This is a genomic window from Halomonas sp. AOP13-D3-9, from assembly GCF_052379125.1.
In the GTDB taxonomy this organism is placed as follows: domain Bacteria; phylum Pseudomonadota; class Gammaproteobacteria; order Pseudomonadales; family Halomonadaceae; genus Vreelandella.
On sequence record NZ_JBQSYH010000013.1, the window covers coordinates 1 to 57,671 of the forward strand.

General features: G+C 50.7%; 52 protein-coding genes and 1 pseudogene. 24 read left to right on the top strand and 29 right to left on the bottom strand.

The window, feature by feature from the left end:
- Positions 1 to 157 precede the first annotated feature (157 nt).
- Positions 158 to 616 (bottom strand): REP-associated tyrosine transposase, encoded by a 459-nt coding sequence (locus tag ACT3UM_RS14915; RefSeq protein WP_498900076.1) that lies wholly within the window; start codon positions 614 to 616, stop codon positions 158 to 160.
- Positions 617 to 988: 372 nt separating this feature from the next.
- On the opposite strand from ACT3UM_RS14915, the gene ACT3UM_RS14920 reads away from it, so the two are divergent.
- Genes ACT3UM_RS14920 through ACT3UM_RS14930 form a run of 3 tightly spaced genes read left to right on the top strand, consistent with a single transcriptional unit; the run spans position 989 to position 3,917 of the window.
- Positions 989 to 1,432: a LexA family protein gene (locus ACT3UM_RS14920; RefSeq protein WP_498900078.1), complete on the top strand. Its 444-nt coding sequence runs from the start codon at positions 989 to 991 to the stop codon at positions 1,430 to 1,432.
- A gap of 31 nt (positions 1,433 to 1,463) precedes the next feature.
- On the top strand, positions 1,464 to 2,777 hold the full coding sequence (locus tag ACT3UM_RS14925) for a Y-family DNA polymerase (protein WP_498900080.1): 1,314 nt from the start codon (positions 1,464 to 1,466) through the stop codon (positions 2,775 to 2,777).
- A 30-nt stretch (positions 2,778 to 2,807) separates the two neighbouring features.
- Positions 2,808 to 3,917, top strand: coding sequence for an LBF_2804 family protein (locus ACT3UM_RS14930; protein WP_498900082.1), 1,110 nt, complete (start codon positions 2,808 to 2,810; stop codon positions 3,915 to 3,917).
- 4 nt (positions 3,918 to 3,921) lie between these two features.
- Here ACT3UM_RS14930 and ACT3UM_RS14935 read toward each other — a convergent pair whose 3' ends face one another.
- The 6 genes from ACT3UM_RS14935 to ACT3UM_RS14960 all read right to left on the bottom strand — a co-directional run bounded on the left by ACT3UM_RS14935 (position 3,922) and on the right by ACT3UM_RS14960 (position 11,465).
- Entirely contained in the window at positions 3,922 to 5,385 is a 1,464-nt protein-coding gene (locus tag ACT3UM_RS14935; RefSeq protein WP_498900084.1) for a sodium-dependent transporter, read from the bottom strand.
- Between the two features lie 75 nt (positions 5,386 to 5,460).
- Complete coding sequence (locus ACT3UM_RS14940; protein WP_498900086.1) at positions 5,461 to 6,684, bottom strand: YbfB/YjiJ family MFS transporter; 1,224 nt, start codon at positions 6,682 to 6,684, stop codon at positions 5,461 to 5,463.
- Positions 6,685 to 6,821: 137 nt separating this feature from the next.
- Positions 6,822 to 7,178 (bottom strand): AtuA-related protein, encoded by a 357-nt coding sequence (locus ACT3UM_RS14945; RefSeq protein ID WP_498900088.1) that lies wholly within the window; start codon positions 7,176 to 7,178, stop codon positions 6,822 to 6,824.
- Positions 7,165 to 8,571 carry an acyclic terpene utilization AtuA family protein gene (locus tag ACT3UM_RS14950; RefSeq protein WP_498900090.1) on the bottom strand — a complete coding sequence of 469 codons (1,407 nt, stop codon included), beginning with the start codon at positions 8,569 to 8,571 and terminating at the stop codon, positions 7,165 to 7,167. The genes ACT3UM_RS14945 and ACT3UM_RS14950 overlap by 14 nt, the downstream gene beginning before the upstream one ends.
- Entirely contained in the window at positions 8,568 to 10,478 is a 1,911-nt protein-coding gene (locus ACT3UM_RS14955) for a TRAP transporter permease (protein ID WP_498900092.1), read from the bottom strand. Before ACT3UM_RS14955 ends, ACT3UM_RS14950 begins: the two co-directional genes overlap by 4 nt.
- A gap of 21 nt (positions 10,479 to 10,499) precedes the next feature.
- Positions 10,500 to 11,465: a TAXI family TRAP transporter solute-binding subunit gene (locus tag ACT3UM_RS14960; protein ID WP_498900094.1), complete on the bottom strand. Its 966-nt coding sequence runs from the start codon at positions 11,463 to 11,465 to the stop codon at positions 10,500 to 10,502.
- Between the two features lie 157 nt (positions 11,466 to 11,622).
- On the opposite strand from ACT3UM_RS14960, the gene ACT3UM_RS14965 reads away from it, so the two are divergent.
- Positions 11,623 to 12,507 (top strand): LysR family transcriptional regulator, encoded by an 885-nt coding sequence (locus ACT3UM_RS14965; protein ID WP_498900096.1) that lies wholly within the window; start codon positions 11,623 to 11,625, stop codon positions 12,505 to 12,507.
- Positions 12,508 to 12,587: 80 nt separating this feature from the next.
- Positions 12,588 to 13,919, top strand: coding sequence for a M20/M25/M40 family metallo-hydrolase (locus tag ACT3UM_RS14970; RefSeq protein WP_498900098.1), 1,332 nt, complete (start codon positions 12,588 to 12,590; stop codon positions 13,917 to 13,919).
- A 1,056-nt stretch (positions 13,920 to 14,975) separates the two neighbouring features.
- Here ACT3UM_RS14970 and ACT3UM_RS14975 read toward each other — a convergent pair.
- Positions 14,976 to 15,662, bottom strand: coding sequence for a type 1 glutamine amidotransferase domain-containing protein (locus ACT3UM_RS14975; RefSeq protein WP_498900100.1), 687 nt, complete (start codon positions 15,660 to 15,662; stop codon positions 14,976 to 14,978).
- 93 nt (positions 15,663 to 15,755) lie between these two features.
- Here ACT3UM_RS14975 and ACT3UM_RS14980 point away from each other — a divergent pair, with 93 nt between their 5' ends.
- A complete protein-coding gene (locus tag ACT3UM_RS14980; protein WP_498900102.1) occupies positions 15,756 to 16,535 on the top strand; it encodes a CLCA_X family protein in 780 nt (259 codons plus the stop codon).
- Positions 16,536 to 16,586: 51 nt separating this feature from the next.
- Here ACT3UM_RS14980 and ACT3UM_RS14985 read toward each other — a convergent pair whose 3' ends face one another.
- The 5 genes from ACT3UM_RS14985 to ACT3UM_RS15005 are packed head-to-tail and all read right to left on the bottom strand — an operon-like array spanning position 16,587 to position 24,984.
- Entirely contained in the window at positions 16,587 to 19,112 is a 2,526-nt protein-coding gene (locus tag ACT3UM_RS14985; protein ID WP_498900104.1) for a tetratricopeptide repeat protein, read from the bottom strand.
- Between the two features lie 38 nt (positions 19,113 to 19,150).
- Positions 19,151 to 20,410 (bottom strand): alginate lyase family protein, encoded by a 1,260-nt coding sequence (locus ACT3UM_RS14990; RefSeq protein WP_498900106.1) that lies wholly within the window; start codon positions 20,408 to 20,410, stop codon positions 19,151 to 19,153.
- 36 nt (positions 20,411 to 20,446) lie between these two features.
- Positions 20,447 to 21,343, bottom strand: a complete 897-nt coding sequence (locus ACT3UM_RS14995) for a polysaccharide lyase (protein ID WP_498900108.1) — start codon at positions 21,341 to 21,343, stop codon at positions 20,447 to 20,449.
- A 25-nt stretch (positions 21,344 to 21,368) separates the two neighbouring features.
- Positions 21,369 to 23,177 carry a PilZ domain-containing protein gene (locus ACT3UM_RS15000; RefSeq protein ID WP_498900110.1) on the bottom strand — a complete coding sequence of 603 codons (1,809 nt, stop codon included), beginning with the start codon at positions 23,175 to 23,177 and terminating at the stop codon, positions 21,369 to 21,371.
- Between the two features lie 19 nt (positions 23,178 to 23,196).
- Entirely contained in the window at positions 23,197 to 24,984 is a 1,788-nt protein-coding gene (locus tag ACT3UM_RS15005) for a glycosyltransferase (protein ID WP_498900112.1), read from the bottom strand.
- Between the two features lie 1,289 nt (positions 24,985 to 26,273).
- Between ACT3UM_RS15005 and ACT3UM_RS15010 the strand changes: the two genes are divergently transcribed.
- Positions 26,274 to 27,470, top strand: a complete 1,197-nt coding sequence (locus tag ACT3UM_RS15010; protein ID WP_009288078.1) for a tyrosine-type recombinase/integrase — start codon at positions 26,274 to 26,276, stop codon at positions 27,468 to 27,470.
- 271 nt (positions 27,471 to 27,741) lie between these two features.
- Here ACT3UM_RS15010 and ACT3UM_RS15015 read toward each other — a convergent pair whose 3' ends face one another.
- The 4 genes from ACT3UM_RS15015 to ACT3UM_RS15030 form a co-directional block, all read right to left on the bottom strand.
- Complete coding sequence (locus tag ACT3UM_RS15015) at positions 27,742 to 27,909, bottom strand: VIT1/CCC1 transporter family protein (RefSeq protein WP_370657681.1); 168 nt, start codon at positions 27,907 to 27,909, stop codon at positions 27,742 to 27,744.
- A gap of 728 nt (positions 27,910 to 28,637) precedes the next feature.
- Positions 28,638 to 29,069, bottom strand: a complete 432-nt coding sequence (locus ACT3UM_RS15020) for a DUF6691 family protein (RefSeq protein WP_035538505.1) — start codon at positions 29,067 to 29,069, stop codon at positions 28,638 to 28,640.
- An 8-nt stretch (positions 29,070 to 29,077) separates the two neighbouring features.
- A complete protein-coding gene (locus ACT3UM_RS15025) occupies positions 29,078 to 29,545 on the bottom strand; it encodes a YeeE/YedE family protein (RefSeq protein ID WP_022523392.1) in 468 nt (155 codons plus the stop codon).
- Between the two features lie 29 nt (positions 29,546 to 29,574).
- Entirely contained in the window at positions 29,575 to 30,441 is an 867-nt protein-coding gene (locus ACT3UM_RS15030; RefSeq protein WP_027959644.1) for an MBL fold metallo-hydrolase, read from the bottom strand.
- A gap of 497 nt (positions 30,442 to 30,938) precedes the next feature.
- On the opposite strand from ACT3UM_RS15030, the gene ACT3UM_RS15035 reads away from it, so the two are divergent.
- The 4 genes and pseudogenes from ACT3UM_RS15035 to ACT3UM_RS15050 all read left to right on the top strand — a co-directional run bounded on the left by ACT3UM_RS15035 (position 30,939) and on the right by ACT3UM_RS15050 (position 32,904).
- Positions 30,939 to 31,331, top strand: coding sequence for an MFS transporter (locus ACT3UM_RS15035; RefSeq protein ID WP_022523390.1), 393 nt, complete (start codon positions 30,939 to 30,941; stop codon positions 31,329 to 31,331).
- Between the two features lie 39 nt (positions 31,332 to 31,370).
- A pseudogene (locus ACT3UM_RS15040) lies at positions 31,371 to 31,883 on the top strand (DDE-type integrase/transposase/recombinase); the annotation flags it as partial.
- 156 nt (positions 31,884 to 32,039) lie between these two features.
- Positions 32,040 to 32,321: a PepSY domain-containing protein gene (locus tag ACT3UM_RS15045; protein ID WP_022523388.1), complete on the top strand. Its 282-nt coding sequence runs from the start codon at positions 32,040 to 32,042 to the stop codon at positions 32,319 to 32,321.
- Positions 32,322 to 32,334: 13 nt separating this feature from the next.
- The gene (locus tag ACT3UM_RS15050; protein WP_009288075.1) at positions 32,335 to 32,904 is read left to right on the top strand and encodes a cytochrome b/b6 domain-containing protein; all 570 of its coding nucleotides are present in this window, start codon (positions 32,335 to 32,337) and stop codon (positions 32,902 to 32,904) included.
- A gap of 107 nt (positions 32,905 to 33,011) precedes the next feature.
- Here the strand turns inward: ACT3UM_RS15050 and ACT3UM_RS15055 are convergent, their stop codons facing one another.
- The 3 genes from ACT3UM_RS15055 to ACT3UM_RS15065 form a co-directional block, all read right to left on the bottom strand.
- A complete protein-coding gene (locus tag ACT3UM_RS15055) occupies positions 33,012 to 33,701 on the bottom strand; it encodes a VIT1/CCC1 transporter family protein (protein WP_022523387.1) in 690 nt (229 codons plus the stop codon).
- A 187-nt stretch (positions 33,702 to 33,888) separates the two neighbouring features.
- Positions 33,889 to 35,301, bottom strand: coding sequence for an ATP-binding protein (locus tag ACT3UM_RS15060; RefSeq protein ID WP_498900117.1), 1,413 nt, complete (start codon positions 35,299 to 35,301; stop codon positions 33,889 to 33,891).
- Positions 35,298 to 35,960, bottom strand: a complete 663-nt coding sequence (locus tag ACT3UM_RS15065; protein WP_498900119.1) for a response regulator — start codon at positions 35,958 to 35,960, stop codon at positions 35,298 to 35,300. Before ACT3UM_RS15065 ends, ACT3UM_RS15060 begins: the two co-directional genes overlap by 4 nt.
- 294 nt (positions 35,961 to 36,254) lie before the next feature.
- Here ACT3UM_RS15065 and ACT3UM_RS15070 point away from each other — a divergent pair, with 294 nt between their 5' ends.
- From ACT3UM_RS15070 to ACT3UM_RS15095, 6 genes are all read left to right on the top strand, one after another.
- A complete protein-coding gene (locus tag ACT3UM_RS15070) occupies positions 36,255 to 37,448 on the top strand; it encodes a glycosyltransferase family 9 protein (protein WP_022523384.1) in 1,194 nt (397 codons plus the stop codon).
- A gap of 74 nt (positions 37,449 to 37,522) precedes the next feature.
- On the top strand, positions 37,523 to 37,900 hold the full coding sequence (locus tag ACT3UM_RS15075; protein WP_235976183.1) for a diacylglycerol kinase: 378 nt from the start codon (positions 37,523 to 37,525) through the stop codon (positions 37,898 to 37,900).
- Positions 37,882 to 38,568, top strand: a complete 687-nt coding sequence (locus ACT3UM_RS15080) for a phosphatase PAP2 family protein (protein WP_180095061.1) — start codon at positions 37,882 to 37,884, stop codon at positions 38,566 to 38,568. The genes ACT3UM_RS15075 and ACT3UM_RS15080 overlap by 19 nt, the downstream gene beginning before the upstream one ends.
- 24 nt (positions 38,569 to 38,592) lie before the next feature.
- A complete protein-coding gene (locus tag ACT3UM_RS15085) occupies positions 38,593 to 40,260 on the top strand; it encodes a phosphoethanolamine transferase (protein WP_498900123.1) in 1,668 nt (555 codons plus the stop codon).
- A gap of 75 nt (positions 40,261 to 40,335) precedes the next feature.
- Complete coding sequence (locus ACT3UM_RS15090) at positions 40,336 to 40,704, top strand: hypothetical protein (protein WP_498900125.1); 369 nt, start codon at positions 40,336 to 40,338, stop codon at positions 40,702 to 40,704.
- 229 nt (positions 40,705 to 40,933) lie between these two features.
- Entirely contained in the window at positions 40,934 to 41,722 is a 789-nt protein-coding gene (locus tag ACT3UM_RS15095; protein ID WP_498900127.1) for a hypothetical protein, read from the top strand.
- Positions 41,723 to 41,728: 6 nt separating this feature from the next.
- Here ACT3UM_RS15095 and ACT3UM_RS15100 read toward each other — a convergent pair whose 3' ends face one another.
- Positions 41,729 to 41,938 (bottom strand): AlpA family phage regulatory protein, encoded by a 210-nt coding sequence (locus ACT3UM_RS15100; RefSeq protein ID WP_498900129.1) that lies wholly within the window; start codon positions 41,936 to 41,938, stop codon positions 41,729 to 41,731.
- Between the two features lie 284 nt (positions 41,939 to 42,222).
- Positions 42,223 to 42,969: a YagK/YfjJ domain-containing protein gene (locus ACT3UM_RS15105; RefSeq protein WP_498900131.1), complete on the bottom strand. Its 747-nt coding sequence runs from the start codon at positions 42,967 to 42,969 to the stop codon at positions 42,223 to 42,225.
- A 1,288-nt stretch (positions 42,970 to 44,257) separates the two neighbouring features.
- Here ACT3UM_RS15105 and ACT3UM_RS15110 point away from each other — a divergent pair.
- Positions 44,258 to 45,940 (top strand): AICE-type RepA C-terminal domain-containing protein, encoded by a 1,683-nt coding sequence (locus ACT3UM_RS15110; RefSeq protein ID WP_498900133.1) that lies wholly within the window; start codon positions 44,258 to 44,260, stop codon positions 45,938 to 45,940.
- Between the two features lie 291 nt (positions 45,941 to 46,231).
- Here ACT3UM_RS15110 and ACT3UM_RS15115 read toward each other — a convergent pair whose 3' ends face one another.
- Both ACT3UM_RS15115 and ACT3UM_RS15120 read right to left on the bottom strand, forming a co-directional pair.
- On the bottom strand, positions 46,232 to 47,509 hold the full coding sequence (locus ACT3UM_RS15115) for a Y-family DNA polymerase (RefSeq protein ID WP_498900135.1): 1,278 nt from the start codon (positions 47,507 to 47,509) through the stop codon (positions 46,232 to 46,234).
- A complete protein-coding gene (locus ACT3UM_RS15120; protein WP_498900137.1) occupies positions 47,506 to 47,952 on the bottom strand; it encodes a LexA family protein in 447 nt (148 codons plus the stop codon). Before ACT3UM_RS15120 ends, ACT3UM_RS15115 begins: the two co-directional genes overlap by 4 nt.
- A gap of 155 nt (positions 47,953 to 48,107) precedes the next feature.
- Between ACT3UM_RS15120 and ACT3UM_RS15125 the strand changes: the two genes are divergently transcribed.
- The 6 genes from ACT3UM_RS15125 to radC all read left to right on the top strand — a co-directional run bounded on the left by ACT3UM_RS15125 (position 48,108) and on the right by radC (position 51,812).
- Positions 48,108 to 48,419 carry a hypothetical protein gene (locus ACT3UM_RS15125; RefSeq protein WP_498900139.1) on the top strand — a complete coding sequence of 104 codons (312 nt, stop codon included), beginning with the start codon at positions 48,108 to 48,110 and terminating at the stop codon, positions 48,417 to 48,419.
- A 122-nt stretch (positions 48,420 to 48,541) separates the two neighbouring features.
- Entirely contained in the window at positions 48,542 to 49,510 is a 969-nt protein-coding gene (locus ACT3UM_RS15130; RefSeq protein ID WP_498900141.1) for a DUF932 domain-containing protein, read from the top strand.
- Between the two features lie 120 nt (positions 49,511 to 49,630).
- Positions 49,631 to 49,801, top strand: a complete 171-nt coding sequence (locus ACT3UM_RS15135) for a hypothetical protein (RefSeq protein WP_155830866.1) — start codon at positions 49,631 to 49,633, stop codon at positions 49,799 to 49,801.
- A gap of 22 nt (positions 49,802 to 49,823) precedes the next feature.
- On the top strand, positions 49,824 to 50,579 hold the full coding sequence (locus tag ACT3UM_RS15140; protein ID WP_009288065.1) for an ERF family protein: 756 nt from the start codon (positions 49,824 to 49,826) through the stop codon (positions 50,577 to 50,579).
- Between the two features lie 33 nt (positions 50,580 to 50,612).
- Positions 50,613 to 51,224: a lambda exonuclease family protein gene (locus ACT3UM_RS15145; RefSeq protein ID WP_027959659.1), complete on the top strand. Its 612-nt coding sequence runs from the start codon at positions 50,613 to 50,615 to the stop codon at positions 51,222 to 51,224.
- 90 nt (positions 51,225 to 51,314) lie between these two features.
- Entirely contained in the window at positions 51,315 to 51,812 is a 498-nt protein-coding gene (gene radC, locus ACT3UM_RS15150; RefSeq protein WP_027959660.1) for a RadC family protein, read from the top strand.
- 213 nt (positions 51,813 to 52,025) lie between these two features.
- On the opposite strand, the gene ACT3UM_RS15155 is transcribed toward radC, so the two are convergent.
- The 5 genes from ACT3UM_RS15155 to ACT3UM_RS15175 all read right to left on the bottom strand — a co-directional run bounded on the left by ACT3UM_RS15155 (position 52,026) and on the right by ACT3UM_RS15175 (position 57,361).
- Positions 52,026 to 52,301, bottom strand: a complete 276-nt coding sequence (locus tag ACT3UM_RS15155; RefSeq protein ID WP_027959661.1) for a hypothetical protein — start codon at positions 52,299 to 52,301, stop codon at positions 52,026 to 52,028.
- 110 nt (positions 52,302 to 52,411) lie between these two features.
- Positions 52,412 to 52,915, bottom strand: a complete 504-nt coding sequence (locus tag ACT3UM_RS15160; protein ID WP_009288063.1) for a hypothetical protein — start codon at positions 52,913 to 52,915, stop codon at positions 52,412 to 52,414.
- An 87-nt stretch (positions 52,916 to 53,002) separates the two neighbouring features.
- Positions 53,003 to 53,869, bottom strand: coding sequence for a hypothetical protein (locus tag ACT3UM_RS15165; RefSeq protein ID WP_009288062.1), 867 nt, complete (start codon positions 53,867 to 53,869; stop codon positions 53,003 to 53,005).
- A gap of 636 nt (positions 53,870 to 54,505) precedes the next feature.
- On the bottom strand, positions 54,506 to 56,236 hold the full coding sequence (locus tag ACT3UM_RS15170; RefSeq protein ID WP_009288061.1) for a hypothetical protein: 1,731 nt from the start codon (positions 56,234 to 56,236) through the stop codon (positions 54,506 to 54,508).
- 3 nt (positions 56,237 to 56,239) lie between these two features.
- On the bottom strand, positions 56,240 to 57,361 hold the full coding sequence (locus ACT3UM_RS15175; protein ID WP_138799992.1) for a hypothetical protein: 1,122 nt from the start codon (positions 57,359 to 57,361) through the stop codon (positions 56,240 to 56,242).
- Positions 57,362 to 57,671 lie beyond the last annotated feature (310 nt).

The following is a 57,671-nucleotide window of genomic DNA, read 5'->3' on the forward strand; positions in this document are numbered from 1 at the left end:
AGGAGCCCAATTTATTGGGCGATTAGGAAATATCGAGGTACTGCAGGTCATTGCTGCTAGATGGCCTGATCGCCCGACAAGTCGGGCTCCTACATTGGCTGGATGCTTGGAGCGGGTTTTGTAGGAGCCCAATTTATTGGGCGATTAAGTTATCTACTTAAACGATCACCTGATCTCCAGTATATGGTGTTAACCAACGGGCATCCCAAAAACTATAATCCCCAATCTGGTTAACCAACCCGGCCCTTAGCGGATTGGCGACGATGTAACGTGCGCTATTCCGAACGTCTTCCTCTTCGCGAATCAACCGGTCATGAAATCCCCGCTGCCAAACTGGGCCACCCAATTCCAGCGAAACGTACGATTTATAAAGCTTAACCGCCTGCGAAAGATCACCCTCTAACACCAGCAGCCAATGCACATGATCAGGCATTACTACAAACGCCCAAGTCGACCCATGCCGCTGAACGGTTGGATGATAAAATGCGCGCGAAGCCACGCACCCGAGCGAAAAATCACGGAAAATAGGCCGACGGTTCTCAGTTACCATCGTCACCACATAATAGTGCCCCGGTATACAACGTCTACCCAAGCGCAACGCATGGCCACGCGGCATAGCCTATCTCCATCCCTGGACTCTCATCGACAATTTATATCAATCATTAATTTATACGCCCAACTTAATTAAGACACACCAAGCCTAGCGATTTGGCTATCTAGTAGCAATTACTTGCAGTGCCTCGATGCTTCCTGATCGCTCAATAAATTGAGCTCCTACCCAACCCGGTGGACGCACCTAATCCTGTAGGAGCCAGACTTGTCGGGCGATCTGACCATCTAGCAGCAGTGGCCTGCAGTACCTCGAAAGTTTCTGATTGCTCAATAAATTGAGCTCCTACGACACCCGGCCCCCCACCGATTTGCATTTTCTTCCTCAAGATCAAATACTGTACATACATACATTACTAAATCTATCAGGATGCCGACGATGCCAGGCCAGTTAGCTCACTTTATCCCCGCCTTGCCGTTAAGCGCTCAGCCACTGCCTTACTTAACCTTTTTGGGTCGCGCTGGCTTCAGCGGCTTTCCTTCGCCTGCTCAGGATTACGAGCCATGCACGCTGGATCTCAATACACGCCTGGTTAAAAACCCCACCGCGACGTTTTATGTCACCGCCACCGGCGACAGCATGGAAGGCTGGGGGATTTTTGAAGGCGACCTGCTGATCGTTGATCGCAGTATTGAGCCGCGCCTGGGGCATATTTTGGTCGCTATGCTGGAGGGCGAGGCGTTGGTTAAACGCTACGCGCTTTACCGGGGCACACCGCACCTCTGTTCGAGCCACCCAAACTACCCGCCGCTGCCCCTTGAAGGCAGCGACTGCCAGCTTTGGGGCGTGGTGCGCACGGTGGTGCATGAGTACTTACGTTGAACAAGCTACTTACGTTGACTGAGAGGTGGCGATGATCGGTCTAATCGATGCCAATAACTTCTACGTAAGCTGCGAGCGGGTTTTTCAGCCCGCGCTGGAAGGCAGGCCTGTGGGGGTGATGTCAAACAACGACGGCTGCGTGATCGCCCGCTCAGCGGAGTTGAAAGCGCTGGATATTCCCATGGGCACCCCAGCCTTCAAGCTTGAAGGGCTGCGCAGGCGCGGCGAGATCCATCTTCTGTCGTCTAACTATGAGCTCTACGGCGATATGTCGGGGCGGCTGACTCAACTGCTACGCGATGCCTGCCCAGCGGTTGCGCCCTACTCGATAGATGAGATGTTCGTCTATCTGGAAGGGTTAACCACAGAGCAGTGTGAGGGGATGGGGCGGGAATTACGCCAGCGTATCCGCCGCTATTTGGGGTTACCGGTCTGTATTGGGCTGGCACCCACCCATACGCTCGCCAAACTGGCCAATCACCTTGCCAAGCAAGACCCTCTCTACCAAGGCGTTTGCCTACTTAATGGGCAGGATCACATCACAGAGGCGTTGCTCAAACGTACACCGGTGGGCAGTGTATGGGGCGTCGGCCACCGGCTTGCCGAGCGCTTGGCCATCGGCGGCGTTAATACCGCCTGGGACTTGCGCGAAAGCAGTGAAAAACAGCTTCGCAAGCGCTTCTCAGTGGTGCTAGCACGCACCGCGCTTGAGCTACGCGGCGTATCCTGCTTGGAGATGAACGCGTTAGATAAGCCTCGCGAGCGCATTATGACCTCTCGCTCATTCGGCCAGCCCACCGGCGTTTTTGCCGAAGTACATAACGCCCTGCGGCGCCACGCCCAACGCAGCGCTGAAAAACTGCGCGAGCAGCGCTGTTTAGCCCGAGCGGTGTTGGTATTTCTTAACACCAACCGCCACCGCCGCGACCAGTTGCAGTATTTCCCGCAGGCGCTAATACCCCTGCCCTCACCTAGCGACGACACCCGAGTGATCCTTGATGCCGTCCGCCAAGGGCTTGAACAGATTCATCACCCCCGCTACCAATTTATGAAGGCCGGAGTGATGCTGCTGGATTTGGTAGATGCCGAACAGTACCAAATGTCGTTACTGCATCAACCTGCCCGTGATCGCCACCCGTTGCTGATGGCAACCATTGATCAGATCAACCAGCGCATGGGGCAAGGCACGATCAGCTTTGGCATGACGAACGCGCCTGCGGCTTGGCAACTGCGCTGCGCCCACCGCTCAGACCGCTATACCACGCGCTGGGACGAGCTGATGAAAGTGGGTACTCATCCCGGCGCTACCCAAGCGTGTACTTCACGAAGAGAACCGCTACCCTAAAGCGCCAATTGCGTAGGAAACGCTGTTTTTATGACCCTCACTCGGCCAGATAAAGAGTACGCCCCAGCCCCTGGCCTAGCGCAGCGTTGGGCTAGCCGCTATGTACAGCGCTATTTACGCCGCCACCCGGCACTTGATTCCCCTGACCCACAGGCCCTGAAGCGCGCACGGCGCTGGATCATCGCCTGGGCAGCGCTCGCGGGCCTGATTTCCGGCACCCTGATTGGCAGCGCCGAATGGTGGATGCGTGAGTTTGCCACTAGCCACTGGGAAGCCATGAGCCTTAGAGAGCAACTCCCCTACTGGGCCGGCTATCTGGCCGTTGCAGGCTGTGTTACCGCGCTGGAAATCGGCTTTTTATACTGGAACGCGCTGCGCGGCGTAGCGAATATTACCCGCTTGGCAGGCCTACGTTATGGGCAAACGGAAACGTTGGAACCCGATATTCAGCTGACTGTTCACGGCGTTTCCCGGTCGGCATTGGAGTACCCCAGCCCGGGTAGTCTTATTTATGGCGTCGACCCCCACGCCTACCTGCATGGCTGGAAGCTAACGCTTAAAGCGCTGCTTTATCGCTTAAAAATCAGCTTAAGCAGCTTCCTACTGCGTTTACTGCTGCGTCGTCTATTGGGACGACTGACGCTGCGCGGTTTTCTACCGGTGTTAACCGGCCCGCTATACGCCGTGTGGAACGCCTGGATTGCGGCACGGATTATTCAAGAAGCTTATTTACAGGCGCGTGGCCCCGCCCTGGTTAAGCACTTGATGGAAACACTGACAGGCAGCGACGCGCACACCCGCCGTCTGGTGGCCCAGGGGGTCGGCGAGCTTATTATGCGCAACCAACACCCTCATCCCAACCTAGTGCTGCTGTTGGCTCGCCTGCTGAATAGCCTGCCTGAAAAACCACAGGCGATCGACGTTGATTGGCCAGCCGCACTACAGGACTACGCGCAACTGACGGGCGAGTCACGTAAAGCACTGCTTAATGCACTTACCCAGGCGGCGCTACTGAGCGGCACCTACAAAGGCTCACGCAAGCGGTTCTTAACAGAGGTGTTTGCGACCTGCCAAACGCCGCTGCGCAGCGATGAGGTAAAGGCTCAGCAGCAGCGTTTGTTATCGGGGCAAGCGCCGTAGCGTATTACGCTGTTTTCAGCGCTTGGCGCAGCCGCGGGCTTAGGCTTTCGCCCAGCACCACCATGGCGACCAGAATCGCCAGCAGCCACGGCCAGTGGGCTGAAAACGTCACGCTATAGAGCCCCAGCACGTTGGCAAAAATCACCAAAATACCGAGCGGGCTGACATAGCGAGCCATCAGCAGCCATAGCGCATAAAGGCGCGGGGTAAGGCCCAGCTCATCGCGCATGATATTGATGTTGAGCACAAAGCCCGCCATCACGACCGTGCCCAGGCCGCCTAGCGGCATCAGCCAGCGCGACGTCAGGTAGTCCAGCCAATCAAAGAACGTCTTACCCGCCAGCGTCCAGTCGGCGCCGACATTAAACGAGAGCATCGCCGCCGTGCTGATCAACCACAGCACAATGCCCGTGCTCCACGCCGCCGAACGCCGCGAGAAGCCTTTGCTATCGCATAGCCACGAGATCGTTGCTTCGACCATGGATATCGACGAGGTGAGCGCAGCCGTAGAGAGCATGATAAAGAAAAGAATGCCAAACAGCGTACCTAGCGGCATCGCTTGAAACGCAATGGGCAGGCTCATAAAGATCAGCCCCGGGCCTTCTCCCGGGTCCATGCCATTGGCAAAAATAACCGGGAAAATAGCCAGCCCCGCCATCAGCGCAACCACCGTGTCCGCCAAGGCAACGCCGAGCGTTGTACGGGCAATCGAGGTATCTTTGGGCAGATAACTGCCGTAGGTCATGATCGCGCCAGCAGCCAACGAAAGCGTAAAGAACGCATGTCCCAACGCGGCCAGCATCCCCTCGCTAGATAGGCTGCCGGTGTTAAACGAAAACAGAAACGCAAAGGCGTCGCCAAAACCACCGGAGAATGCGCCAAACACAATCAGCACCACCAGCATGATCACCAGGCCGGGCATCATCCAACGGACGTTTTTCTCAATCCCCTCCTGCACGCCTTTACCAACAATAACCATGGTCGCCAGCGTTACCAGCGTGCTCCAGAAACCGAGATTCCAGGGGTTGGCATTATTGGCGCCAAACACAGCCGCCAGTTCCTCCACAGTGCCGCCGCTTAAGCCGCCGGTGAGCATTTTCCAGAGGTAGGAGAATGACCAGCCCGCCACCACGACATAAAACGATAGGATCATAAAGCCGCACAGCATCGACATCCAACCAAACAGCGACCACGCCGATGAACGCCCAGACTCGTTCACTACCCGGCGTACGGCATCAATGGGGCTACCGCGGCCACGCCGCCCAAAGGCGATTTCGGCCATCATAACTGGTACACCCACAGCCAGGATACACAGCAGATAAACCAGCACAAAGGCACCGCCGCCGTACTCCCCCGTCATATAAGGGAATTTCCAGATATTGCCCAGCCCCACCGCGGAACCGGTGGCGGCCAACATAAATCCCCAGCGGCCTAGCCACTGAGTGCGAGGTTGCCCAGAAGTGGTCATTTGCGCAGTTATCCTGTCTGAAAAAGCCGCCTATCCTAGAGGATTTTGCGGGCAAAGCCCACTAGGCCCCAGCCCCTAGGCGTAGACCGAGGCTTTGGCTGCGGCATCCAAGCGCTGAGCGGTTTGATCTACCCGGCGTAAACAGGCCAGCAGTACGACGCCAAGCGTAACAAAACCGCCCGCCAGCCATAGTCCAACGCCATAATGGCCAGAGGCTTCAGCCAACATACCGGTTAACGCCGGTGCGCATATCTGGGCGGCGCCGTATGCGAGCGTCATCTGCCCCATTAATCGAGCAGGGCTGGCGGGATAGAGCCTGCCCGCCATGGTCAGCACTAAGCTGACACAGCCAAGGAAGGTGCCGCCATAGAGTACGGCGCTTAGCAGCACCACTGCTGCATTCGCGGTAATGGCTGGGAGCACAATACCAATAACTTGAATGCTCATAGCGATCATCAGTGCCATTAAATAGCCCACTCGACGGGCGACTAAATCCCATACCATGACAGCAGGCGCAGCGGCTAAACCGGCCAGGGCGAACGTCCAGTTGCCCATCCCCTCCAGCAGTGGTTCACGCTCGACAATAGCAACTAAGAAGGTAGCGCTGATGACATAGCCGTAACCGGCGCAAAAGTAGGCAGCGAGCATCCAGCGCATAAATGTGCGTGTCGGCGGCGTAGCGGTTCGGCTACTCGCCACGTGAGCTCCCTCTAGCGGCCTTTCCGGCCGCGGCAGCCAGCGCCAGGCGGGCACCAGCAGCACGGCACCCAGCAGGCTAAAGCCCCACCATTGGGTCTGCCAGCTAAAGGAAAACTGGAGCATCATCTCCACTGCCACCGCCGCGACAATCATGCCTAGCCCCAAACCGGCAAAATGAATTCCCAGCTCGCCGCGCTGGCGATGTTGGATTAACCAGTGAAGAATCAGCCCTGACGCTAATAGCATGGCAGCGCTGCTTGAAAGCCCCGCCAGAAAGCGCAACCCCGCCCAAACCCAGAACTGATCGGTAAGCGCCATACCCGCCGTCGTGATTACCGCCAGGATTAACCCACAGCGAAATAGCGTGTCTTTGATATAAATACTGTGAATAGAGGCGGCCAGCACTGCCCCCAGCATATAGCCGGCGTAGTTAACCGCGGCAAGCCAGCCACCATCGGCATCCCCCATCCATGTCTGTTGCTGCATCACCGGTAGCAATGGGGTATAGGCAAAGCGCGCAATGCCAACACATAATATTTGGCTCAAAACGCCCGCCAACAGCACTTTGAAGCGCTGGGCACCTAGCGTTGCAACGGTCATGGGGCTGCTCCTTAGCGGCTCTTTAGCGACGATTTAGCGGGCATTATATTAATTAGCGTGCGTATTTTTATCGTCATAGTAAGGCCTTTCGGGCAGCGGGTCATGACCACCTAAGTCGAGGGGCGAGGTTAAAAGGTCTAGCTCGCATCAACCTCCATGCTTAACAGCAAAAACGATAGCGTTTTGCCATGCCCGTCCAAATTGAGCGCGCCATTAACACCGCCCTGCAGCACGTCATCAATCACGAAGTTCATGCCCGCCAAATTGGGCAAAGGGTAGCGTCGCACTCGGCTGGCACCACGGTGAGCAAACAGCGCCAGCACACGCTCCTCGGTTACCTGCTCCAGCAGGGTCGTGTAGTCGTCGGGATCATAGGCAAACAGTGCCACATTAAGACGCTCCCCCTTATCCCCGGCACGCGCATGGGCGAGTTGGTGAAGAGAGACAGAGGCAGGCGGGTGCACCGCTGTTTGCGTTGGTTTAGCGTGCAACATAGCGTTCACTCCTGCGTTCCCCGAAGGGCGGTGATTCAAACAGGCTGGCATGGGGATGAATATCGCTACGCTTTACCAAATAAGAGGCGGTAAACACCCGCCTTTGGAACTGGCGCCGCACGCCGCCACCCCCAGCGGGCCCAGCACAATACAGCGCCAATAGCTCCTGGGTGGCACGGGCTACCCAGCGCCGCTCGCTGTGCTCGGCCGCCAGCCGCAACCGATAATCGCCGCTGGCAGACCCTGAAGCGCTACGCTGCAGCTCACCGCTATCGCTATCGAATACGCTGGCCAAGCCAATGATATCCAAGCGGGTACGCAGCTCGGCAGGGGCTCGAAACACCAATCGTTCACGCAGTACCTGCGCTGCAAGCTGGGCTCGTGCCAACGCGTTGGGGCCTGCATAGGAAATTTCCGCCTCGCCCTGCCAACCGCCTTCATAGCACACGGTGGTTTTTAGCCGCTCAGGCGCAGGCTTGCCGCGAATTCCTGTCACCGCCACGCGATTGGGTGACAACTGACGCACCTCTGCGTGGGAAAGATCCACCGTGACATCCGGAGTCAGATAATTCGCCGGGTCATGCACTTCGTAAAGCAGCTGTTCTTTCACCGTTTGCTCGGTAACACAGCCGCCGGTATTGGCAGGCTTGGAAATAATAAGGCTGCCATCCTGCTCCACTTCAATAATCGGATAGCCCACCGTGGCGAGCCCGGGCACGTCTTTAAAGCCCGGATCGGCAAAATAGCCGCCGCTTACCTGGGCGCCACACTCAGCCAAATGCCCCGCCATCATGCCGCAAGCCAGGCGATCCCAATCGTCCCAACGCCAATCGAAGTGATGCATCAGCGGCGCTAAAAACAGCGCCGGGTCGGCAACACGGCCTGTAACCACCACATCCGCCTGCATGGCCAACGCCTCAACCAGCGCCTTGGCCCCCAGGTAGACATTGGCTGAAATCAGGGCGTCATCGCCCGGCATATCCAGCCGTTCGGCCTCCCAGCGCTGTAAGTCCAGGCTATGTAGCTGCTGACGGATATCGTCACCATGCACCTGGGCAATGCATACATCCCCGCGCCCAAGCTGCGTAGCCAAGTCAGCAATTACCTGACAAGCACCACTGGGGTTCGCCGCACCAAAGTTGCCTAAAATCTTAATGTCGTGATCCAGGCAGTCGCGCAGCACCGGCGCCAGCAGCTCGTCTAACAGCGGTTCAAACCCGCTTTCGGGATCATCACGCATCGCGCGGTGAGCTGCCGCTAATGTCCGTTCACCCAGGGTTTCAAATACTAAAGCGGAGGGCTGCTGTCGCTTGATCAACTCTGCCACCACCGCCACCGCCGCATCGGTGCGGTCACCGGAAAAGCCCGCCCCGCTGCCTAATAAAAAGCTCATAGCTGGGTCTCCTTGGCCTGAAGAGAGAGGTGGTCGCCCGCGACAGGCTCCTGCTCGCCTCTCAGCAGCGAGCGGCGGCGTATAAATAGCCCAATGATCAGAGCCAGCGCCGCCAGCGTGGTCAGCCAGCCAGGCGTCAGCGCCAGCCCAATCACCGCGATCAGCCCCACGACATCGATCACGCGCTTACCCGTCATGGCTACCCGGGACATCAGCGCGGCAAACGCCATTACGAACACGACCCCTTGGCAACTGGCCAAGACGATCTCTAGAGCAGAACCAAACCCCGCCAGGGCTGGGTAGATCAGCAGCAGGAAGGGAATGACATAGATAGCCGCCGCCAAGCGCACTGATTCAACCGCCGCAGGCAGCCAGTTGGTGTCGGCAATGCCTGAGGCCACGAATACCGCAATGCAGACAGGCGGTGTAATAACAGAGAGTGTCGCGAAGTAGAAAACGAACAGGTGGGCAATCAACGGCTCAACGCCGATGGTGGTGAGCGCAGGCGCAAGGACTGATGCCACCAGAACATACGCTGCCGTGGTTGGAATCCCCATGCCCAAAATCAGACATACGCCGCCGACGATAAAAGCGACCAGAAATAGCGATTCGCCGCCTACCGTAACGATCAAGCTGGCTAACGTCACACCGATGCCGGTCATACCGATCATCGCCACCAGAATCTGCGCCCCGGCCAGCAGCACGCCAATAATCACCATGCCTTTGCCTGCATCGACTAAGCCTGCCACCAGCTTGCCGAGGATCTCGCGCAGCGGCATTTTGGCCATCAGTGCAAAAGGCACGAACGTTAGCACGGTCATCAGGATACCGTAGAACGCCGACATTTGAATCGAGCGGCCGCTGAGCACGCCGTAAAACAGCCCGCCTAATGCAGCCAGAATGGGAATAATTCGTTCAGTGCGTATCACGTCTGACCAGCTTGGCAGCTCATCATCAGGTACTACCTGCAGCTGGCGGCGCTTGGCGACCAAGTGAATGGTGACAAACACCCCCAGGTAGAAAAGGATCGCGGGCAGCAAAGCCGCTAAGGCAATACGCAGGTAACTCTCACCGAGGATTTCCGCCATGATAAACGCCGCAGCGCCCAGGATCGGCGGTGCGATTTGGCCACCGGTAGAGGCTACGGCCTCAACTCCAGCTGCGAACGGGCGTGGATAATTTAAGCGTTTCATCATGGGAATGGTGAAGTTACCCGTGGTGGCCACATTGGCCACCGCGCTGCCGCTGACCATACCAAACAGCCCGGAGGCCACGGTAGCCACTTTGGCAGCACCGCCCGGCGATCGGCCGCTGATACGCAGCGCCAAATCCATAAAGGTATTACCGCCCCCCGTGTGCAGCAGCAAACAGCCGAACAGTACGAAAGCGGCAATGGTCGTCGCTGCGACACCCACCAGCATTCCCCATACGCCTAAATCGCCGAGGTAAATGGTTTCGGTCATGTAGTAAAGATCAAACCCACGGTGGCCAAGTGGCCCTGGGATTGCCGCCCCAAACCACGCATAGGCTAAACCCACTAACACCAAAAGTGGAAAGATCACGCCGATGGCGCGGCGTGACAACTCTAGAATAGCCACCAGCAGAACGCCGGTCAGCAGCATATCCCGAGGTGTTGCCCAGGGGAGTTCGACCAGAATTTGTTCGTAGTTAAGCGCCACATAGCTGCAGGCAACTACCACGCCCACTGCCAGCACCACATCAATAGCGATACCCAGCGGGCGCCAGCGCTTGCCTGCGCCTAACGGATAAACGGCAAGCCCTAGCAGGATGACCAGCGCGAGAAAAATGCTCCGCTGAATCAAACTCTCGAAAGGCCCAGTGGCGGAGGTATACAGGATTAGCCCGCCCAGCAGGAGCGCCAAGCCTTTAGTGACTGTCTCGCGCATGATCATCTTCTCCAATGGGCCTTACTGGACAGGCTGCAAGGTATCGGGGATGTCATACCCCTGCTCTTCGAAATAGCGCGCAGCGCCGGCATGAAGCGGCACGGTGCCCACCTCCAGGGTCATCTTCGCCATATCCGCGTCCTGCATGGCCGCAAAGGCGTTAACCTGCGGCTCTGGGTTTTCCATCACGGCTTTGACGATTTGATAGGCGGTTTCTTCATCCATATCCGGATGGGCGTGCACGGCTACACCAAATGCCCAGGTGGTGTAGGCAGGAATACCCTCTGCAGCCCCTTCGGGCACATCGACAATGGCTACGTCGGGCATTTCGCTGCGCAGGGTGTCGGCCTGCTCTTGGTCAAGCGACAGCACGCTAATCGGTGTGAAAGTGGCGATGTCCATGGAGGAGCCATCCAGGCGTTCTCCGACCCCCGACTTTACCGATCCCATCACGCGGCCATCTTTCATGGCGTCAACCATATCGGTGGTGGATCCACGTACATAATCCGGTTCGATGCCAAGTGCGCGCATTACCGCCTCGGTGGTTTTTTCAGTAGCTGACCCGGTAATTCCAGGATTGAAACGCACACCGTCTAAGTCAGCGAACGTTTCCACCTCCGCATCCTGGCGCATCACGGCATTCTGCGGTGCCACGGTGTAGACCCATAGCAGGCGGTTATCGACGGGGCGGCCTTCAAAATCCTCTTCACCGGCGTAGGCGTGATAGCCGGTATTGGTGGTCACCAGGCCCATATCGATTTGGTTGCGGCCTAGACGGCGCAGGTTATCCACAGTGGCACCGGTTTCGGCAACCGAAGAACTGATCCCTTCGACTTGGTTATTAATAATCTGATTGACTGCCACAAAGTAGCTGTAGTGGCTGGAGGAGCTTGAGGTAGAGCCAATCAACAGGCGTTCATCGGCATGAGAGGTCGCAGCGGCTAGCACAGCGGCGCTTGCCACCATGGCGGTCAGTAGCGTTTTCATTGTGTCTCCGAAGCTCGCTAAGCGAGCTATTGTTATTGTAGAGCGGTTTTTTATCTAAAACGGTGATCGCGACGAACCGAATCGCGATAAGCCAAGCATGGTGCGCCGGTTTAATTTTGTATATTGAATAGTTTTTAATTTATGTTTTACTTTCTAAATGAATCCAAGCATCCAGCAGTTGCGTGTTTTTGTTGCCGTCGCCCATTCGCGTAGCCTTGCAGAGGCCAGCGAGCGCGTGCACCTTTCCCAACCGGCGATTTCGATCGCGCTGCGTAAACTTGAGGAGAACGTGGGTGGTGCACTATTTGCCCGCACCACGCGCCAACTCGCGTTAACACCGGAAGGCGAAGCTTTTCTGCCCGTTGCCGTGCGGCTCTTGAATGATTGGAATGAAGCCTTTGAAGATCTCAACGACCAGTTTTCGAAACAGCGCGGAAAGGTAACGGTGGCCGCCCTCCCCACTCTGGCGGCAGGACTATTCCCCCGCGTCATTAAGCTTTTTCATGAGGCCTACCCACGTATTAACCTCAGCCTGCACGATGTGCTGGCCGAGCAGATCAATCAAATGGTGCGCGAAGGCCGCGCCGACCTGGGGCTTTCCGTGCCGCCAAGCGACGCAGACGATCTAACCTTTGAGCCCGTACTCGAAGACAGCTATGTGGCCGTTTGCCCCAGCGGGCATCCGCTGCTGGCACAGTCGGCAGTGGCCTGGAGACAGCTGGCTGAGTATCCGTTTATTGGCATTAATCGCCTTTCCAGCTCACGCCAGGATATTGACCGTATTATGCAGAGCGTGGGAGAGCGGCTGGATATTTTATGCGATGCGCGCCAGATTGCCACGGTAGGCCGCATGGTCGCTGCGGGGTTAGGCATTAGCGTGCTGCCCTCGCTCAGTTTTCGGCAAATTGCCGCCGATGGTATTGAGTACCGCCCGCTGGTGGAGCCAACCATTCGTCGTGAGCTGGGCATTATATTGAGCCGCCGTCACCCTCCTTCCGCCGCCACCAGCGCCCTGCGCCAGCTAATACATCACCACGAATAAGCGGCTTTCTCTACACACAGCGCGGGAATCTGGCAGACTAGAGGTGATTAACATCCACCTGAAATGAGTGAGCGACAACGATGAGCGATACTGCAAAACCCTGGACACAACCAATGCCCGACGCGCAGTTCAAACTGATGCGCGATATTCTTGCCGCCCCCAGCCCCGTCGGCCTGGAAGCCGCCATGACTTACGGCGTGCTCAAACCGCATTTTGAGAGCTTCGCGCCTAAAAGCTGGCACCTTCACCAGTTCAAGGGCAACGCGGGCGTTGTGCTGGACACTCACCCCGGCCGCGACGACATGTTCAAGGTCATGCTGATCGGCCATGCGGACAAAATCCGTATGCAGGTACGCTCGATTGGTGAAGACGGCAAGATCTGGATCAACACCGACTCGTTCCTGCCCACCGTATTGATCGGCCATGAAGTAAAGCTGTTTAGTGAAGACCCCGACGCTCCCGGCAGTTACCGCTGCATTGAAGGCGGCACAGTCGAGGCCCTGGGCGCGATTCACTTCTCCGATCCTGCCCAGCGCGATGGTAGCAAAGGCCTGAAAAAAGAGCAGATCTACCTGGATCTACAGATCCATGGCGAAAACAAAAAGCAGCAAGTGTTGAACCTGGGAGTACGCCCCGGCGACTCGATTATTTTTGACCGTCCTATCCGCCCAGGCTTTAGCCCTAATACGTTCTACGGCGCTTACCTGGATAACGGCCTGGGCTGTTTTGTGGCCGCTGAGGTGGCGCGTTTGATCGCGGAAGCAGGCGGCACCAAAAACGTGCGCGTACTGTTTGCGATTGCCAGCTACGAAGAAATTGGCCGTTTCGGCAGCCGCGTGATGGCGGGCGAAATGAAGCCGGATGCTTTGATTGGCGTCGATGTAAACCACGACTATGTGGCTGCGCCCGGTATTGGCGACAAGCGCATGCAGCCGCTAGAGATGGGCAAAGGCTTCACCATGGCGGTGGGCTCTATTGCCAGCGAACAGCTCAACCGCATTATCGCCACCGCTGCTAAAGCGCAGGATATTCCGCTGCAGCGCGATATCGTGGGTATCGATACGGGTACCGATGGCATGGCAGGCGTATTGGCGTCTATCGACAGTGCCGCTACCTCGATTGGCTTCCCGATCCGCAACATGCACACCATCTCAGAAACAGGCCATACCCAGGACGTGCTGGCGGCTATTCACGCCCTCACCCATACCCTGCAAGCCTTGGATGCCATGCCTGACCTACAGCGTGAATTCCTGGATAACCACCCGCGCTTAGATCAAGCGAGCCCGCTCTCCCATCAAGGCGGCGACAAGCCTGACAGTGAGAAGGATGACAGCAAAGACGAGAGTAGCGAAGGCAAAACAACTAGCCAAAGCAACGACAGTAAGAAAAGCAAGAAAAAAGCGAAGAAATAAAACAAGCGTATAAAAAAGAAGCCCCAGCCATTCCCTGGCTGGGGCTTTATCAAACCTTCCTTGATTCGTCTTCACAAACATCCTGTTTGTGCTTCCATGAGTGCAAGCTTCCCTAGCTCAATCTTCCCTGTTGCCACTTCCTTATGGTGTATACCTACAGTGAACCTTAAAACAGGTTATTTATCTAACCTATGTTATGAAAGTGGCAAAAATCTCTTTTTTTTACTTAGATTAATTGCACTAATTTAAAGCATATTATTTTATATTTTCATATGGCGCGTATGCTCAGTAGCGCTATACTTTTATAGGTATCGATATCGATACTGCTCTACAAGGACGTTACCACGCCTGAACCATCAATAACCTAATGGTAGGAGGTCAGCGTGCGCGACATTATAATTAGCCATAAAGTCAACGGTTTGGATGTGATCTGCCGTCATTGCGGCAATGCAGAATCACCCAAAAATCCGTTTTTGAACCGCTTCCGTTTAGAAGGCACCGGCAAAAACAGCACCACGTTACGCTGCCTAAACTGTCAAACAGCGGTTGAAATACCCTTGAGTGAGTTAAGCTCGCTTTACTATCACTATGCTTGCTAAAGCTAGCACCATGGAATTTCAACTTTAGCACTTGTTATAAAAAGGTTCATTTTTATTATTACAAGTAATGCATTGTTAACGAAAGCGTCATAAGAGCTTAATTAACTTGTGATTTGGGAATAAAAAACCCGGCCACTCCTTGGCCGGGTTTTCATCAGGTCTTCCCTGAGCTTGCACCACAAACATCCTGTTTGTGCATCCTTGTGCTACACAAGCAATCCTTGCTTGTTCTTCCCTATCGCGAGTTCCCTTCGCTGTGTGTACACAGTGCGCTTTATAACAGCAGGTTTATCTAACCTGTGATATATAAAGACAAATAAATCGTTTTCAAAAGGCTTTTTAGCTTTTTACGCCTCCTATCAGCTTGTAAAGGAAGGCAGAGAATAGCCAATTAAAAAATAGCAACGGCAAGGAGTGCCTCGCCGTTGCCATGCAACAAATGATTAATACCGCCTAGTTACTTAGCCAGCCACGCCATCAGCGTTTCAGCTGTGAGCGCTGAGGAAGGCGGGTTTTGCCCAGTGATCAGTTGACCATCTTCACGTACGTAAGGAGTGAAATCATCCGCTTTGCTATAAATCCCGCCGCACTTTTGCAAGGCGTCTTCAACGAGATGCGGCACGATATGGGTCAAGCCAACGGCCTCCTCTTCGCCGTTAGTAAAGCCTGTTACCTGGCGGCCTTTTACCAGCGGTTCACCAGCGCTGTCTTTAGCATTGACCAACACTATCGGCGCGTGACAAACCGTGGCAACCGGCTTGCCTTGGGCGATAAAGGTCTCGATTAGTCGAATGGAATCCGCATCGTCGACTAGATCCCACAATGGACCGTGACCACCAGGGTAAAATACCGCATCAAAGTCGTCAGCGTTCATATCGCCTAGGCGATGAGTCGCCGCCAGTTCAGCATTCGCACTTTCATCTTGCTTAAAGCGGCGCGTTTCATCGGTTTGGCTATCGTCTGCGTCACTTTTGGGATCCAGCGGCGGCTGCCCACCCTTGGGCGATGCCAACGCTACTTCAGCCCCCGCGTCTTTAAAGACATAATAAGGGGCTGCCAGCTCTTCGAGCCAAAAACCGGTTTTATTACCGGTATCGCCCAACTGATCGTGAGACGTCAGTACCACTAAAATACGCTTGCTCATATCTCTCTCCTGGCGGTGGAAAATGAGGCTATTAAAATGCGTTACGGTTAGTTAGTGGGGGCCTGGGTAGCAGAATACAAGGAGATACGATAAGTGAGCATTGAAGCGCGGGATTTTTACCGCAGTGGCCCTGACCATCGCCAGGGGCAAGCCAGCAGCTTTGCCCTGATCCGGCGTCAGTTTGATTTTCGCTCTATTGAAATTGGCCGCTGGGTAACCAGCGCCGAACGCGACCGTGCCGCCGAGCTGTTTCATGATGCGCTGTGCGATCTCATGCTGATTCTAAAGGGGCCAGAGGCGTTGATTTCGCTACGCGGCTCAATCGCACTTCAGTACGGCAGCGGTGGTCGACCGGGTGTTTCTGCTCACTACGACCCCAGCCAACGCAGCTTTGCGCTGGCCAAAAACGCTGGCCCCGGCAGCATTGCCCACGAGTGGTTTCATGCTTTTGATCACTACATAGTCAGCAAGTGTTTTCGTGGCATCCCCAACGGCATGTTCGCCTCTACCGCGTGGTTAGCTGATGCGACGCCCATTCCCCACCCGCTTAATCAATTATTGATGGAGTGCTTCAAAGCTATTCTGCTGCAGCCAGCAGGCGATCAGCCTAGCGAGCTGTTTCAGCACTCGGTGCAAGTGGATAAAAAACTTGGACAGCTCTATTACAGTAAACCCGAAGAGCTCTGCGCACGCGCCTTTGAAGCGTTTGTGCAGGATGCGGCCATCACCAATCACTTCCTGGTCAAAGGCACCAAGGCCTCTCCTGAAGCGGAAATGGGGCTTTACCCGCAGGGCGAGCAGCGGGAGAGAATTAACCGCGCGTTTAGCGACTATTTTGGCGGGCTAGGGACGGCGTTGAATAAAAGCGGATGACCGACCAATGGGCGGACCTGCGAGCAAATAGGATCACTCTTCTGTGTCTACTTACAACTCCATATGACTGTCGACGATAGCGACTTCTTCGGTAAGCAATTGACGTAACGTCTCCACTGCGAGTTGCCCCTCGCTATCGATAAGGCGATTGAGCCACAGTATCGCCTGCTCTCGATTGGCATTTTCGTACCCACGTGCTGAGAGATAGATCTCGGCCATCGCTAGAAGAGCGCTACGATGTCCTTGACTAGCCGCCTCATATAGGTAACGCACTCCACGCTCTGGATCCTTCTCAATATTCTCCCCGCTAAGGTATTCACGGCCAAGAGCGGTCTGAGCCCCGGGGTGTCCCTGTTCGGCAACATCAAGGAGCAGATCTAGGCCTCGCTGGATGTCTTTAGCAATAGCGCCATTGCCACGTATAAAGGCTACGCCCAACGCAGTAAGTGCATAAGTGGCACCAGCATCGCCAGCTTGCTGGTACCAGCGCTCCGCCAAAATGGAATTTTTCTCGACTCTCTTACCGTGCTGGTAGGCATCACCCAGAATAAAAGCAGCATGTGAGCTGCCTGACTCGGCTGCGGCAGTCAGCAGTTCAATGCCGCGCCTCACGTCCTGGTCAACATAATTGCCGGCCAAATAGGCTTCGCCCAGGTCGGTGCGGGCTCCGTCATGCCCCCTGTCCGCAGCTATTTTTAGGTAATCGATACCGCGCTCAATATCGCCCTTATCGAGATACATGCGGCCGAGGCTTGCTCCAGCCCCAGCATGTCGAGCTTGATGTGCCCGTTCCAACCAGTTTTCGGCTTGGCGTTCGTCCCGCTCAACCTTATTACCTTCTAGATAAGCCCGACCAAGGTCGGCCATAGCACCAGGATTACCACCTTCCGCTGCGGCGATAAGCGCATCCATATTGCCTTCAGCACCCAGATCTCGCTGCACGTAAGTAAGTGCATCGGCTGCGGCCTTATGCCCTTCATCCTGAGCGCGCGTCAGCCAGCGATTAGCTTCGTTCAGGTCTTGCTTGACACCATTGCCTTCTCGATAAACACGTCCAAGCACAACCATTGCATAGCCATCCCCCAGTTCGGCGGCTTTAGTCAGTAGACTAATGCCCTGAGAAGGATTGTATTCAAGCGGGCCTTCCAGATAGGCTTCACCGAGCATGCGCATTGCACCGGTCTGACCATGCTCGGCGGCATTTTGTAGCAGTTCTTGGGCCCGTTCGAGATCCCGAGTCACACCACGACCTTCCAGATAGGCGGCCCCAAGTTGTTGGGTAGCCCAGAAGTGGCCAAGTTCGTGGCCACGCTCCAGATAACGGGCTGCGGTAAAGGGTTGACTGGAAATCCTTTTGTCATCCATGAGCAGCGAACCTAGCTGCGCCAGGGCTAGAGGATGGTTACTCTCTGCGGCTTGCTCAAGCAGAATCATGCCGCGGGGCAAATCGTCGAGGCCTGTTTTACCAGCGACTAAGGCACGGCCAAGAATCACCTGGGCATCGACCGAGCCTGCCTGGATTGCTTCGTTCAACCAGCGCTCAGCGCGGTTCGGCTCCAGTTGACCAGCATTCTCAGGCTCCAAGAGGGCCTGACCCAGGTAGGTCATGGCCTCGACATGCCCCTGGCGAGCAGCCTCTTCCAACAGCGCAATGCCTTGTCGATATTCGCCAGCGTTGGTCATTTCATGCCCAGCTCGCGCCAGAGCATCCAGATCGCCAGCTTTGGCGGCTTGCTTAAGCCAGTAGAGGCGCCTATCAGGCTGATCACTCAGCAGCCCGTCAGTGGAATAGACTGATGCCAACTGGAGCATGGCGCTGATATTGCCCTGCTCGGCGTTGGCTTCAAGCCGACTGACGTAACGCTGCGTATAAGCCATCGATAGTATTATGTCCTCTTCTAGCCAGCCACCAGGCGCATGCGACTCCGCCAGTGCTTTCAGAGCTTGCTCTTTGCCCTTAGAGGCCGCCTGCTCATACAGCTGACGGGCAAGGATGGGGTCGGCCTCTACGCCTTCTCCACCTTCGGAGAGAAGATTTGCAAGCTCAACTTCTGCGATCCGGTCAAGGTCAGCTTCCATGGCTTGCCAAAGCAAATAATAGGCAAGCACATCGTTGTGCTTGACGCCTCGCCCCTCTAAATAGAGTCGGGCCAGGTTGAGCGAAGCGTGACCTCGTATAGCAGATGGTTTTTCTATGGCTTGACCATAGAGTCGTGCCGCTTCGTTGAGATCCTTTTCGACTCCGAGCCCTTGTTCATAGAGCTTGGCCATCTCGTAAAAGGCAGGTGGTACATAGCGATCCATCAAGGGTTGCAGTTCAGCAATGGCTTTATCGTAACGCCCCTGCACGATATGATCCTGGGCACGATTGATGGTGCCCCAGTCCCCCGACCCAATATTGGCCTGTGAACCGCTGGCAAACCAACTAACATATTGTGCGGGTATGGGCCGTGCATGCTGACCACTAGACGGTTCGCCTGAGATGATCGCACAACTAGCAAGCCAGACAGAGCAGGTTAACACCGCAGTCAACCGCAGCAATTGGGTGTCTAAAGTTCTGTCCGTTGTGCTTTTCATATGTTCGCTCGTTATCTTGTATGGAGCTGTCAGTTTCTTCAATTTCCCAGACCTTGGAAGGCCTCGGTTTCCTGGCGCCGATTATCAATGAAGAGATGCTGCTGGGCCTCAGGATCCATAAAGTAAAGTGTGACATGGCCCCCCGCGCTGCGGCTGTAAATGGGTCGTATACGGGTTACGAAACTGGCCATTCTTCGATAGTTGTAGTGCGAAAGGTAGATCTCCATCCAGGCGAAGTACTGCGGATCCAACAAAAATCCCGTGTACTGCTCAAGCGGAGCGTAATCCCCTAACGCTGCTGGATCTTCCAGTATCTGAAACAGGAAGTCTATGGCGTCATGGATGCTGTTGTTCTCATATTCCAAATTGAAGATATCGTAGCCTTGGCGATGGATAACCTGCATATTCGTAATAAGATAATTGAGCGCATAATTCTGGTTGTGAGTGGCTCGTCGGCCACGATTCACTTCAAGTGGGAAAGCCCCCTCCTCGGTCATGTCGTACAGAGCTGAATATATGGCTCTAACGCCAAAGCGAAACAGCTCGTCGTCCTCAACTAGCACACCGATGATACTGGCGTACAACGCACGACGATATAAGTGGTTGTTACAGCAGCTACTCTTCGGATTTCCTGAAATTGCCGAGTGCTCTAACGCGAGACCGTGCAACCACTGTTCGACATCGGCACGCTCCTTCTCAAAGTCAGTGATAAACGGGCGCACAATAGAATAGCCCATAGCCGCCGCGAATAGCATCGATTCAGAAGCAAACCAAGCCTGCGGTCGCGCTGAGTCGTAGACGAAGTCAGTCAGTGCTTCGGCTTCAGCCCAGCCATGTAGGTAGCGCACCAAACACTCTGCATAGTAAATGTCGCCGCTTGCAACGAAGGCACCAGCCAGATTCGATACACTATCCTCGAACGCAAATATTGGTTCGGTAGCCAGCAACCACTCTTCGGAATCAGGATGAAAACTGGGTATTGCACCCCGCGTGGTAATCGGCTTTGTGTTGAGCTTCTGTCGGCAACTTGGGCCTAGTGAGAGGTCGTCTGTCAACTGCAGCAAAATACTGCTTTCAGTTTGCTGAAGCTGAGTCATACGCTCTTTAACGTCGAAATAGCTGGCGTCCGTATCAGTGACACGGTATTCAGCAATATCGAGCGATATGCGCTCCTCACGAGTAAGGGGCTCTCTCAAAAGAGTATCGCCCAACACAGACAGACTAACCATTGTCATCAGTGTGATGGAGAGAACAAAAAAAAGGCATGCGGTCAGCCTTTTGGTTACTGCAAGTGGCATCGTTTTTGTCTCTCCTTCACTTCTCTTGTACTAAGCTCAAGGTCTTGAGGTATAGAAGCGAAAAGCGGCAAAATCCACGAACTGATCACGTGGTGTGCGCCAACCTTCCCCAGTCCCACCAAAGAATGTGGAAAACATTAAGCCATTGATGGTGATCTCAGGTGTGGTGCGAAAGACGATATTCCGCTGCTCCAATACAGGCTCCCCGTCGACCCAGACACGAGCGATACCGTTCTCCTGCTTTGGGTCATTAAGAACGACTTCCTGCTCAAGGGTTACCCACTGCCCGACCGGGTAGCGCCATAAACCCCGACCTACTGATTTACCTTCAAAGCCAACTACGTAGGGGTAAAGCTCGCCTTCGCCCTGCTCGCGCCACATCAAACGCATTGAGAAGCCATTCTCGCCGTCGACGCTATCACCGCCGGATGGGGCTTCACCTCCATACAATCCTGGCAGCTTGCCACCTTTCACGAAGTCGAAATCAGATGGAAAACGAACCTTGTAACTTAAACAAGCCCGGTCTGTTCCTTGAAGCAAAGAGGGATCACTGTAAAATCCTGCCCCGCCCAGGGGCTCATCCCCTGGCGAGGAGCTACCTGCAGGATAATGGACGCGAAGCCCTGCTTCACCAATACCAGTATGTTCAGCGCGCAAGGTTTCCACATTCTCCTCAGTGCCCCAGTGCCGCGAGGTATTAAAGGCCTGGCGAATGAGGTCGTAGCCACTTTTCATGGGCAGTAGGTGTGGTGTTTCTGACAAGGGGTAACGTTGGGAACAGGGCTGTTCCTGGGGGGTACTGATATGGGCATTCTCGGCTTCGTCTGCATGAACGAAAGAAAATGGCGATATTATTAGCGCGCTCAACATAAGGCTTATGTGGTGGAATCCGATTTGCGGATGGAGGGATTTACCTTTCATCGCTTGTTTCATCAGGATCTTCCGTTTAAATTTTTGTTTATTTAAAGACTGCGCGATATATATCACTGCCAGATTGGGTAACCCAACTAAAGCCTTGCCAAATTTTCTCTGAGGCGGTACTGAAAAGCAGTGTTTCGGTAAACCGAACATCTACCGGCTTGCCGACGCTATCTGCGGGTAGTGGTACTTCAGGAATCAGCAGTACACTGGCTACATTCTGCTGTTGTCGAACCCAGCTAGGGAAACCAGCACGAGGCTGCAATTCGATATCGAGAGCGACATTACGCACCCGAGCGCGAATTGGCTGGCTGGTATTGGCCAGCGTAACGTAGGCCCGCTGATTGGGCTCAATGCGGCTGATATCATCCATGTGCACCAGAGCCTCAACCATCACGTCTCCTTCATCAGCACGTATCAGAGTCATTATCCGTTCCCCCTCTTCAATGTAGACCCCCGAAGCACTACTCAACGCCCATGCTACCAAGCACTTGCAAGGGCTGTAGATTTCATTACTTGCCTGACGGGTATTGAGAGCGGCAATACGCGAACTCTCGAAATCACGCACTATTTCGAATTGCTCGATACGAGCCTCTGCGACTTCCGGCGAGGCCGACTCGAATATCATAGTATCACCACTGGCTGGCTGTGCGGTGCTAGCAAGGCTAACCTCCTGTATGCCGCCATTGAGGTGTTTGCGTAAATTCTCGACTAATCGATTGTTATAGGTAAAAGCTGCCTCGGTCAGGATCAGGTCAGATTCGAGGTCGCTGTTGATAACGTGGGTTAACAGTTGGTCACGCTCAACCTGATCACCCGAAATGTAATCATGCTCACCGAGTATGCCATGGCTGGGTGCGCGAATATCGATGCGAGGCGCTGTCACGGCTGCGAAGCTAGGCTCAATAAGCATAAAGTTACGGTATGCCGTTGCTGCACTAACAAGAACCAGCAAGCTGATTGCAAGGAATAAAAGAATGTATCGTCCGATAGGTTTCGGTGGTCGCGGTAGAGGCTCTGTTGGTTTGGTTGTCTGACGATTGCGTGGCGTCTGAGGATCTTCGCTGGCCGTTAGGCTATCGATATTAGGCAAACGCCCACTCAAACCACTGCGTATGAGCTGGCGTAGCGATTCACGATGATGCGGTTCAATCTCAGTGATCTGGAAGCTGACGTCATACCCTTTGCCACTTGCAGCAGGAGTCACGTAAAGGCATTTGGCTTTGAGTGTCACAATAAATTCAAAGGTACCCACAGCCAAAAGAAGTGATGCGGCAATATGCTCGCCAGATTTGAAACCATTTTCACTGTGGGCAGAGAAACCACCGAGAGAAATATCGTTGCCAACCATCTCTTTGTCGCTACCAGCGAGAACAACACGAAACGGTAGCGCAACCCTGACATATCCCCTCTCATCACGACGCTCGTGCTGTAGCTGTTCGCTCTGTCGCACATTGTTATGATGGGCGCCTTTAGTCTTTGAGGCAGCATCATCGATATTGATTCTTTGCTGTTCTTCCTCAAGCACAGGGTCTTCTTGCTGTGTGTGAATATGCTGTGAAGCATCCGTTTCTAGCGCTCGACTCTCCTCAATACGCTCATGCTCATGCTGCAGCTGGTCGTCTTCACCAGGGTGCGCATTATTATGATCGACACCTATCGATTTGGAGACAGTAGGTTTCTGCTTGTTATACGCATACTGAGAAAGGTCTAAGTGCCGACGTTGAGTTGGCGGCGTGTTGCCATGCTCGATACTCCCCGAGTTTGAGGAAGTATCGGCTTTGATCCATTTACGCTCTTCTCCGCGGGAGGGCTTATATCTTTTGTCTGCATATTTAGAAAGATCCATCCGTAGGTCGCTCCTTTCCTCAGGGTTGAGTCACAGACGCTTCAATCGGAGCCAAAGTCTCGACCCTGGAACCTGTGTCGCACATAGTCATTGCATCTGCCATTCGATTAGCCTGTGCAATGACGTTATTCGGCGGGATATTGTTCAAATCGCCTTCCCAGCCCGGAGGTACTTGAACCAGCTCACAGCCACTGTCGAGAGAGGGAGTATCAAAAGAGTGACCGAGGTACTGAGAGTCTTGACGATATTCCCATATCTGATCAATGGCGATGTGCAGTGTGGTTCGATCCACAGGCGTCATAACACCGGTCCACAAAATTAAGATGAAGAGAAGAACGCCATAGGCAAAACTGTGCATCACAAAGCCTATTTGGCGCTGCCTCCGCGCCGCGACAGAATCGTCTAGCTCGCCCGTAGATATACCTTGACGCGACCATTTTTGTCGGTTGGAGCGAAAGATAACGTAGGTCTTCAATATCGCGCCCCACACTTGGTTGTAATAAATCAGCGGAACCCATAGCAAGCTGAAACGTCCGCGTTGCCAGGCCAGGATCGACGTAGCAATACCGCGGCTAAAGAAAATCCAAAGCATGTAGGCGAAGAAGAACGAGGGCTGTATGAAAAGTATCACCAGCAGGACCGCTGTGGGCCCCACTAGGGTCGTCCACATGGAGACACGTTGGTCAATCAAGCTCCACCAAGTAAACATTCCCATGGGACGTGGTCCCAGAGCGATTGCCCGGTTGCTTGTGCGCAACATATTACCGAACCATCGTTGCATTAGATCAGTGGTAGATCTGAAAAAACGGCGTTTATCGGGTAATTCTTCAAACCCAGTCACGAAAACATCAGGCAAATAGATCATCGACCAACCATTTTTTAGCAGCCAGTACCATGAAGACTTGTCATCACCCGACAGGAATTTAAATTTGCCAAATCGCCAATGGTCTACATGATCGCTTTCAATCAGCTCAATAAAGTCCGGCTGTATGGCGAGGTCGGTGCGAAAGACACTATAGCGACCAGTAAGCACCAGCAGGCGCCGCGATAAAGACATGGAGCTCATAATCAGATGACGTTGTGCATAGCGCAGATCGTACCATTCGCGAGTGACATCGTTACCATTTACCTCGGCACGATTATTGGTAGTCAACGCTCCCAAGTCGTCCTGGGCAGAAAAGAAGGAAAGCGAGCGTGAAAGCGTACCTGGCTCTAAGCGGATATCGCCATCCATTGAGATCAGTAGCGACCCTGGCGCTGGCAGACACCTCGAGATCGCACGCAGAACCTCCGCCATTGCTGAGCGCTTGCCGTCCCCCTTCTGGAACATGTACCGCACTTCTACGTTCCGTGGCCAGTCATGATCGTCCAAGGCATGAGTAATAATATCCACGTCTGTACGATCCGAAACAGACGCAAAAATCGTCGTCGGCACCCCATAGTCGCGGGCCTCTCTTATCAAAGCATCATAAACTTGAAAGTTGATATGTGCCTCTAGTCGGAAGGAAGTGCACAGTACGAACAGCTCCGGCGGTTTTTCTAGCCCACCTACCACATCAGCCTTTGCACGCAAACTAGGGAAGACCATACGGTTGTAACAAAGTGAGCGAACCGCCTGTACCGCCCACCAAGAGTAACGCCAGATGGCGATCCAGCCGATAAGGAAAAAAAAGTTCTGCGACTCAGGCGATAACACTCCCGCTGGCAGTTCGCTGATGATACCGATCAACAACGCCAGCCCGAATATAAAAGTAATCAGTTCCGTGACCCAGCTAGCTGAGGAATAGTTACGACGGGTATCGGACATCAGCACCTCTTACACCAAGATAGATCACACGGATTCAACATTAATTTTTGCTTAACAAGTAATGTCTGCTTATCTTATAGGTACAAGGAACATTGAAATTTCATCTGTCGACCACCCATAGTTAGAGCTCGACCTTGGTCACGGGGCTGGTCTAGGAGACTTACGCTGCATTGAAATTCGATATGTCAACAGCCTCAGGTTAGCTACGTAAGCTCTCTCAACTTCGACGAAAATGAGGCCATGATCGCAATCAATCAAGCAGACTAACGATACGAACCCCACATGTTCACAAGCGAAGATGCTGATACGTATCATCGCTAAGACTCCTTACGGATATGTTGCTCTTTGCTCTTTGCTCTTTGCTTCAGGAGACTGACGAATTTTCCGCAAACTTCGATGAGAAGAGCCAGTCTCTCGATACTTTTACAATGAATACCTAAATCCCCCACCCTGCTAGCGTCCCGAAGCCAGTGGTATATTTCTTATCATCGTAATTAAAAATCAATTTTACTTGTGTGGCAACGTCTACTGAAATATAAATTTACATTTTTTATACTAAAAACACAAAGAAAACACATATAGAAGCAAGTCATTTCCCAAGCATATTTACACGCATCTAGCTCTAAGGAGGGGAGCAACAGCTAAGCACAATAGCAAACTCTGTTGCTGCGCCACCAGCCATGTCAGTGGCGCTAGCGACTGCGGCCACAATTGTGAACGTGGAAAATAAGTCCGTGACGGAAGGTTTTCTGCTATTTTAATAATGTTCAACAGCTGGTGAGCTCAAACTTGGCCGCTTGACGTTCTGTCAGGTATTTTCCTGCTATCATGGAAAGGTTGATCAGTTTTTCGCTGATGTGTGAAATGGCCTCATAACGACTACGCTGTAGCAACGCTCACTACTCAAAGGAAGAGAATATGTCTACTACCACTATTGTCGTTATCGTTGTTGTTGTCGTTGCCGTACTGGGTATTGGCTTCGGCGGAGTGCTGCCTTTTTAAACAGCTTTCTTTATTTTTCCCAAGACAATTCCAGAAAGCCAGAAACGAAAAAGGCCGCCAAGCTAAGCACTTGACGGCCTTCAAAATTCTGTGGCGGAGGGGGAGTCCGCATACTACATGTACAACAGCATCCACAATGATACAACAAGCCACTGATTTATAATAAAATAATAGTCGATACAGTCCAACCACACCCACTCACATACAACGTAAAACATATTAGAAGTATGGGCTGGTGTATGGGCTAAAATGTGGTACGCTAAAAACATACTTCGGGGATAGCGGCTATGGGCAAACTCACGACAAAAGGCGTTCAAAAGCTGGTCAGGGAGTCAAACCCTGGCATGACCAATGATGGGGATGGGTTGTACCTCAAAATTGGCAAAGGTGGCGGCGCAAGCTGGATTTACCGTTTTCGATGGAATGGCAGGTTACGTGACATGGGTCTTGGTAGTTATGCTGACAAAACACTATCAGACGCACGCGAATCAGCCGCAGAAAATCGAAAGCTCGTCAAACAAGGCATCGACCCACTGGCTGTTCGTGAGCAGAAAAATGAAAAAAAGTCCGTGACTGTAACGGTTACCCACTGCGCAGCACGCTATATTCAATCCCACCGTCGCAGCTGGCGAAATGCCAAGCATGCACGTCAGTGGGTAAGCACTCTTAAAACATACGTGCGCCCGGTAATAGGTAACCTACCCGTAGAAGAGGTCACCACTCAGGATATATTGAAGATCCTCACGCCTATCTGGACAGTCAAGAATGAAACAGCTAAGCGTGTTCAAGGTCGAATTGAAAACATATTAGACTTCGCAGCAGCCCATGAGTATCGCGACCAGGTCAACCCTGCCCGCTGGCGTGGCCATCTCGATAAACTCTTAGCTAAGCCGTCAAGGGTTCAAAAGGTGAATCACCATCCTGCTATGCCTTATGATCAGGTAGCGACATTTATGGGCTCAGTTCAGCTCTACAAAAGCATGTCATCAAAAGCACTACTATTTTTGATACTGACAGCCACACGTACCTCAGAGGTGCTCAACGCTGAGTGGAAAGAGATCGACATTGGAAAAGCTACGTGGCAAATACCAGCAGAGCGCATGAAAGCTAATCGAGAACACAGAGTGCCACTATCTAAGCAGGCAATTGATCTTTTACTGAGCCTCTCTCGCGTGAAAGGCAATAGCTTTATTTTCCCGGGAATGAAAGCGGGTCGACCATTATCCAATATGTCGCTTCTGCAATTTATGCGTGGGCTAGGTTACGGGCCTAGTGGTGAAAAAGGCAATTATGTGCCCCACGGATTCCGCTCAAGCTTTAGGGATTGGACAGGCGAGGTAACGAGCTATCCAAGGGATGTAGCTGAAATGGCACTGGCTCATGCAATTGAGAATAAAGTTGAGGCCGCCTATCGTCGAGGAGACCTTTTTGAAAAGCGCCGAGCTATGATGCAGCACTGGGCCGATTACACTTTTTTGGTATAACAGCTAGGCCTTATCATTGATCCGCCAATTATCCCGTGTAATAAGCATTTGGTGACTGAAAGGTAGTCGAATACCTCATTGCACGTCCGCAAGCGAGACGCCTATCGTTAAACTACTTTTGAACACTACGCGTTCGTAGTGTTGCAACGACACGATAAATACCGTTTATCAACCGGTAACCGACATCTGAATTGATGACACCTTATGGTTGCTGGTGAATGGGCGTAGTGCTTTCTCCCATTATTGATATCAATCCCAACAATTCACGTAGTTAAGCCACCACACCAAATACCCGCCCTATGCCGGATGTGATGGCCATAGCAAGTGCACCCCAAAACATGACTCGCAAAGCAGCCTTGAGCGTTGGCGTCCCACCTGCCCGCGCGGCAACGGCCCCCAATAAGGCTAGAAAATATAATGAACATAGCGATCCCAACACCGCAAGCTGCGTTAGCGGCCACAATGGCTAGCCCCAGTCCACTGCGCTGCTGTTTACTGGCGCGCCAGAATCGATGCGTTAATTTGCGCTATCAACACCTGAGCCTTGGTCGCTAACGCTAAAAGTGAGACGACGCTCCCCTGACTCCCACTGCGCATCAACGTTAACGTGGGCATCGCAAGAGCAACATCAGGCCAGTGGGATGGCTCTATAAAGCGGACTTGTTTGTCGTACAAGCTATTTGCCGGGGCATGTTCGGCCACATCTGCGACGCGACTAGCTTGGCCATAATCAAAACGCACACGCACCTCTAGACGAGCCAGAGTGAGTAACTGGTCAAGGGTTTAGCTCAACCGCACAACGCACTCTTGAGCATAGTTGAGCGATGTTATTGCAGCCTGACTTTCGACCCTGCGAGCCATTTGCAGGTGGGTTTTGATTACAGTCAGCGGAGGCATGGTTTGTAAAGCGCTGCTCGCGGATAATGGCTTGCTGTACACACTCAAGAAGCGTATTTGAGGTTTCAATTAGCGGACGAGTCTCTTTAGGGAGGCCATACGTAGCGACCGGGGCGAGTGCATCGGGTAATCCGCGATCAAGAATGACCAAATCACTGGTCACCGCTCGCACCGCCTGACGGGCGTTAACCCAGTGTTTAGACAAATAAAAACACCCTTGCGGTGAAGGCAAGGGCGTGGGCATGGCAATCGCCGAATAAGGACGAATGGCTAGGCGAGACGCTTAGCGGCAAACCACCCCAACACCATGGTCACCAGCATGGCCAATAGCGGTAAGGAAAGACCGCCGATGGAGGCAATCGCTGGCCCTGGGCAGTAGCCGGAAAGTCCCCAGCCAATGCCAAACAGGGCCGCGCCCCCTAACAACTTCGCATCTAACTCTCGTTTGGTCGGTAACTGAAAGACGCCACCCAGCAGTGGAGCAGTACGCTTGAATACCAGCCGATAGCCGATAAAGGTGGTAACGACGGCCCCGCCCAATACGAACATCAGCGTTGGATCCCAGGCACCCGCTACGTCTAGAAATCCCACTACTCGCGCGGGGTCCGTCATGCCTGAAACAGCCAAACCAATACCGAAAAGTAGCCCCGCCGCATAGCCTGCCGCCGTTTTTATCCAACTGCTCTTGTTTGACTGACTCATTGAACTATTCATTGAACGCCACCTAAACCTAGCAAGTGGCGCGAGATATAAACGGTCACTAGCCCCGTCACTAAAAACATACCGGTGGCCGCCATGGAGCGTGGCGCCAAGCGCGCCAGTCCGCATACGCCATGGCCGCTGGTACAGCCACTGCCCAGCCCCGTGCCTACGCCCACTAACAGCCCAGCCACTAGCATTAACCCTACACCTCCTACTGATGCGCCGATCACCTCGCCAGGGCTACCGGCAACGTTGCCCAAACCACCACCAAAAGCCATAAGCAAAAGCGGGCCGCTAATCAGCCCTAACAGAAAAGCCACTCGCCAAGCGCTATCGCCCTTGGGGCGTTGTGTTATCAAATTGCCCACGATGCCACTGATACCCGCAATACGCCCTAGCGTTGCCATCAGCCAGGTAGCGGAAAGCCCGATCAACACACCCCCAACCAGCCCTTGTAAGCCTGCTGTCCAATCCACTGGTGACTCCTTAGATCGCACTCAAACCGTTAGAAAAAATTAATCGGCACTTTGAGATAGACGGTGCCGTTCTCTTCCGCCGGAGGCAGCTCCCCTGCACGCATATTGACTTGCACAGAGGGAATAATGAGCTTCGGCATGCCTAAGGTGGCGTCGCGCTCAGTGCGCATCTTCACGAACTCGTCTTCGCTGATACCTTCATGAACATGGACATTCTCACTGCGCTGTTCCGCAACGCTGCTTTCATGCTCAAAGTTATCACGGCCGGGGGCTTTATAGTCGTGGCATAAGAACAGCCGCGTCTGCTCGGGAAGCGCCAACACTTTTTGAATAGAGTGATAAAGGGTGCGCGCATCGCCGCCGGGAAAGTCACACCGCGCGGTGCCATAATCCGGCATAAAAAGCGTATCGCCTACAAAGGCGGCATCGCCCACTACGTAGGTTAAACAGGCGGGCGTATGCCCAGGAGTGTGCAGAACATTGCCCTGTAATTGGCCAATGGTAAACGTATCCCCTTCTTCGAACAGCGCATCAAATTGGCTGCCATCCCGGGCAAACTCGCTGCCCGCATTGAACGCCTTACCGAATATCTCCTGCACCTTCACTATGTTGGCGCCAATGCCGGTTTTACCGCCTAACTGATCATGCAGGTATGGCGCAGCCGAGAGGTGGTCGGCATGCACATGGGTCTCCAAAATCCAGACCACCTCGAGATCGTGTTCGCGAATAAAGGCGATGATGTTGTCAGCGGATCGCACGTCCGTCTGCCCAGCGGCATAATCAAAGTCGAGCACTGAATCGATGACCGCACAGGCACGGCTGTCTGAGTCTTGAACCACATAGCTAAAGGTATTGGTGGGCTCATCAAAAAAGTGCGTAACGATTGGGCATTGCATCGCGATCACCAAGATAGGTAATTTAATTTTTTGATTATGAAAATAGTATATATCAAAATAACTCATAAGCTTAGATTTATTTCGAATATGATTCCAGAATAATTTTTTTAAAAAAATTCTATCGTTAAATTACAAAGCTGGTTAGCTAGCCAATGGGTATACCCGCTCTGTCGCGACTTGGATCTGGGTAGGCTAAGTGGGGATTAACATATCTTATTGCTCAACACGGATTCCATTGTGTCAATTGCGATATTTGCAAGTCCTTCAAGATAAAACACGAAAGACGAATAGCTTTATGAAGGTTTTGTCGAACATCGAATTTTCCCTTCTTGGTGCAGCACTGGTCGCGATTAGCTACGGGTTTGGATGCTTCACTTTTGGCCTATTTGTCCTGTCAATTATTACCGAGCTGGCTAACGTCCTACTTGATCGGCATTATCAGGGTGCTTAGGCGTTGCAGGTCTCGCGCTGCTCAGTCAGTCGTATGCGCACTATCAATGGGTATTGGTGGGTTTATCTGCGGTATCTGCGCCGGTTTGATGATGCCAAAACTTACCGATGCGATGACGGCATTGGTGAGTCGCACGATGCACGGTCGTGTAATATCCATCATGAATGCTGGTACCAGCATCGGTATTAGCATTGCCGTGCCCTCCGCCGTGTTCCTATACGATGCATGGCGTCTCACTTGTATGGTATTTGCTGTGCTAACGGCTGCTGGCGTGAAGGCTGCATGGTACTTCATTCCCTTGGATTCTCGTTTAACACCTGGCAATGCTTCCCCCACCGCCACCAATCACTCGGTTACAGTGGTCGCGTTTTATTCGGCTTTCGTTGTTCGGCTTCGCGATGGGCTTTGTGTTAGTGCCGTACTGGCTTTTACGTCTTAGGCAAGCGGTCGGTTCACCCGTTATCGGTATTTTTAAGGGCCCAACCTCGTTTGGGATAGCGATGTCACGTATATCTAAACTGGAGATCGCTGGGCCTATCTAACGGTTGTCATTGACATATTAGCTAGAAAACCGGTTGGCTGGGCGAAGTCGTTATCGCCGGATAGCGAACTCACCAGTTGTGTATTAAAAATGGTCTATAAAAGCCGAGGGCGACCCAAAGCCGTTATGTTCCACAGCTGACCAGGGCAGCTATTTTACGAGCTGTAGTTTCCGTCAGACGCTCTGAAAATGCCTGATAAAACAAAGCCTGAGTCGGCGTGGGAATTACTGTGATAATGCGCCAATGGAGCGGTTCTTTTGGAGCTTATAGGTTTAATGGGTGCCGACGTATGGCTATCGCTCATTCTTGGAGAGCCAGCATCATATCGTGAACTATTTAATCAGGTATTAAAGCCAGCTTAGGCCTCATCAGCATAATGTGGGTGTTAGCCTGAATCAGGCAGAGGAAAAAAATGGGTTAACTATAAACCGGTGGCCAGTTTTACTTGACCACTACAGGCGCCAGAAAAACGTGCTCAATAATCAGTTTTTTTGCTGCTTACCTTTTTTTAAGCCTGCCATAAGTTACCTCATTTAGGATGATCCTTGTGCCAATCGACAAATATGTCTTGCACAGCCACCCATCATCGAAAAGAGGTATTACTTATGCGAACTCACATCACTAAGATTATAACATCGGCGTTGTTACTGACGGCTAGCACGGCTGCGCTGGCCGAGACTCATTGTACTGATGCCCCCAGTGACGAATGGATCAGCCAAGCTGATATGGAAGAACGTATCAGCGAGATGGGTTACAAAATCAAAGAATTTAAGGTCACCGAGGGAAACTGCTACGAGATATACGGCTGGGACGAGCAGGAGCGCCGGGTAGAGATCTATTTCAACCCAGTAGATGCCAGCATCGTGAAGCAGGAAGTCGAAGACTGATCAGGAGGTTACCATGGCCGATAATACCCGTATCCGTGTTTGGGACCCGTTGGTCAGGTTGGTACATTGGGCTTTGGTTGCTGGCGTAGCCGTCAACTTATGGCTAACCGAAGAAGGGGGCGATATACACCAATGGGTCGGTTATGCCTTGGTGGCATTAATCGTCGTACGCATCCTTTGGGGATTTATCGGTCCCTGGAGTGCACGCTGGCGGAGCTTTTGGCCTACCGTGAGCCGACTTCAATGTGTGCTGCGCGGTCGCGACAGCAAGATAGAGCAAACCGGCATTACCCATACACCGCTGGGCGCTATCATGATGCTGGTGCTGCTTGGGCTAATCCTCGGTCTGGGACTTACTGGCTACATGATGGAAGAAACGGATCGTTTCTGGGGGGTTGGCTGGGTTGAAGAAACCCACGAACTCATGGCCAACGCGATTCTTTTTCTAGTACCACTGCATGTATTGGGTGCTGTGGTAGAAAGCCTCAAGCAAGGCGATAATTTGATCGCTAGCATGTTGCATGGCTATCGCCGCCGCCCTACCTCTACCCCCAACACTAAGGCTCATGATGTTCAGTCTTAATTAAGATGTTGTTAAGACAATGCAATGATAATGGCCACTCCTTAATTTTGCACGAGTGGCCTTTTCAGACCTGTTTGACACAGAGCAATGGCTGCACTATCCCTTATTTATGCCACGACACCGAACAAGCGGCCTATGCCGAAGGTCAAGGTCATCGCCAATGCGCCCCAGAACATTACGCGCACCGAGGCTTTGAGTATCGGCGCGCCACCCACACGGGCAGCCGCCGCCCCTAGAAAGGCTAAAAACAGTATCGAGAAGAGCGCCACCAGAAGAATAAGCAATGGCGGCGGCGCCCACCAGGCGATTAGCAACGGCCACATGGCGCCAGCCGTGAAGGTCACAGCCGATGAAAAGGCCGCCTGGAGTGGGCGCGCTTGGCTTGTCTCGGTGATGCCAATCTCATCTCTGGCGTGAGCGCCTAGCGCATCGCTTGCCATCAGCTGTTCAGCGACTTGCGTGGCTAGCGCCGGTGTTAACCCACGCGCTTCATAAATCGCTGCCAGCTCTTCCAGTTCAGCATCAAAATGTTCTATCAACGCTTGGCGCTCAAGCGCAAGATCCGCATGTTCGGTGTCAGACTGTGAGCTAACGGAGACGTATTCACCGGCGGCCATCGACATAGCCCCGGCCACTAGCCCCGCAATACCGGCCAACATAATGTCGCTATGCGCGGTGCTCGCTGCTGCCACGCCGAGTATCAGGCTGCTAGTCGAGACAAGGCCATCATTCGCGCCCATGACGGCTGCGCGCAGCCAACCTGAACGGTTAGATCGATGGTGCTCTGTATGTTGCATGGCCTCACCTCGTGATTGATTTCCCCTTTCTTTTCAGAGGGAGAGTGGCAGATAGCTGTGTGGCAACAGCCTTCAGGGCATATTTTTAGCCAGCGCTTGTAGCAACAGTGCGATTCTCTGGTGCATATAACGGTTGAAATGCATTTAGATTCAATCACTTGTTCCAAAGAAAAGCACTGTAAGCTAATCAGCGATCCTGATGTTGGTTTTGCTCCCACACCACACTGACCGCCAGGCCATTGGGCGTACGATTACTAAGCGTAAGGCGTGCGTTCTGGCGCTGAGCCAACTCCGAGACAATCGATAAACCCAACCCGCTGCCGGTGGTACCCTGGCCAGACGCGCGCCGAAAGCGCTCAGTGACTTTATCCAACAGTGCCTCGGGGAGGCCGGGGCCAGTGTCACTCACCGTGAGTTGAGGCAACCCCTCCCAAAGCGCTAACTCTACCTCCACTTGACCGCCTTCCGGCGTATAGCGCAAGGCATTATCCAGTAGGTTACGAAAGAGCATTCCCACCTCGACTTCGTCGGCGCGAACCTCCAACCGGGTTAAGCCTGTTAGCCTCAAGTGCTGATCTCGCTCATCAGCGAGTGGCCACAGCTCGGCTATCAATTCAGCAATAATCGGATAGAGGTCAATAGTGGCCGGTGAGGTTGTGGCAACTTGATCCAAACGAGCCAAAATGAGCAGCTGTTCTACCACCCGTTGAAGCCGCTCAACCCCGACATAAGCCTTTTGTAATGATTGCTCTCCCCCTGCCTGCGCATTATCTAAGTGAATCCTCAGCGCAGCTAAGGGCGTGCGTAATTCATGGGCCGCATCTGCGGTAAAGCGCCGCTCGCGCTCTAACGTGGCTTTTAAGCGGGCGATAAAGTCGTTTAGCGATTGACGTAATCCATTAAGCTCTTGAGGAACCGGATTATCGATTTTACGCAGGTCGCGGGCGGAGCGACCTTGTACCTGGCTGGAAAGCGCATGGATGGGTGCAATACCCAGCCGGATAATTCGACTCATCAGCCAAAGAAGGAGTGGCAGCAACAAGAGCATCGGCAATAAATTGTTCCAGGTGATGCGCTCCACCACTTCATCATGAAACGAACCTCGTAGCCCCATACTGATCCAGGTATCGCTGGCAACATCGAACATGCTGAAAACCCGCCAGCGATGACCATCGTAGCTTTCCCAGCGAAACCCCTCTTCTAAAGGCGCTGGGAAAGGCCCGGCATCATTCCATTTGCCCCCTAATAGCCTGGGTGAGCCATCGGCATTCCAAAAACCCAGTACTAATTTAAGCTCTTCCTCGTGGTAAAGCTTGGGACCTGATTCAGAGCTGCTCACGGGGACTGCTTTACCGTCGCGATATAGCTGAGCCGGATTTTCTGGTAGGCCCATGCGTGAAGCCAGGCGAGCATAGTCATCAATGGTCGCGTTTGGATCGAGTTGACCAGCCACAATCCGGCTATGCAGACTGAGCTGTGTATCGAGAATTTCTTCTAGCTCGTGATCCGTAATTAAGTAAGCCGCGGTAACGGCCACGCCCCCAGCGACAACCATGGTAATGGCTAGCGTGCGAAGCAGATAATGCCGTATCGATCTCATTGCGCGTGGCTATCCAGTCGGTAGCCAATCCCCCGCACGTTAATAATCAGATGTTTTTCAAGCTTTTTACGCAGATGATGAATGTGAACTTCCACCGTATTGGACTCTACCTCTTCGCCCCAGCCGTAAAGCAAATTTTCTAAACGAGGGCGAGATAGCACCCTGTCCGGGTGCCTAGCGAGCTCTAGCAATAAGGCATACTCGCGTCGGCCCAACTTGACGTCTTTACCCCGCCAACTCACCGCATGGCGGGCCTCATCAATACTCAACGCCCCCAGCGTCAATATTTGCGAAGCACGCCCCTCAGCACGGCGCATGACGACACGCAAGCGGGCGAGTAGCTCCTGCAAATTGAAGGGCTTGAGCACATAGTCATCCGCCCCCGCATCTAAACCACCAATACGGTCTTCCACCGCATCTCGGGCCGTCAAAATCAGAATAGGCAGAGTAGATTGCTCGCGGAGTAAATGCAGTACCTGCATACCGTCCATATCGGGCAGACCAAGATCCAAAATAATCACGCTGAAGGCCTCGCTGCCGCTCGCACTAATTGCCTCACGGCCAAGCATAAACCAATCGACCGCGTAGCCCTCGCGCTCTAGCGCCGTCTTGATGCCATCCCCAAGCAAGGGGTCATCTTCTATTAGTAGTGCACGCATGCTGATCCCCTCAATCGACAAGCCGCTATCTTGGCTACCAAAAATTAAGCTTTTCTTAAATGCAGCAACTTACTTCCCAAAAAGCAACCTCATCTGAATTCAATCAACAAGCCTAACATTCTATTTTTGCGAATCTCTTGCTCTGCTTAACTCTTCTTTAAGTTATTTGGGCTCAAGCTGCCTCTTTCGCCATGGGCAAAGCCAAAGCAGCGCCTTCAATGGCGATCATTTTGAATCTGCCCTGTCGCTACCGAGGGCAAGTCATTTTCAACTAGCTGAAAAGAGCACCAGAGTATGCAATTACTAACACTTATTAGAACAAACTATTATTTAAAAATAATGGCCCGTTTTTTAGAAAAAAGAATGAAGCAATATTTACTGGGAGGCATACGGTATATCCTCAAAGCACCTACACCAGAAACCATTGACAGCCTTGTGGGCGTAGAAAAAATTCTCATTATTCGCCCCAATTTTCGTCTAGGCAACGCGCTAATTAGTACCCCTGTCATCGATGCTTTTCGTGAACGTTTTCCTTCCGCGCGCATAGACTATTTAGCGACTGATAAAACATGGCCACTGTTGCAACAACGACCTGTTGATTATTTCTTTTTACTGTCGAGAAGCGCCATTCTTCGACCTTGGCAGTGTGTGACATTATTACGACGTCTACGAGCACAACGCTATGACCTGGCGGTACAAGTGAGTGGAGGATCAACGAGCGGTTTTATAGTGACCCGGTTAATAGGGGCACGGTACACCATGGGTTCAGGTAAAGGTCACCAGCGCTGGTACAGCATTGAGGCGGAAGGTACGTCATCACATGCCTACGATGCCATCGTTAACTTAACACGTCCGCTCGGTGTTGCTTGCCGTAACCGGCCATTGCTCCAGATAACAGAGCAGGAACGCTATCAGGCAATAACGAAAATACAACAGCTAGCCAGCCTTCATAGCGAACAACCACCAGATACAAATTTTATTGCGATCTTCGTAGGCGGGCATCAAAACAAGCGTTGGCCGTTGGAATTTTGGTTAATGCTTATCGATGCCATGGAAGCCCGTAAAATACGCTATATTGTATTTCTTGGACCGGAGGAGTTTAGGCTTCTAGCACCTATTGAGAAGCGTTTGAAGTCATCACTTTATGGCAGCTTATGCTCACCGCTTCCTATCCGCCACTTTGCCGCGGTTTTGGAACGTGCGCGGTTACTCGTGACGCCAGACTCTGGGCCTATGCACTTAGCGGCAGCACTCGATGTCGCCACCATTTCCCTGGTACGCCAAAAAAAATCACTCGCTTTCGTACCACGAGAAGCCTATGACACTATTCTGTGGCACCCAGAAATCAGCACGGTAATAGAAGCCATACGCACTAATCTTAACGGACAAAACGCAACGGATCCCGTTCAATCGGCCTCGGCAACAAATCAACCAACACAGTGGGTAACACCACCACCCAGCGCTGCCCCTTTGCATTCTAGCCACTGAATTAAAGCGCATAACTGTTCGTTAAGTTTTGCACTTTATAGTGACCCTACTGTTACGTTATCGAGAGTACTGTCTTGCCTATTTCAACGACGTCAAAACCCAATGGCACGGGTTTCAAACGCATCTTCCGCGCTTCTATGAATGCAGTATCGGGTTTAAAAGCTTGCTGGATAAATGAGTCTGCCTTTAGACAAGAGGTGATGCTATGCCTCGTCCTCTACCCTTTTATATTTTTTGTTAATGCCACTTCCGTAGAAAAAGCATTGCTGTTTTCTTCACTCACCCTTGTAGTGATAGTGGAACTCATTAACTCCGCCATCGAATGCACCATTGACCGTATTGGACTAGAACATAACGAACTTAGCGGGCGTGCTAAAGACATGGGGGCTGCCGCCGTCATGATGACCCTTTTTATGATGATGGGTGTGTGGCTATGCGTGCTGCTCTACTAAATGTTCTCAAATCCGTAGCATCCGCATGGCTTTTATTTCTAATCGCCATGTCGGTCTTCAGTATTTTAAACATAGATTTTACGATAACTGACGTTATATATCGCTTTCAAGGTAATGCCTGGGCGTGGAAAGATACCTTAATTACCCAAGATATTCTTCACAAAGGCGGTAAATGGCTAAGCTTGGCGATGGGTTTAGCCACACTCCTCCTATTAATACTAAGCACCGTGGTTACTCGTCTTAAAGCGTATCGCACGCCGCTTTTATATCTTTTTTCCGCAACGCTTCTTTCAGCGCTGCTTGTCGCAACGATTAAACACCTAGTGAGCATGGAATGCCCTTGGGATTTAGTTCGCTATGGTGGGGCACGCGACTTTATTGGCTTGCTCAGCATACGGCCTTCCTCAATGCCAGCGTCCGCCTGCTTTCCCGCCGGGCATGCCAGCGCAGGGTATACCTGGATAGCCCTCTACTTCTTTTTTGCCGCCATACGGCCCCACTGGCGATGGGCAGGGCTTGCACTGGGCTTAGGGCTTGGCCTTACGTTTGGGATCACTCAACAGTTCCGCGGGGCGCACTTTCTCTCCCATGACCTCTGGACCGTCATGATTTGTTGGACCGTAAGCTTTGTCCTTTCAAGATTCTTATTACCCCCCAGCGTTCATTAATCTTTTCATATAGAGAGCCTTTCAATGCCCCCTTTGCTGTCATTGCCTTCAAAAATTGTAGGCACCGCTTGGCATTATCGCCCCACATTAAGTACGGAGCAGCTTGTCTTATGGGGTGTTGTCATATTCAGTGTTTTTTACAATGTCCCTTTTTGGCAACAAGCCTTTGCTGGCTATGACCCTCTTGCCGTCCAGACGTGGCTAACCTTTGCCAATATGTTTTTGGTGATGACCTGCCTTAACTATTTGATCTTCGTGAGCCTTGCTTTTCGAACGCTGGTAAAACCTTTATTAACCTTGCTGTTTCTGATTGCCGCCTTTGTCAGTTACTTTACCAGTTACTACGGCACCTATTTTGACACCTCCATGCTAGACAATGTGCTTCAAACGGACACTAACGAAGCACAGGAACTTCTCACCGCTGGTTTACTGATTCATTTGGCAATCTTTTTTGGCTTGCCTACCGTCATGATTTGGCGCGTTAAAATCACACCGTCAACCTGGAAGAAGGCAGTGTTGCGTCGCTTAGCTTATTGCCTTGCCAGCACTGCTATATTGCTGTTAGCAATTTTCTTATCTTACCAAGAAGTGTCGTCACTCATGCGCAACAATAAAGAGCTACGCTACTTGGTGACCCCAGGTAATTATATTGTTTCGATGGCGCAGGCCCTTTCGAGCCAACACGCTTCCGCGAATACGGTGCGTTCCCCGGTGGGTGAGGACGCCAGTATCAGTTCACAAGCGGGTGACAAACCCAAACTGCTCGTCATCGTGGTGGGCGAAACGGTACGGGCGGCGAATTGGGGGTTAAATGGTTATGAACGCCAAACCACACCCAAACTTGCCCAGCAGCCTGACATTATCAATTTTTCAGATGTTTCCTCATGCGGTACAAGCACAGCGGTCTCATTACCCTGCATGTTTTCATTACCAGGGCGTGCCGATTACGCTAAATCGTATGCTCAGCAATATGAATCCTTGCTGGACGTATTAGCCCACGCCGGGTTAGAGGTCACCTGGCTTGATAACCAGTCAGGCTGTAAAGGTGTCTGCGACGGAGTGACGACAAAAGCGCTCTCGCCAGAGGAGTATGCGTCTTTGTGTCAAGATGGGCGATGCTTGGATGAGGCACTGGTTCAAGCCTTGACCAAGCAAATTAGCGGTACCTCAGCTGATCAGGTGGTTGTGCTGCATCAGCTAGGCAACCATGGCCCCAGCTATTACCAACGCTACCCTGATGACTACGAACGTTTTGTTCCCGCTTGCACCACCGCTGATTTAGCCAAGTGCTCAAGAGACGACATTACCAACAGCTACGATAATGCCATTCTGTATACCGACACTGTGTTGGATCAGGTGATTGAGATGTTAAAGCGTCAGGATGACTACGCAACTGCGATGATCTATCTCTCTGATCATGGTGAATCACTGGGTGAAAAAGGCCTATATTTGCACGGCATTCCCTATGCCATTGCTCCCGATGAACAGACCCATGTGCCTATGGTTTGGTGGCTATCCAGCTCATTTTCACGGCAGCAAGGTCTTGATACGGGCTGCTTACGCCAAGTCTCTGATCAAGCCGCTTCCCACGATAACTTATTTCACAGCGTGCTGGGTTTGCTTGACGTAGCAACGGACGTTTACCAGCAGGCAAAAGATATTAGCCAAACGTGCCGGAGCCTCGCCAATTAATAAATGCTTAAGTGATCGTTAAGTATTCCATGGCAAGCTGCTCTCCACTCTTCTCAACTATTCTGGTGCATGCACATGGTTTTATCGCATTTATTGGACTCCAGCCAAGGTTTTTGGAGACGGCTGCTACCCAAAAAAATGGCAACCGCGGAGGACTTGGTAGGCGGTGTCAATTCATCCATTCATTCTGCTAAATGGCTTTCCTTTAGAGCCAGCGTTGTTTTAGTTACTTTACTAGCGACTCTGCTGTGGTTAACGGGAATAGAAAACATCGAGATCACCATCGCCATATTAAGTGTAACGTCAAATGGTATATCACAGTTATTTGAACGCTATTTTTCTGTCAGTGTATTGAAAATGGTTGAAAATGATTTGACAGATACGCTAGACGCATTGGGAATTGCAGGAGTTGGAACCTTAATAATTTTATATTTATTAGGGTAGCGCACCTAATAAGTACCCTCAACGCCAACTCCATAAAATAATCATCCTTGGTAGTCCAGTATAAGGCCTGGAGGTGTCTACGAAACCTGGGGCGATTCAGTATCGACTAGCCGTTCTAAATTAGTTATTTAAGCGTGATGAGTCAAACAGCCTCATTGATATTGCACAGCCATCAATCGCTAACACAATCCATTACCTTCTCCGTTCATACAGAAGAGAAAATAACCGCATGTCACAAACAAAAAACCCGCTCCCTGATAAGCATTATATTAAAGAGGATAACAAAGCCTCACATTTAGCTGGGAGCATGATGGCAGTGCCTGACATCTTTTCCGCTTTTTCCAAGTTGCCGTTGAGAGAGCGCATAGAGCAATTCAAGCAACAACTGAGTGAAACTTACCTATTCTTGTTGAATGGTGCCCCTGAGACAAAAGAGCTCTCGGATGAAGCATGCCAGGAGCGCTTTTTGGATGAGTACCAAATTTCCCTAGATCGTTTAAAAGATAATATTAGCGCTACCAAATGCAAAAACATCATTTGCCACTCACTGCCTACTACCCATAGCACTGAGGTTAGCAACCTGTTTCCCGTAGCATTCATGTGGATCATTTGTGCAGATCTCCTTGAGCAGCATGGCCGCCATGAAAATGCATGGTCATCGTTGATTGAGTTCAAAGATATTGAGCATCAGCTTGGGCAAGCACTGGCCGCAGAGGAAAAGCTGCAGAAAAAAGCTCATTCTCAAAAAGCGGGCGGACAAGCCTATAAAGATTACTCGAACCTTAAATACAGTTTCATTGATTTGCTAAGAAACTCTCCTCCTACAGAAGGTTGGGGAGCACCCAAAACCATTATTGCCAGTCTAGCGCCCACTGTTCTAGAACAGCATGAGAACAGCGAACATCGAGCAAAATATCAGATTACAAAGGAAAGAGTGGAGACAAAGCTCAACACCTGGTTAAAAAGTGATAAGGAATGTAGAGCTGCATACCATGAAAATGCCGCTAAACATCGCTGAAGCCCGTTACGCCTGACGGCTCATCAGCCACTCATCCACTTGATTTTCTAGCCACCCCACAGAGGCTGCGCCTAGCCTGATGGGCTTTGGAAAGGTTGCATCGAATCGAGGCGACTTGGGGTTCATCTTTTCATAGATGGATGAGCGACTGATACTGAGCTTTTCGGTCATTTGCTTCATGCGTAGGACAATGCGAATACGGTGGCTGTGGGTCATGGCTTAACTCCTTTCGGTTGATATGTGAATGATAGAGAGCCGCCACTACCACCGCAATGCGAGATGCTAGCTATGGAAATAATAGCTTTTAAGGCTTCTTAAAAAGAATAAAAATCTTATATTTCAATTAACTATGCATTTAAGATGGCCATGGGAAAAAATACTGGCCCTTTAGAAGCGCTTTGGAGGTAGGCATTACCCAGAGGAAAGCATGCAACAACTGAATGCTTGCTGGGGGACACTGAAAGGCACGAACACTACAGCGGGCAGGCACGCTACTCGTATTATCGAGCTCTCTCTCTCCAACGTGTTGGCTTTTTACTAGCATCAAAACAATGGATGCGCTGACCGAGGGGTTTGCTGTAGTACTTACAGAGATAGCTAGCGACGTACATCACCTCCGCAAAAATATCGGGATCGTTTCTATGTAGCATGCAGTGAAAATATTTATTGGTACGCCTTCCCTGCTCCCACTTCTTCGGTATCTCGACAAGCCCTTTCATCATGTGAGTCGGGCGTGAAAGCGCCCAGCCCCACGCGCGAATAGCTGCATGAATCAAGGTATTGTCCTGGTACCTTCCCAGTGCCGACGCATCGCTGCTCCCTAGCTGATGGAATACATTCCCATTCAGCAAGATCAGCAAGTGGTAGTGCGGCTTATCACTGTCCTTTTGCTCACGGCACCACACATAGCGAAAATTTGCACGGTGGATATGGGATACATGCTCCCGCCTCAATGCAAGCAGCTGGATCTCAAAAGCATGCAGAAAAAAACTTAAATAATCGTTTCCCGCATGCATTGAGTTGGGTTCCATATCGTCGGGAAAGCGAAGGTCCAGGCGAAAAACGAATGTCTTGTTCTGCATGCCGCAGGCGTATGTCAGAGCGTCATAGGTACGATCCAAATAGTTTTCGATAAGAGGACCCAGCCGGGAAGCTACTTTACAACCACGGTAGTAGCGTTCGTAGAAAAGCTTAAGCTTCGGATTTTCACGAGTCCGCTTAGGCAGTTTCGAGGTGAGAATCTTCATAGGTGAGTACCTGGCTATCAATGAGACACGCACACGCAACGGCTTCAAGGCCGTGAGCGATGGCGTCTGAAAAGGGAGGAACCACGAAGCAGTGCAACGCTTCTTAGGAAGGAGTCATGATCAACAAGAACACCACGCTCATCCTGGCGTGGTAATGCAACTCACGATGCCGCTATGGCTTCGCTAGTCCAGGTCGTGATGATGCTCGGTTGGGGCGATCGTTTCATGAAGAAAGACGTCGGCTTGTTGGCCACCTCTTGGGGGCTATACGCTTCTTCACCTTTGCTTCTTCACACCCCTTATATTCTTTTATAGAATATACATATTACCTTTTACCTAAGCGATAAAGAGAAAGCAATGTCGCTCTCAGCCGTTCTACGCCTAGCTCTCAAGCTCACGCAAGCGTGTAAAACACTAAAATAAATAATCCATTTTTTATCATGAGTTGTTGCGCACCCAATCAGGCGCGCAATGACTCAGAACATGGCACACCCCAGTAAAACTATTTTTGGATAAGTGTATAACGACAACAGCATCTTCTTTCCCTGAGTATTCTTAACCCTGGGCACGCTAATGTCCTTTTGAAAAAAATGTAAGGCTTACTCCACGTGGCCAGTGACGATTTTACTGGGCAGGCTTTTATGCATTGCCTCCCCCAAAGGTAATCTTACAACCAGCCTGACCGGTTCTTTTGAGCCTACCTCCTTAATATGAGTGATGCTGCCGTTTACAGGACGCGTGCGCAATCCGCCAGTACCGCATCGGACAGAACATCGGTGCGCCGGTAATGAAATAGGAAACCTACGCGACATATAGCCGATAGGTCAGCTTGTCCAGCACAGGCGGCCACCGGAACGAGAGCAATTTTAATGCGATGATCTATCTGATTGGCAGCCCAGTGTTACCTTCAGATGAGAAAACCCTACACGTATATAGAACTCTACATAAGCACAGCTTTCAAACTCATAGCTTTTATTTATATCTGCTTGAATTATGTTCATGCAGTAATATATCCATCGGTGTCCAACCAAGTTTAAATACTTCTTTTACCATCCAGAAACAAATAAAACTCAATATTAAAAAAAGTCATTAGACACATCAATTAAATCTGATAAATTTAACCTTATTGCCTTATCGATTAAATTTAGCGAATGAGAGGTTTTTTAAAAAGCATCATGGATCAGTTTCTATGCATAACTTTCTGTTCATCACCGTGATATAAACATGCGGAGTAATGATTACTATAAACAGCACGCGCCTCTGCTAATAAAACTAAGGAACCAACCTCATGACATATGATAGTTTTCATCCTCAAGAACCTGCTTTGGACGGCATATTTCTTTCCAACCAACCTTCTCACTCCCAACAAGTCTATCAGCCTATTTCCTCTGTGGGTGCATCACTGGGGCATTTAATGCCGTCTATACCCCGCACCAGACGACTACCCAAGCTTTGCAATGCCAATCTCGTCAGGGAAATTATTCACCATTATTATCGACTAGCCATAGACCCCAACGGGGTTAATTTCCTCTTGCCACATTCATCAGGTCCCGTGCTAATAATGGAAGCAGAGATGATTGCACCGATCATCAAAAAAATTGTTGCTGACAGCAGTAATCGTGATGTTTCTGACAAAAACATCCAAAATGCACTAGATATTATTCGCTTCAATCAAGCTGATTTTCGAACTATCGGCAACGGGCGAACTTGGCTGGGTGAAAGCAACGAACGCTTTATTGAACTAGGTGGCGAGGTGATGATGTTCCCCTCGGGGCATGAATCAATGGTTCGCCCCCAACAACACTATCCTTACTGGCAGCCCATCAATAGTCGCCCCTACAGCGAGTTACACACGCATGGGCGCAGTGCAGACCTGAACGTCATAGAGACTTACGTGGCGCTACCAAAGGATCGGGAGCTGTTAATTTACACATATATGGTGTTGTGCCTAATGCCAGAACGACAACAATTAGCTTTAGAGCTCACGGGAGAGCCTAAAAGTGGCATGTCACGACTTCAACGCATCATCAAAAACTTAGTTGATCCAGTGATTAAGGAAACTGCAATACGTGATATACCCACAACTGTGAAAAAAGTAAACCGACTTGCTTGGCAGCATCAAGTCATTAGCCTAGAAAACGTTGAAGCGCCTTTGAGTGCAGTAGTACAGCGTCGCTTGTTTGAGTTGCTCTGCACCAGTCAACTGGAATGGAGAGCAAACGACGGTAATGAGACTACATCCAGTTTGGATGTGTCACGCCCTTGCGTTCTAAGCAGTTTAGAACCAGTTATTTGTCATGATGAATTAGCTGAGCTCACTTTGAGTCTAGAGATGCCGTCCCCCTCTATTGCTAAACCTCGTGAGACGTACCGGATAAAAACTCGTCATGAAAACCTGACACCGGTGGATCAGACTTGCGCTTTCAGCGCACTGCTTATCCTGCTTGGCAAGGCACATGCCAATATTGACCAAGTGAGATTAGAACGAGAAGTGCCGGACAACTGGCAAGACTTCTGCCGAATTGGAATGATTGTTTCCGATAATTTGGTCGGGAACCCTGAAGGCTTCTGGACACAGTATCAGGCGTATCGTAGTGAGCGGCTCTGCGAGATGACCGAAGAGGAACCGGTTGCTCAAGCTCTCATTAAATATCTTAAAATCGAGGCAATCACGGAAGCCGTTGAAAAACCAACGGGAGTGTGGCTCGCCACTTTGACAAAATATCGGCCGAGTTGCACTTTGGATAGCCAATGGCCGCGTGAGCCCCGTGGCCTTGGCGCAGCGTTCAAGCGAGCTGCCTCACTGCTCAATGCCCAAGGGATTATCTGCTATAGCAACGGTAAACGTGGCTCGAAGCGCCACTGGGTGATCGGACCCACCCCCTCTCCCCACAGTATTTCTGTGAGCAATGGACAAACATCAGGCAGCGAGCATTCGGTGCTAGGCTGTGAGGAAAGGGATTTCTTGTGAATATTATTCAACTTCTTTGTAAGCTCCCGAAGACACAGCACGTTGCCCAATGCACTATTGACGTGCCTTGCAACGCGAAGATTTTGATGGAGTATCCACGACAAGACGACGTTCGCGGCCAAGAATTTCGTAAATTGCCAACCTATATGGTGTTTTTATGATTTTTTTTGCTCTCAACGTCGTGATGTCGTGCTTAAGGAACCATCCTTACGGCGCTTTGTTCACACCGATGTTTTCTTCATCAATAGTTTAATTTGTTTAGCATGGCAAAAATATAAACCGATGCTTGATCTACCTAACGACCAGAAGCTCATTCCACTGCGTGGTGTAACGCGGCGTTCGACGCTCACTGCGCAGCGACCAGGCATTGCCTTTACGGGGTAGACCCAGCTGTACCGTTCCTTTACCTAGCTCACGATTGAGCTTATCCATCGTCGCCATCAGGCGTTCACTGCGCTTAGCCTCCTCGCCGGTTTGCGGGGTTTCGGTGAGGGTAAGCTGCCGGTTGGCCTTGGGGGAAAAGTCTAGCAGCATCAGGCCTGCTTTGTGGTAGGCATAACCTTTGCGCCATAGACGCCTTAATCCTTGTATCGCTGCTGCGATGATATCGCGGCTATCGTCGGTAGGCCTCTCTAGGGAGACAACCACACGCTGTTGATATTGCGGTAGGTCGGTACGAAATGGATTCGTGCGAACAAACACCATGACGGCGCTGGTAACACTTTGCTGTTTGCGCAGCTTTTCTGCCGCCCTGGCGGCGTGATGCCTTAAGGCTTCGCGTAAGTCATGGGGGTTGCCGGTAAGCCTGCCGAATGAACGCGACACCATGATTTGTTTTTTGGGTAGACTCATGTCATCAAGCTGGATGGCGGATTGCCCGCGTAGTTCCCATACGATGCGTTCCTTCACCACACTAAAGCGCTGCCTAATACGCTTAGGGTCTGCCTCGCGTAGATCCCATGCGGTCTCAATACCCATCACTCTTAAACGTTCACCGGTACGGCGTGCCACCCCCCACAGCTCTGTCACCGGCAACTGCTTTAACAGTGCCTTGGTCGCTTCACTTTCGGCGGTTAGCTTACACACGCCCTGCTGCTTATAAGCGGGGTGTTTCTTAGCCGCTTGGTTGGCCACTTTGGCGAGTACGCGGGTAGGTGCAAACCCCACGCACACGGGAATGCCCGTCCACTGTCGAACGGTATCGCGCATGGCTTGGCCCCGTGCCTCCAGCGAATCTGGGTCAAAGCCCTGAAACCCGACAAAGCTTTCATCAATGGAGTACACCTCCACATGGGGCGAAAACTCGCCTAGCACCTCAGTTACCCGCTGGGACATATCGCCGTATAACGCATAGTTACTGGATAGCAGCACAGCCTGGCGACGAATCTCGGGCGGTAACAAGTGCATGGCAGTCCCCATCTCCACACCCTGGGCTTTTAGCTCGTTGCTGCGGGCGACGACACAACCATCGTTATTCGACAGCACCCCTACCGGGCGCCCTTCCAACGTTGGATCAAAGACGCGCTCACAACTGACATAAAAGTTGTTGCAGTCAACGAGTGCAATCACGGCAGTGACCTCAGCAGATTGTGAATCACATCGGTCACCACGCCCCAGACTTGGGATTCGCGACCATCAAGGGGTATCGGCTTGAAATTAGGGTTGCTTGCTTTGAGGTAAGTACGTTGGCCAACGCGCTCCAGACGCTTAACGGTCATTTCCCCATCGACACAGATCACCACAATTCGACCAGGCAGCGCTTCCAGGCTGCGATCCACCACCAATAAGTCCCCAGGGTGGATGCTGTCTCCGATCATTGAATAACCTTCGGCACGAGCAAAATAGGTCGAGGCTGGGCGTTTAACGACGTAGCGGTGCAGATCAAGCTCGGTATCCAAGTGATCATCGGCGGGCGAAGGAAACCCGGCGCGTACGGCGGTTGAATAGAGCGGCAAGGGTAGTGACGAGGCCATGGCATCTGCCCGGCCCAGTAGTGAAACGTTCAATGACATAATAGGCTCCCTCTTTTACTGTATTTATGAACAGTATCAGTAAAGAGGCTTATCGAAGCAACCACTCAAAGGTCAAAGCCAAAAAATTACAGATCTATATCACTCCTATGAATCCTGCACACGGGATCACTTTGACGCCTATAGGAGTGTTAGTTATGTCCCCGCCTTGCCTACGCTGTGCAGCCGCTTGCACGTTTAACCTTGAAACCGCCCAACGCATCGGCACCGTTGGCAGCAGCCTCGTGGGTGGAGCCGTTGGGGCGTGGCGGGCGTCCTATACCCCAACGTCCCCGTTATCGGATGCCTCCTCCCGCTTCCCGTTAGCCAAACTGCCGGCTGCCGTGATGGGGGCTGTTTCCGGCAGTCAAGCAGGCTTGCGTGTCGCAAAGGTGTTCTTCACACAGAAACTGCCACCCGGTGAAGGAACGCCCTGGCTGTGCGTATCTTGTGGTCATACCTTCCGGTAATTAACCCGTCCCTTCACCGCACCTCGCTAATGTGTACCCACTAAGCGACATACCCCTTACTTTCCAACCATAAAGCGCTGGCGATTAACGTCAGCGCTTTTTTATTGCTAGGAGTTTTCACCATGGCTCATCTCATTGAACAAATGGCTTACGTCGGCGCAACCCCGTGGCACGGTCTGGGGCAACAGCTATCCCGTCAACAACCGCTAGAGGTCTGGCAGCAACAGGCCGGTATGAACTGGCACATTGAAGAAGCCCCGGTACGCTTTATTGCCGAGGGTGCCAGTCACCTGGGCAGTATCCACTCTTTCCCCGAGCAGAAAGTGCTCTATCGCTCGGATACCAAGGCGCCGCTATCCGTAGTATCCCAGCGATACAAGGTGGTGCAGCCCGAAGAGATACTGGAGTTTTACCGTGACCTGACAGAGTACGCCGGGTATGAGCTGGAAACCGCTGGGGTACTGAAAGGCGGGCGTAAGTTCTGGGCCTTGGCGCGCAGTGGTTTAAGCACCTCCCTGAAAGGCCAGGATGAGGTCAACGACTACCTACTATTGGCAACCTCCTGTGACGGCACGCTGGCCACCATGGCGACACCCACCACGGTGCGGGTGGTGTGTAACAACACGCTGCAGATTGCGGTGGATGGCACGTCGCAGGCAGTGAAGGTACCCCACCGGTCGGAGTTCGATCCACGTGCGTTAAAAAGCCAACTAGGTATTTCTGTTTCCCAGTGGAATGACTTCATGTACCGCATGAAGGCCCTGGCAGAACGTAAGATCGATCATCGCGAGGCGCAGCAGTATTTCCAGTCAGTGCTCTGCGGTATCGATAAGCCAATCGAAGATCCTTCCAAGCTGCCTAACTATCGGGCGCTCAACAAGGTACAGAAGCTTTACCACGGCGAAGGCCGCGGCTCCCACCTCGACACGGCCAAAGACACTGCCTGGGGTCTGCTCAATGCCGTGACCGAGTACGTGGATCACGACAAGCGGGCTCGCAGCAACGATACCCGTCTGGATTCCGCGTGGTTTGGCCAAGGGGCGCAGCTGAAGCAAGAGGCGCTACAAACGGCCCTTGCCCTGGTGAGCTGACATGCTGTTTCTGATCATTCTAATGCTGATTTTCCTGGTTTTTGTCTTACCCCTCATTGGATAGCGCGATAAGCCCAGCCACTAACAGGCTGGGCTTTTTGCTTTTACGTGGAGCACATCATGGCCTCTCTTAGCCCCGATTTAGATATCGCCTTAACCCAACTGACCGAACGACTGCTCACCCAGGATCAAACCTATGCCGAAACCTACGTGATGGCAAAAGGACAGCTGTATCGCACCGAGCTGCACCTATGCCCCGTTCCCCCGCACGAACTTCCCGCCGATCTTTAACCCCTATTGAAGGAGCCTTGTCATGGCCACCAAAGCTAATGTGGTAAATCACGAGACGTCTGCATCCTCTTTACAAGCTGTTCCTGGAGCATCCCCGCCACACCTTGCGGAAAGTACGGCCATCATCCAGGTGATAGAACGTGCGGCACTCAACCCGGACGTCGACATCGATAAGATGGAACGCTTGCTACAGATGCAGGAACGGGTAATGGATCGCCAGGCCATGATGGCCTATAGCGCTGCCATGGCGGCGATGCAGACCGAACTGCCCAGCATTGAAGAGCGCGGGCAAACCAACAACGGCTGCTACGCCACGCTGGAAGATATCGTCGATACCGTGCGCCCCATCATGCAGAAACACGGCTTTGCGGTGAGCTTTCGTATTCAGACGCAGGAGCGTGGTATTGAGGTGACCGGTGTGCTGATGCATAAGGATGGCCACCGTGAAGAAACCAGCATGTTGCTACCTGCCGACATAAGCGGCAACAAGAACGCGGTGCAGGCGTTTGGCTCTTCCACCAGCTACGGCAAGCGCTACGTACTCTGCGCCCTACTCAACATCACCACAAGGGGCCAGGATGACAATGGCAAGACCAGTACCAAAGTGGGTATCAAGCTAGTAACGCCCTTTCAGGCCGGACAGATCCAGCGACTGATTAGCCAGTGCCCCGCCACGACCCAGGAATGGTTCAGTGGTAAATACGGTTCAGCCGTGCAAGTACCTCAGACTGACTTCGACAAGCTACGCGCCTCACTCTCTAAACGGGCGGTTAAGTAATCCACGCTCTACCCCTTATGACAGGAGTCTTTAATGCAACTGCTTACTATGGAGCAAGGCACCCCAGAGTGGCTGGCGGCGCGGCTAGGTCGCGTCACCATGTCGGAGCTAAAGGTCGTGCTGGTGAAGGGTAAAGGCCCAGGCGGGTTGAGTACCGGGGCGATTACTTACATGCACCAGTTAATCGGTGAACGCATTACCGGGGAGCTGGCCGAGCCGTTTCAAGGTAACGCGCATACTCGACGAGGCCATGAGTTGGAAGGCTTGGCACGTGCGCTTTATTGCGATGCCACAGGCGAACCCCAGCCCCAGGAAGTGGGCTTGATCCTTAACCATGGCGTGGGCTACTCGCCCGACAGCCTAGTAGACGCTAACGGTCTGTTAGAAATCAAAACAAAGCTACCTAAGTTCCAGATTGAGGTACTGCTCAGCGGCGAAATACCTGATGAGCACGTGCCCCAATGCCAGGGCGGGCTATGGGTCAGCGAACGGGAATGGATCGACTTTGTGAGCTATTGGCCAGGTATGCCGCTGTTTATCAAACGTGCCTACCGTGACGACATTATGATCCGCACCATTGCCGAGCGGGTAGAACGATTCCATGAGGAGATGGAACGTCGCATAAACCAAGTGATGGCTGCGTGACGCGACGATTCCATAGATACACCAACCGATCATTAACGACATAGACGCCGGGGCCACCACCCCGGCGTTTTTTATTTTTTGGAGACAACCATGACACACGCCAAACTCAAAGCTGGGGAAGTGGCTGGTACCTATCACGTTACCTCGCCAGTGACTGAAAACGATATCATCACCATGGCCAAGCGCTTCGCAAGACGCAAACTCGCTAAAGGCCGCAAGATCACGCAGCCTTCCCAGGCGTTTGAGCACCTGCAGTTACTGCTTCAAGATTACGAGCACGACGTGTTTAGCGTGCTGTTCCTCGATAGTCAGCATCGCGTTATCCGTTTTGAAGAGCTATTACGTGGAACCATCGACGCGGCCAGCGTCTACCCACGTGAAGTACTAAAAGCCGCCCTTACCTACGACGCTGCGGCCGTTATCCTCGTGCACAACCACCCAAGCGGAGATCCCGAACCCAGTGAGGCCGATAGGCGTATTATTGATCGCCTAAAGGAAGCCTTGGGACTGATGGATATACGTGTGATTGATCACGTGGTCGTGGGAAGTGATGGGTGTAAGTCGTTTTCGGAAATGGGGTATTTATAGGCAACTGTTGGGATAAAATGGAACTGCCCAACGAGGCAGCTCTCGTAATCAGGCAAGCTTTATTTTTTGGTTAAGAGGGCAAACAGCCAAGAGCAGACTATCAGGTAGTACCAATATAACTTCCGGCTCAGCGGCTGACAAAATGGCACTGATTTTGCTAGAGCAAAAGCTGTGACGCTTTTGGCAGTTCGACAGCAGCCGATTTGATATCAATTAGTATATAGCGTCTCGGCCCTTTTCGGTGAGGAAAGCCTTATCATCTTTTTCTTCAAAATAGCCTTCTGAGATGAGTGTGTTGAGTGCTGGCTGCAACGCCTCTCGCTGTTTCGGATTAAAGCTCAAGGTTCTGTGCAACAAAACCCTTATTGGCAGAACATGCCCTGTATCTAGCCTCAAATCAGCAGCGAGAGAAAGAATATAGCTCTTCATTTCGTCTTCAGGAGATAAATCAGCTTCCCTTATATTTTGTTTCATGTCAGATATTTTCATTATTTCTCCTTACGGTATTTTAGTTGAGCATATAACGCTAAGGTTATGGGCGGCTTTGGAGCAGGGCCAAAGACGGCGCGTAGCGATCAGGCTGACCGCCAAATTATGGTTCAGACTGCTGTATAGTTCATGTAACGCATCACAAAAGTAACCAATAGGCTTAAAAATCCCAATCCTGCTAACGGCCCCTTTTCTGTGCTCGTTAAGACCATTGTTATCCCCCTAAATACTCCTCCTAATCCCAGAGGAACCAGCAACGGAAATACTATGTTCATTAGCGTTATTAAACCTCCAGCGACAAGCATCAAATACACTAACCCGGTGACAAGGATAGCCTCAGCGCGCCACTCACCGTTAATCGAGGAGCCAAATCTGAGCACGAAGTAAGCAAGTCCGAAAGCGATAAATGAGGCAATGATTTTTGGAAGGCTCACTTTCAAAAAAACTAGTGCCCCCGATAGGTCTTCATCGACTCTTCCTTGAACACCAGAAAAATACTCGCTTAGTACACCATTCATGTGCTCGCGCCACGACTTTGGTGTGAAATAATCCCACCCCATCATTACTCCCGCAGCTATTTGAAAATACAGAATTGTCAGCTCTTCAAACGGCACTTAAGCTCTCCTTCAAATATAACGCTACACATAAAGCCTATCGAAATGCGCGTAACGATTCTTTTCTTATATATATGATTGTTAAGTTTAATTTACTATGCCCTTGAATTGCCCTTCAAGACGCCAAACTGTTGATTCGTGATCTTCGAATTTACCACCAACTTCTAATCCGGTCTTACTAATAGCTACCTTTAAGCCAGCATTGACGCCAAAATCATCTTCGTAGGATACAGACAGGGAAAAATCCTGGAGACCATAATTTATTCGGCCTTTGGCGATAGACTGCCAAGTTGGTTCATGTTCATACCAAACCAAATCGTCAGGGATCGATGGTGTTACAGTTCCTGATAGCCTAGCTTCAAAAAGTAGTCTTGAGCCAGAATTTGATGATGACGAAGCTTCAGCACTTACATTACTTTCAGCTTCCCCTAGTGGGACTGAAATACGGCTAGAGAAATCTCTTGACCAACCGTTAACGTGCTCAACGCGAATTGAAGTTGCTCCTAAGCTCATAAGCAAATTAATTGCTTCACAAAACTTATGTTCAAAAGTTACGCGGTGAAAATCAGCCAAAGTGTAATAAACATTAGGCAATGCGGGATGCCCTATGTACAGGACACCATCACGAGGATGGCCCGGTGGAAATGATAGTAATTTTGCCGTCGTACTTCCAACCGGTAACACTAAAAGACCATTATCTCGTGCACGCCCCCATGCCTTTATAGCCTCGCGAGTTACTTCTGCTATAGTTCTACCTAATGGAAGAGGAATAACATCAAAAACGATCGCTTCAGTAATTTTTTTCCAATCAAGACCATCTTGACGAACTTGAACAGCTTTTCGTTCCTCCTGCTTCGCTGCTTCCACAATCACATCGTCAGTAACAACAATCAATTGTCTGCTCGAATAAGGCAGCTCCAAGAAGCAAGAAGAACTGTACTCAATGTGACTCATTTTTATGAGCTCCTATTATGTTTAATGCTCAACTTAGCGGCACCCTTGCAATGGAGGCGAAGCTGCAATGTAAAGGGCGTCTACGGGCCATCGGCCGCGTACTACAGCGACTTGTTACACATTGCTAAGAATAATGAATTTATCTTTTCCAGTAAAAATAGAGCGCCTCATAAATATCTCGTTGACCATCCATAGTTCTACTACGCCTTGAGATATAGCTCGATGTCTTCGAGTTGATCTTTGAATACGAAACACATGAGACCACAATTTTCGAGGCCGATATCTCGCTGATCTTGTTTTCCTTATTCAGATCAATCCCATCTTCTACCACGAAGCATGCCTTATCTGACGTAAGCATCTCCATTTCGGCTGAAATCCAAAGCCAAATGTCACAAGACATGCTGGGCAGGTTGTTGATCCCCACCTTAATGGCTACGATCCAAGCTCCATTCCTGAACAACCTAACTGGTAGAGCGCTTTAAATTTTATTTGCCTAATAGTATATTTTTGCTATAACAAACCACTCATTTACCAATGAGTGGTATTTGACTAATTTTTTATATCAGTAAAGCGTTTAGAGTGTGAAGTTCTTACCTCTGTGAACAAGCAAAATGTTCACACACTAGGTCTAGTGTATTAACCCAAAATTTCCATAGTTTCATCAATGTAATCTTCGAATTCACCGTTGTATTTTTCAAGAAATGATCTTTTTTTAGTATTATTTCCAATGCAAATTAGTTTTGCATTTTTATTGAAGTGCTTTTCGTTATATGTCGCAGCTGAGTTAGCATTGCTTTTAGAATCCGCTATAGAAACTATTAGCTGCTGATCCACTGAAGCATTATTCTTAATAAAACTAAGTATCTCATTCTTACTTTCATCTTCAAAGTCACCTTCGAATATAGCGTCAAGAACAAAAGGAAATACGTGTATGTATTCAGTTTTCTTTATCATCTCAACAAATGAAAAATTGTAAGCAAGGAGAGTTTTAAGAAGCTCCACACCTTGCCTAGGAAAAGCAGGAATGTCATACAACAAATAGAAACATTCATCTTCAAATGGTTTTATTTTTAACTCTGAAACATGCTTTTCAAATATAGACTTAAAGGTGTAACTAGCACTACGCCTTTCTCTTTTAACGATCTCGTCAGTCTTGAATTTGCTGAGCTTACCTTCAACTTCATATATTTTTGATGTGATTTCGCCTAGCCTTCTCTCCAATTGTACAGATAGTTTGACGCTTACTTTGTTATTTAACCATGATTCCAGCGTGACATTATCCACTTTGTATTCTAAAAGCTCATAGTATTCTTTTTCAACGACTTTTTTCTTCTCATTAATTTCATTGATTACAGAGTTTAGCATTCCCTGTGAATCTTTAAGATTTCTAATGTTTCTGCTTAACTCTTCAAGTTGTTGATCTGTGTCATTTAAGTCCTGAAGATAACTATACGTATCTTCTACGGAATGAGATAAATGTTGAGAACATGTTGGGCACTTTGTATCAGCTAAAATATCATTGCTTAAGCTTCGCTTGACTCTACGTAGAACCTTTCTGCTTTCTTCTAACAGTGTTATTTTGTTGCATAAAGAAAGATATTCTTTTTCTAACTCTATTAACTTTGACTTGTTTTCTTTGTAAGGCTTTATATATTCGTTAGTTTTTTCTGCAAACACTTCGTCCTTCATCTTAGCAAGTTTCAGCTTCTTATCATTTTGCTCTATCTTATGAAGAAGTCTAGATTCTGCTTCTAGATCCTTCTTTTCTTTTTCGAGTTGACTTTTCTCTAGGCGATCATAATTATTCCTTATGCCAAGGAAGTAATCAAAGAAATCGTTCTTGAAATTTTTAACGAAATCCAAACCTCTAAATGATTTATGCCGATAAACCCAGCCAACATCTTGCGCTATGTAGTAAGGTAAAAACATTGCTTCAAGTGAAGCTGGTTTGTACTCGTTGTCATATTCTAAATGCAGTGTAAAACCAAACAATTCAGACAAGAACGCTTTTAACTTTATGTGCTCTCTAGATCTGTTGCCGCCGATACCTATAAACTTAATAGGTGGCCTTTTCGCCACTTTTATAGAAACAATTTCATCATCTCTCACAATGGAAACTTTTTTTGAGCTAGAATTGTAGATGGTGAAGTCGAGTCTAAAAATCACACCTTCATTAAGAATCTCTGCAAGCTTTCTCTTTTCATCATTTATGCCAAATGTATAGAGAATCGCCTGTATAAAAGTACTTTTACCAGATGTATTCTTTCCATGAACTATATTGATACCTTCGGCGAATATAGTGTTGAAATATTTCTTTCCCTTGCTGCTATAAGCAAAGAAATTGTTATATTTTACTGAAACGGTCAATTTTTAATCATCCATTTTATTAATTGCTTCAAAGTAAGCAGCATACATCGTTGCTTTTAATGTTTGATCGTCCAAGCTTGATCTAATTTCATTATTAAATTTTTCAACTAGCTCTTCTATGCAGCCGTCTTCGCTAAAACCGTTACATTGAAGATAGTTTAACTTTACAAAATTTAGGATTTTCTGATGTTCAGCTTCATCCTTGCTTTTAAATAGATCAAAAGCCAAAATAAATTTCATTTCAAATGTTTCACGTTCGAATGGTTTAATCCCTAGCTTTTGACCAACTTCTCTTTTATGATCACGCCAGAATTGAAAGGCTTTAGATTTTGTTGTAATTATCTTTATGGCATTATTTATATCTTTGCTTTGTATCTGTTTTGTTTTATCAGAAAGTCTAGCAATGCTTTTTTGATTGTAAGTCAGTTCGATATCCTTAAAAAGCCTGAATATGGATTCTAATGCCGCCTTGGAATCACTAACTTTCCGATCAAAAATATCTTCAATTTTGCTTCTTAATTGATTCTCTTGTTCTTTATTTGTTCTATTAAAGTCTATGTACAAGAACTTCAAATTCTCTAGCTGTTCAAACAATTTGTCGTTATTATACGACTCATGTAATTCAAGCTTGGTAGTTATAGCGTTTTGTATAACTGGGTCTAACTCACCATAAATGACTTCAGAGTTCTCCTCGTTTACAGCATGAGCATAAGTTCTAGTTTGTTTTTTATTGTCAACGAAGCTATTTACTTTCTTTTCGAGTTGTATGTTTGTATTTGATGAGAAGTACAGGTCATGGCTATAGCTGCAACATTTTGGATATTCATCTATAATGAGCGATTTACCGACTTGGAGTATCTTGACTATTATCTCGGCAAGTTCGACACCGATTTTCCAACTACCATTGGATTTCTTTTTTGATTGATAGGTTTCTACTTTGACTGCTTTCCCATGGTCATCAAGATAGCAAAACAGTATGTCCTCCAAATGCTCAAGAGATAGGAAGTACTTCGCTCCATCAAATTTGCTTTGGTAGTTATCAAGTATAATGAAAAGAGCCATGTTTCTCTGCAAAGCAAAGCCTTGTTGTGCTCTAACTCCTGCATTTACGCTTTGATCAACCAACACCATTTCCTTGTTTTTTGCTTTAATTAATTACAATTAGTAGTTTATTCATAACACATATGATAAAAAATTTCAATAATTTCTTCTAGTATATGATGCTTAGTGGATGAGTGCCATTACTTACCGGAGTTAAGCAGTTAACATGCCAAAATTCCCTGCGCTGGTTAAGGCAACAGGGGTGAAGGCTGCTGCTTTTGGATCCTCACCACGCTGCTGTGCCACCACCGCGTATTTAATTTAAAAGCCACACTCTCAGGCTGCCTTTAAGACGAGCACCGAGTCCGCAGGATACTGCAAAAAGCACCTAGCC

Coding starts and splice junctions, on each gene's coding strand:
- ACT3UM_RS14970 (WP_498900098.1), top strand. CDS start 12,588: ATGAGCGATACTGCAAAACCCTGGACACAACCAATGCCCGACGCGCAG.
- ACT3UM_RS14965 (WP_498900096.1), top strand. CDS start 11,623: ATGAATCCAAGCATCCAGCAGTTGCGTGTTTTTGTTGCCGTCGCCCAT.
- ACT3UM_RS15050 (WP_009288075.1), top strand. CDS start 32,335: ATGGCCGATAATACCCGTATCCGTGTTTGGGACCCGTTGGTCAGGTTG.
- ACT3UM_RS14915 (WP_498900076.1), bottom strand. CDS start 616: ATGCCGCGTGGCCATGCGTTGCGCTTGGGTAGACGTTGTATACCGGGG.
- ACT3UM_RS15035 (WP_022523390.1), top strand. CDS start 30,939: ATGGGTATTGGTGGGTTTATCTGCGGTATCTGCGCCGGTTTGATGATG.
- ACT3UM_RS15010 (WP_009288078.1), top strand. CDS start 26,274: ATGGGCAAACTCACGACAAAAGGCGTTCAAAAGCTGGTCAGGGAGTCA.
- ACT3UM_RS15080 (WP_180095061.1), top strand. CDS start 37,882: ATGCGTGCTGCTCTACTAAATGTTCTCAAATCCGTAGCATCCGCATGG.
- ACT3UM_RS15085 (WP_498900123.1), top strand. CDS start 38,593: ATGCCCCCTTTGCTGTCATTGCCTTCAAAAATTGTAGGCACCGCTTGG.
- ACT3UM_RS15020 (WP_035538505.1), bottom strand. CDS start 29,069: ATGAGTCAGTCAAACAAGAGCAGTTGGATAAAAACGGCGGCAGGCTAT.
- ACT3UM_RS14925 (WP_498900080.1), top strand. CDS start 1,464: ATGATCGGTCTAATCGATGCCAATAACTTCTACGTAAGCTGCGAGCGG.
- ACT3UM_RS14995 (WP_498900108.1), bottom strand. CDS start 21,343: ATGAAACAAGCGATGAAAGGTAAATCCCTCCATCCGCAAATCGGATTC.
- ACT3UM_RS15145 (WP_027959659.1), top strand. CDS start 50,613: ATGCAACTGCTTACTATGGAGCAAGGCACCCCAGAGTGGCTGGCGGCG.
- ACT3UM_RS15105 (WP_498900131.1), bottom strand. CDS start 42,969: ATGAAGATTCTCACCTCGAAACTGCCTAAGCGGACTCGTGAAAATCCG.
- ACT3UM_RS15005 (WP_498900112.1), bottom strand. CDS start 24,984: ATGTCCGATACCCGTCGTAACTATTCCTCAGCTAGCTGGGTCACGGAA.
- ACT3UM_RS15125 (WP_498900139.1), top strand. CDS start 48,108: ATGTCCCCGCCTTGCCTACGCTGTGCAGCCGCTTGCACGTTTAACCTT.
- ACT3UM_RS15030 (WP_027959644.1), bottom strand. CDS start 30,441: ATGCAATGCCCAATCGTTACGCACTTTTTTGATGAGCCCACCAATACC.
- ACT3UM_RS15045 (WP_022523388.1), top strand. CDS start 32,040: ATGCGAACTCACATCACTAAGATTATAACATCGGCGTTGTTACTGACG.
- ACT3UM_RS14975 (WP_498900100.1), bottom strand. CDS start 15,662: ATGAGCAAGCGTATTTTAGTGGTACTGACGTCTCACGATCAGTTGGGC.
- ACT3UM_RS15155 (WP_027959661.1), bottom strand. CDS start 52,301: ATGAAAATATCTGACATGAAACAAAATATAAGGGAAGCTGATTTATCT.
- ACT3UM_RS15095 (WP_498900127.1), top strand. CDS start 40,934: ATGTCACAAACAAAAAACCCGCTCCCTGATAAGCATTATATTAAAGAG.
- ACT3UM_RS14920 (WP_498900078.1), top strand. CDS start 989: ATGCCAGGCCAGTTAGCTCACTTTATCCCCGCCTTGCCGTTAAGCGCT.
- ACT3UM_RS15065 (WP_498900119.1), bottom strand. CDS start 35,960: ATGCGTGCACTACTAATAGAAGATGACCCCTTGCTTGGGGATGGCATC.
- ACT3UM_RS14935 (WP_498900084.1), bottom strand. CDS start 5,385: ATGACCACTTCTGGGCAACCTCGCACTCAGTGGCTAGGCCGCTGGGGA.
- ACT3UM_RS14990 (WP_498900106.1), bottom strand. CDS start 20,410: ATGCCACTTGCAGTAACCAAAAGGCTGACCGCATGCCTTTTTTTTGTT.
- ACT3UM_RS15130 (WP_498900141.1), top strand. CDS start 48,542: ATGGCTCATCTCATTGAACAAATGGCTTACGTCGGCGCAACCCCGTGG.
- ACT3UM_RS14945 (WP_498900088.1), bottom strand. CDS start 7,178: ATGTTGCACGCTAAACCAACGCAAACAGCGGTGCACCCGCCTGCCTCT.
- ACT3UM_RS15055 (WP_022523387.1), bottom strand. CDS start 33,701: ATGCAACATACAGAGCACCATCGATCTAACCGTTCAGGTTGGCTGCGC.
- ACT3UM_RS15060 (WP_498900117.1), bottom strand. CDS start 35,301: ATGAGATCGATACGGCATTATCTGCTTCGCACGCTAGCCATTACCATG.
- ACT3UM_RS15140 (WP_009288065.1), top strand. CDS start 49,824: ATGGCCACCAAAGCTAATGTGGTAAATCACGAGACGTCTGCATCCTCT.
- ACT3UM_RS15165 (WP_009288062.1), bottom strand. CDS start 53,869: ATGAGTCACATTGAGTACAGTTCTTCTTGCTTCTTGGAGCTGCCTTAT.
- ACT3UM_RS14985 (WP_498900104.1), bottom strand. CDS start 19,112: ATGAAAAGCACAACGGACAGAACTTTAGACACCCAATTGCTGCGGTTG.
- ACT3UM_RS15090 (WP_498900125.1), top strand. CDS start 40,336: ATGGTTTTATCGCATTTATTGGACTCCAGCCAAGGTTTTTGGAGACGG.
- ACT3UM_RS14960 (WP_498900094.1), bottom strand. CDS start 11,465: ATGAAAACGCTACTGACCGCCATGGTGGCAAGCGCCGCTGTGCTAGCC.
- ACT3UM_RS14940 (WP_498900086.1), bottom strand. CDS start 6,684: ATGACCGTTGCAACGCTAGGTGCCCAGCGCTTCAAAGTGCTGTTGGCG.
- ACT3UM_RS15070 (WP_022523384.1), top strand. CDS start 36,255: ATGCAATTACTAACACTTATTAGAACAAACTATTATTTAAAAATAATG.
- ACT3UM_RS14955 (WP_498900092.1), bottom strand. CDS start 10,478: ATGCGCGAGACAGTCACTAAAGGCTTGGCGCTCCTGCTGGGCGGGCTA.
- ACT3UM_RS15110 (WP_498900133.1), top strand. CDS start 44,258: ATGACATATGATAGTTTTCATCCTCAAGAACCTGCTTTGGACGGCATA.
- radC (WP_027959660.1), top strand. CDS start 51,315: ATGACACACGCCAAACTCAAAGCTGGGGAAGTGGCTGGTACCTATCAC.
- ACT3UM_RS15000 (WP_498900110.1), bottom strand. CDS start 23,177: ATGGATCTTTCTAAATATGCAGACAAAAGATATAAGCCCTCCCGCGGA.
- ACT3UM_RS15135 (WP_155830866.1), top strand. CDS start 49,631: ATGGCCTCTCTTAGCCCCGATTTAGATATCGCCTTAACCCAACTGACC.
- ACT3UM_RS15120 (WP_498900137.1), bottom strand. CDS start 47,952: ATGTCATTGAACGTTTCACTACTGGGCCGGGCAGATGCCATGGCCTCG.
- ACT3UM_RS14930 (WP_498900082.1), top strand. CDS start 2,808: ATGACCCTCACTCGGCCAGATAAAGAGTACGCCCCAGCCCCTGGCCTA.
- ACT3UM_RS15100 (WP_498900129.1), bottom strand. CDS start 41,938: ATGACCCACAGCCACCGTATTCGCATTGTCCTACGCATGAAGCAAATG.
- ACT3UM_RS14950 (WP_498900090.1), bottom strand. CDS start 8,571: ATGAGCTTTTTATTAGGCAGCGGGGCGGGCTTTTCCGGTGACCGCACC.